50 protein-coding genes and 2 riboswitches (2 of these 52 cut by a window edge) are annotated in these 57,671 nt (G+C 66.2%); of the genes, 29 read left to right on the top strand and 21 right to left on the bottom strand.

Annotated features, from left to right (window positions below):
• Positions 1 to 1,781: the 5' portion of a molybdopterin oxidoreductase family protein gene (locus tag M1D93_RS06770; RefSeq protein ID WP_461174373.1), read on the bottom strand. It extends 448 nt beyond the left edge of the window; only the first 1,781 of its 2,229 coding nucleotides appear in the window; it begins with the start codon at positions 1,779 to 1,781; the stop codon falls past the left edge of the window.
• A 1-nt stretch (position 1,782) separates the two neighbouring features.
• Positions 1,783 to 3,255 (bottom strand): MFS transporter, encoded by a 1,473-nt coding sequence (locus M1D93_RS06775; protein ID WP_461174374.1) that lies wholly within the window; start codon positions 3,253 to 3,255, stop codon positions 1,783 to 1,785.
• 277 nt (positions 3,256 to 3,532) lie between these two features.
• On the opposite strand from M1D93_RS06775, the gene M1D93_RS06780 reads away from it, so the two are divergent.
• Positions 3,533 to 4,945 carry an MFS transporter gene (locus M1D93_RS06780; protein WP_461174375.1) on the top strand — a complete coding sequence of 471 codons (1,413 nt, stop codon included), beginning with the start codon at positions 3,533 to 3,535 and terminating at the stop codon, positions 4,943 to 4,945.
• 58 nt (positions 4,946 to 5,003) lie between these two features.
• Here M1D93_RS06780 and M1D93_RS06785 read toward each other — a convergent pair whose 3' ends face one another.
• The 6 genes from M1D93_RS06785 to M1D93_RS06810 all read right to left on the bottom strand — a co-directional run bounded on the left by M1D93_RS06785 (position 5,004) and on the right by M1D93_RS06810 (position 12,061).
• Positions 5,004 to 5,741 (bottom strand): glutamine amidotransferase, encoded by a 738-nt coding sequence (locus M1D93_RS06785; protein ID WP_461174376.1) that lies wholly within the window; start codon positions 5,739 to 5,741, stop codon positions 5,004 to 5,006.
• Positions 5,742 to 5,772: 31 nt separating this feature from the next.
• Positions 5,773 to 6,213 carry a YybH family protein gene (locus M1D93_RS06790; RefSeq protein ID WP_461174377.1) on the bottom strand — a complete coding sequence of 147 codons (441 nt, stop codon included), beginning with the start codon at positions 6,211 to 6,213 and terminating at the stop codon, positions 5,773 to 5,775.
• Positions 6,214 to 6,231: 18 nt separating this feature from the next.
• Positions 6,232 to 8,046: an acetyl/propionyl/methylcrotonyl-CoA carboxylase subunit alpha gene (locus M1D93_RS06795; protein WP_461174378.1), complete on the bottom strand. Its 1,815-nt coding sequence runs from the start codon at positions 8,044 to 8,046 to the stop codon at positions 6,232 to 6,234.
• Positions 8,047 to 8,176: 130 nt separating this feature from the next.
• Positions 8,177 to 8,821, bottom strand: coding sequence for a Maf family protein (locus tag M1D93_RS06800; protein WP_461174379.1), 645 nt, complete (start codon positions 8,819 to 8,821; stop codon positions 8,177 to 8,179).
• A gap of 9 nt (positions 8,822 to 8,830) precedes the next feature.
• Positions 8,831 to 11,353 carry an MMPL family transporter gene (locus M1D93_RS06805; RefSeq protein WP_461174380.1) on the bottom strand — a complete coding sequence of 841 codons (2,523 nt, stop codon included), beginning with the start codon at positions 11,351 to 11,353 and terminating at the stop codon, positions 8,831 to 8,833.
• Positions 11,354 to 11,371: 18 nt separating this feature from the next.
• Complete coding sequence (locus M1D93_RS06810; protein WP_461174381.1) at positions 11,372 to 12,061, bottom strand: TetR/AcrR family transcriptional regulator; 690 nt, start codon at positions 12,059 to 12,061, stop codon at positions 11,372 to 11,374.
• Between the two features lie 173 nt (positions 12,062 to 12,234).
• Here M1D93_RS06810 and M1D93_RS06815 point away from each other — a divergent pair, with 173 nt between their 5' ends.
• Entirely contained in the window at positions 12,235 to 12,795 is a 561-nt protein-coding gene (locus M1D93_RS06815; RefSeq protein WP_461174382.1) for a hypothetical protein, read from the top strand.
• 79 nt (positions 12,796 to 12,874) lie between these two features.
• Here the strand turns inward: M1D93_RS06815 and M1D93_RS06820 are convergent, their stop codons facing one another.
• The 4 genes from M1D93_RS06820 to M1D93_RS06835 all read right to left on the bottom strand — a co-directional run bounded on the left by M1D93_RS06820 (position 12,875) and on the right by M1D93_RS06835 (position 18,285).
• Positions 12,875 to 14,314, bottom strand: coding sequence for a dicarboxylate/amino acid:cation symporter (locus M1D93_RS06820; protein ID WP_461174383.1), 1,440 nt, complete (start codon positions 14,312 to 14,314; stop codon positions 12,875 to 12,877).
• A gap of 271 nt (positions 14,315 to 14,585) precedes the next feature.
• Positions 14,586 to 16,268: a DUF885 domain-containing protein gene (locus tag M1D93_RS06825; protein WP_461174384.1), complete on the bottom strand. Its 1,683-nt coding sequence runs from the start codon at positions 16,266 to 16,268 to the stop codon at positions 14,586 to 14,588.
• Positions 16,269 to 16,306: 38 nt separating this feature from the next.
• On the bottom strand, positions 16,307 to 16,537 hold the full coding sequence (locus tag M1D93_RS06830; protein ID WP_461174952.1) for an acyl-CoA carboxylase subunit epsilon: 231 nt from the start codon (positions 16,535 to 16,537) through the stop codon (positions 16,307 to 16,309).
• Between the two features lie 164 nt (positions 16,538 to 16,701).
• Positions 16,702 to 18,285, bottom strand: a complete 1,584-nt coding sequence (locus tag M1D93_RS06835) for an acyl-CoA carboxylase subunit beta (RefSeq protein WP_461174385.1) — start codon at positions 18,283 to 18,285, stop codon at positions 16,702 to 16,704.
• 223 nt (positions 18,286 to 18,508) lie between these two features.
• Here M1D93_RS06835 and M1D93_RS06840 point away from each other — a divergent pair, with 223 nt between their 5' ends.
• The 9 genes from M1D93_RS06840 to M1D93_RS06880 all read left to right on the top strand — a co-directional run bounded on the left by M1D93_RS06840 (position 18,509) and on the right by M1D93_RS06880 (position 27,275).
• Positions 18,509 to 19,396 (top strand): SDR family oxidoreductase, encoded by an 888-nt coding sequence (locus tag M1D93_RS06840; protein ID WP_461174386.1) that lies wholly within the window; start codon positions 18,509 to 18,511, stop codon positions 19,394 to 19,396.
• Positions 19,397 to 19,447: 51 nt separating this feature from the next.
• On the top strand, positions 19,448 to 20,353 hold the full coding sequence (locus M1D93_RS06845; RefSeq protein WP_461174387.1) for a biotin--[acetyl-CoA-carboxylase] ligase: 906 nt from the start codon (positions 19,448 to 19,450) through the stop codon (positions 20,351 to 20,353).
• Positions 20,346 to 20,945 carry a PH domain-containing protein gene (locus M1D93_RS06850; RefSeq protein ID WP_461174388.1) on the top strand — a complete coding sequence of 200 codons (600 nt, stop codon included), beginning with the start codon at positions 20,346 to 20,348 and terminating at the stop codon, positions 20,943 to 20,945. Before M1D93_RS06845 ends, M1D93_RS06850 begins: the two co-directional genes overlap by 8 nt.
• The gene (locus M1D93_RS06855; protein WP_461174389.1) at positions 20,935 to 22,059 is read left to right on the top strand and encodes an adenylate/guanylate cyclase domain-containing protein; all 1,125 of its coding nucleotides are present in this window, start codon (positions 20,935 to 20,937) and stop codon (positions 22,057 to 22,059) included. Before M1D93_RS06850 ends, M1D93_RS06855 begins: the two co-directional genes overlap by 11 nt.
• Before the next feature lie 50 nt (positions 22,060 to 22,109).
• Entirely contained in the window at positions 22,110 to 22,883 is a 774-nt protein-coding gene (locus M1D93_RS06860) for a PP2C family protein-serine/threonine phosphatase (RefSeq protein ID WP_461174390.1), read from the top strand.
• Between the two features lie 239 nt (positions 22,884 to 23,122).
• Complete coding sequence (gene ligA / locus M1D93_RS06865; RefSeq protein ID WP_461174391.1) at positions 23,123 to 25,384, top strand: NAD-dependent DNA ligase LigA; 2,262 nt, start codon at positions 23,123 to 23,125, stop codon at positions 25,382 to 25,384.
• Entirely contained in the window at positions 25,381 to 26,232 is an 852-nt protein-coding gene (locus M1D93_RS06870; protein WP_461174392.1) for an inositol monophosphatase family protein, read from the top strand. Before ligA ends, M1D93_RS06870 begins: the two co-directional genes overlap by 4 nt.
• Positions 26,233 to 26,341: 109 nt before the next feature.
• Positions 26,342 to 26,845, top strand: a complete 504-nt coding sequence (locus M1D93_RS06875) for a GNAT family N-acetyltransferase (RefSeq protein WP_461174393.1) — start codon at positions 26,342 to 26,344, stop codon at positions 26,843 to 26,845.
• 46 nt (positions 26,846 to 26,891) lie between these two features.
• Positions 26,892 to 27,275 carry a RidA family protein gene (locus M1D93_RS06880; protein ID WP_461174394.1) on the top strand — a complete coding sequence of 128 codons (384 nt, stop codon included), beginning with the start codon at positions 26,892 to 26,894 and terminating at the stop codon, positions 27,273 to 27,275.
• Positions 27,276 to 27,290: 15 nt separating this feature from the next.
• On the opposite strand, the gene M1D93_RS06885 is transcribed toward M1D93_RS06880, so the two are convergent.
• Positions 27,291 to 27,953 (bottom strand): response regulator, encoded by a 663-nt coding sequence (locus tag M1D93_RS06885; protein ID WP_461174395.1) that lies wholly within the window; start codon positions 27,951 to 27,953, stop codon positions 27,291 to 27,293.
• Positions 27,946 to 29,682, bottom strand: coding sequence for a sensor histidine kinase (locus tag M1D93_RS06890; protein WP_461174396.1), 1,737 nt, complete (start codon positions 29,680 to 29,682; stop codon positions 27,946 to 27,948). The genes M1D93_RS06885 and M1D93_RS06890 overlap by 8 nt, the downstream gene beginning before the upstream one ends.
• Before the next feature lie 184 nt (positions 29,683 to 29,866).
• Here M1D93_RS06890 and M1D93_RS06895 point away from each other — a divergent pair, with 184 nt between their 5' ends.
• The 5 genes from M1D93_RS06895 (at position 29,867) to M1D93_RS06915 (ending at position 35,654) form a co-directional block, all read left to right on the top strand.
• The gene (locus M1D93_RS06895; protein WP_461174397.1) at positions 29,867 to 31,330 is read left to right on the top strand and encodes a CitMHS family transporter; all 1,464 of its coding nucleotides are present in this window, start codon (positions 29,867 to 29,869) and stop codon (positions 31,328 to 31,330) included.
• Positions 31,331 to 31,477: 147 nt separating this feature from the next.
• Entirely contained in the window at positions 31,478 to 31,774 is a 297-nt protein-coding gene (gene gatC / locus M1D93_RS06900; protein WP_461174398.1) for an Asp-tRNA(Asn)/Glu-tRNA(Gln) amidotransferase subunit GatC, read from the top strand.
• Positions 31,775 to 31,776: 2 nt separating this feature from the next.
• Positions 31,777 to 33,333 carry an Asp-tRNA(Asn)/Glu-tRNA(Gln) amidotransferase subunit GatA gene (gatA, locus tag M1D93_RS06905; RefSeq protein WP_461174399.1) on the top strand — a complete coding sequence of 519 codons (1,557 nt, stop codon included), beginning with the start codon at positions 31,777 to 31,779 and terminating at the stop codon, positions 33,331 to 33,333.
• The gene (gene gatB / locus M1D93_RS06910) at positions 33,333 to 34,841 is read left to right on the top strand and encodes an Asp-tRNA(Asn)/Glu-tRNA(Gln) amidotransferase subunit GatB (RefSeq protein WP_461174400.1); all 1,509 of its coding nucleotides are present in this window, start codon (positions 33,333 to 33,335) and stop codon (positions 34,839 to 34,841) included. The genes gatA and gatB overlap by 1 nt, the downstream gene beginning before the upstream one ends.
• A 207-nt stretch (positions 34,842 to 35,048) precedes the next feature.
• Complete coding sequence (locus tag M1D93_RS06915) at positions 35,049 to 35,654, top strand: DUF5666 domain-containing protein (RefSeq protein WP_461174401.1); 606 nt, start codon at positions 35,049 to 35,051, stop codon at positions 35,652 to 35,654.
• A 57-nt stretch (positions 35,655 to 35,711) separates the two neighbouring features.
• Here M1D93_RS06915 and M1D93_RS06920 read toward each other — a convergent pair whose 3' ends face one another.
• Positions 35,712 to 36,623: a LysR family transcriptional regulator gene (locus M1D93_RS06920; RefSeq protein WP_461174402.1), complete on the bottom strand. Its 912-nt coding sequence runs from the start codon at positions 36,621 to 36,623 to the stop codon at positions 35,712 to 35,714.
• A 127-nt stretch (positions 36,624 to 36,750) separates the two neighbouring features.
• Between M1D93_RS06920 and tdh the strand changes: the two genes are divergently transcribed.
• From tdh to M1D93_RS06950, 6 genes are all read left to right on the top strand, one after another.
• A complete protein-coding gene (gene tdh, locus M1D93_RS06925; RefSeq protein ID WP_461174403.1) occupies positions 36,751 to 37,797 on the top strand; it encodes an L-threonine 3-dehydrogenase in 1,047 nt (348 codons plus the stop codon).
• Between the two features lie 8 nt (positions 37,798 to 37,805).
• Positions 37,806 to 39,002, top strand: a complete 1,197-nt coding sequence (locus M1D93_RS06930; RefSeq protein ID WP_461174404.1) for a glycine C-acetyltransferase — start codon at positions 37,806 to 37,808, stop codon at positions 39,000 to 39,002.
• 41 nt (positions 39,003 to 39,043) lie between these two features.
• Positions 39,044 to 40,165: an NAD(P)/FAD-dependent oxidoreductase gene (locus M1D93_RS06935; RefSeq protein ID WP_461174405.1), complete on the top strand. Its 1,122-nt coding sequence runs from the start codon at positions 39,044 to 39,046 to the stop codon at positions 40,163 to 40,165.
• 11 nt (positions 40,166 to 40,176) lie between these two features.
• Positions 40,177 to 41,388 (top strand): imidazolonepropionase, encoded by a 1,212-nt coding sequence (gene hutI / locus M1D93_RS06940; protein WP_461174406.1) that lies wholly within the window; start codon positions 40,177 to 40,179, stop codon positions 41,386 to 41,388.
• Positions 41,389 to 41,486: 98 nt separating this feature from the next.
• Positions 41,487 to 42,275, top strand: a complete 789-nt coding sequence (locus M1D93_RS06945; protein ID WP_461174407.1) for a DeoR/GlpR family DNA-binding transcription regulator — start codon at positions 41,487 to 41,489, stop codon at positions 42,273 to 42,275.
• Between the two features lie 37 nt (positions 42,276 to 42,312).
• Entirely contained in the window at positions 42,313 to 43,092 is a 780-nt protein-coding gene (locus M1D93_RS06950) for a CPBP family intramembrane glutamic endopeptidase (protein ID WP_461174408.1), read from the top strand.
• A gap of 10 nt (positions 43,093 to 43,102) precedes the next feature.
• Here M1D93_RS06950 and M1D93_RS06955 read toward each other — a convergent pair whose 3' ends face one another.
• Together M1D93_RS06955 and M1D93_RS06960 are read right to left on the bottom strand one after the other, a co-directional pair.
• Entirely contained in the window at positions 43,103 to 44,602 is a 1,500-nt protein-coding gene (locus M1D93_RS06955) for an HNH endonuclease signature motif containing protein (RefSeq protein WP_461174409.1), read from the bottom strand.
• A 238-nt stretch (positions 44,603 to 44,840) separates the two neighbouring features.
• Positions 44,841 to 45,479 carry a VOC family protein gene (locus M1D93_RS06960; protein ID WP_461174410.1) on the bottom strand — a complete coding sequence of 213 codons (639 nt, stop codon included), beginning with the start codon at positions 45,477 to 45,479 and terminating at the stop codon, positions 44,841 to 44,843.
• Between the two features lie 164 nt (positions 45,480 to 45,643).
• Positions 45,644 to 45,759, top strand: a riboswitch (SAM riboswitch).
• A 43-nt stretch (positions 45,760 to 45,802) separates the two neighbouring features.
• Between M1D93_RS06960 and M1D93_RS06965 the strand changes: the two genes are divergently transcribed.
• From M1D93_RS06965 to M1D93_RS06980, 4 genes are all read left to right on the top strand, one after another.
• Positions 45,803 to 47,128: a bifunctional o-acetylhomoserine/o-acetylserine sulfhydrylase gene (locus tag M1D93_RS06965; RefSeq protein ID WP_461174411.1), complete on the top strand. Its 1,326-nt coding sequence runs from the start codon at positions 45,803 to 45,805 to the stop codon at positions 47,126 to 47,128.
• Positions 47,129 to 47,223: 95 nt separating this feature from the next.
• Positions 47,224 to 47,339, top strand: a riboswitch (SAM riboswitch).
• Positions 47,340 to 47,351: 12 nt separating this feature from the next.
• A complete protein-coding gene (gene metX / locus M1D93_RS06970) occupies positions 47,352 to 48,467 on the top strand; it encodes a homoserine O-acetyltransferase MetX (protein ID WP_461174412.1) in 1,116 nt (371 codons plus the stop codon).
• A gap of 181 nt (positions 48,468 to 48,648) precedes the next feature.
• Positions 48,649 to 50,031, top strand: a complete 1,383-nt coding sequence (locus M1D93_RS06975; RefSeq protein ID WP_461174413.1) for an MFS transporter — start codon at positions 48,649 to 48,651, stop codon at positions 50,029 to 50,031.
• Positions 50,032 to 50,135: 104 nt separating this feature from the next.
• Positions 50,136 to 51,254, top strand: coding sequence for a zinc-binding dehydrogenase (locus tag M1D93_RS06980; protein WP_461174414.1), 1,119 nt, complete (start codon positions 50,136 to 50,138; stop codon positions 51,252 to 51,254).
• Between the two features lie 24 nt (positions 51,255 to 51,278).
• Here the strand turns inward: M1D93_RS06980 and M1D93_RS06985 are convergent, their stop codons facing one another.
• Positions 51,279 to 52,175: a LysR family transcriptional regulator gene (locus M1D93_RS06985; RefSeq protein ID WP_461174415.1), complete on the bottom strand. Its 897-nt coding sequence runs from the start codon at positions 52,173 to 52,175 to the stop codon at positions 51,279 to 51,281.
• 141 nt (positions 52,176 to 52,316) lie between these two features.
• Here M1D93_RS06985 and mmsB point away from each other — a divergent pair, with 141 nt between their 5' ends.
• Positions 52,317 to 53,219, top strand: coding sequence for a 3-hydroxyisobutyrate dehydrogenase (gene mmsB / locus M1D93_RS06990; protein WP_461174416.1), 903 nt, complete (start codon positions 52,317 to 52,319; stop codon positions 53,217 to 53,219).
• Positions 53,220 to 53,232: 13 nt separating this feature from the next.
• On the top strand, positions 53,233 to 54,717 hold the full coding sequence (locus M1D93_RS06995; protein WP_461174417.1) for a CoA-acylating methylmalonate-semialdehyde dehydrogenase: 1,485 nt from the start codon (positions 53,233 to 53,235) through the stop codon (positions 54,715 to 54,717).
• Positions 54,718 to 54,723: 6 nt separating this feature from the next.
• Here M1D93_RS06995 and M1D93_RS07000 read toward each other — a convergent pair whose 3' ends face one another.
• From M1D93_RS07000 to M1D93_RS07010, 3 genes are all read right to left on the bottom strand, one after another.
• Positions 54,724 to 55,260: a hypothetical protein gene (locus M1D93_RS07000; protein ID WP_461174418.1), complete on the bottom strand. Its 537-nt coding sequence runs from the start codon at positions 55,258 to 55,260 to the stop codon at positions 54,724 to 54,726.
• Positions 55,261 to 55,273: 13 nt separating this feature from the next.
• Complete coding sequence (locus tag M1D93_RS07005; protein WP_461174419.1) at positions 55,274 to 56,479, bottom strand: winged helix DNA-binding domain-containing protein; 1,206 nt, start codon at positions 56,477 to 56,479, stop codon at positions 55,274 to 55,276.
• 94 nt (positions 56,480 to 56,573) lie between these two features.
• Positions 56,574 to 57,443, bottom strand: coding sequence for an SGNH/GDSL hydrolase family protein (locus M1D93_RS07010; RefSeq protein ID WP_461174420.1), 870 nt, complete (start codon positions 57,441 to 57,443; stop codon positions 56,574 to 56,576).
• A 77-nt stretch (positions 57,444 to 57,520) separates the two neighbouring features.
• Here M1D93_RS07010 and M1D93_RS07015 point away from each other — a divergent pair, with 77 nt between their 5' ends.
• Positions 57,521 to 57,671: the 5' portion of an alpha/beta hydrolase gene (locus M1D93_RS07015; RefSeq protein WP_461174421.1), read on the top strand. The gene runs 500 nt beyond the window's last position; 151 of the gene's 651 nt are visible here — the first part of the coding sequence; it begins with the start codon at positions 57,521 to 57,523; the stop codon falls past the right edge of the window.

The raw sequence follows: 57,671 nt of genomic DNA on the forward strand, positions 1-57,671 counted from the left end.
GGGGTCATCACGGCTTTGCCGTCGGCGTGGGCAAACTTGTCCCGGAACAGCCTCGGGGTTCCCTTGCTGCCTGCCGGGTAGGGCCAGTACGCCGCTTCACCGCGGTCCAGCATGGCGTAGTCGATGCCGGAGTAGTCCGCCAGTCCGCCGGCCGAAGCGAGCCTCAGTTCTTCAAAGACCGTTTCCGGGTCCTCGCTGTAGGTGGACGGGGCATCGAGGGCTTCAGCCAGCCGGGCCATGATCCACAGCTCGCTGCGGGCTCCGGCCGGGGGAGTGAGGGCCTTGCGGCGGCGGAGGACCCGGCCTTCGAGGTTGGTCAGAGTGCCGTCCTCCTCCGCCCATTGAAGGACGGGAAGGATGAGGTCTGCCTCAGCCGCAGTCTCGGACATAAAGAAGTCGCAGACCACCAGGAAGTCCAGGTTGCGCAGGCCGCTGATCACTGCGTTGGCGTCGGGGGAGGCCACGGCGATGTTGGAGGCGTGGACGAAAAGGCAGCGGACGCCGTCGGGCTTTCCCAGCGACTGAAGGAGCTGGACCGCCGGCAGGCCAGGCCCGGGAATCAGGCTCTCCGGGACGCCCCACACGCCGGCTACGTGGGCGCGGGCGGCGGGATCGGTGATCTTGCGGTAGCCGGGGAGCTGATCGGCCTTCTGGCCGTGCTCCCGGCCGCCCTGGCCGTTGCCCTGGCCGGTGAGGGTGCCGTAGCCGCTGCGGGCCGATCCGGGCAGGCCCAGCAGGAGGCTGAGGTTGATGGCGGCCGTGGCGGTATCAGTGCCATCCACGTGCTGTTCCACACCACGGCCGGTAAGGATGTAGCTGCCGCCCTTGCGTGCGCCCGCGGCAAGCCGGCGGGCGGTCTCGCGGATCAGTTCCGCGGGGACGCCGGTGATGGACTGCACCCGTTCGGGCCAGAAAGAGTTCACGCTGCGGGCCACGGCGCTGTAGCCCGAGGTGCGTTCCTCAAGATAGGTGGTGTCCGCCAGGTTCTCGTGGATGACGACGTGGGAGATGCCCAGCAGGAGGGCGAGGTCGCTGCCCGGCAGGGGCTGGAGGTGGAGGCCGCCGCCGTCGGCGGTAAAGGCAGCCGTGGCTGAACGGCGCGGGTCCACCACGATCAGCCCGCCGGCGTCGCGCGTTCCCTTGAGGTGCTGGACGAAGGGCGGCATCGTTTCGGCCACGTTGGAACCGAGCATCAGGATGGTGCTGGCGGTGTTCAGGGCTTCGAGCGGGAAGGGCAGGCCGCGGTCAACGCCGAAGGCGCGCATCCCTGCGGCTGCCGCGGAGGACATGCAGAACCGCCCGTTGTAGTCGATGCGTGAGGTTCCCAGGGCGAGCCGGGCGAACTTGCCCAGCATGTAGGCCTTTTCGTTGGTGAGGCCGCCGCCGCCGAAAACGCCCACCGAGTCCCTCCCGTAGCGGGCCCGGGCGTCCTTCACGGCGGATGCGGCGAGGTCCAGGGCCTGGTCCCAGGTAATGGGGCGGTGGACGCCGTCGGCGCCTTTCAGGAGGGGCTCGGTGATCCGGCCCGGGTGGTTCAACAGGGTGGCGGAGGTCCAGCCTTTGCGGCAGAGACCGCCGCGGTTGGTGGGGAAGCTGCGCCCTTGGACCTCGAGTAGTGCGGTGGGGGCAGCGGGAGCCGCGGCGGGGGATGCCGGGGCAGGCAGTGCAGTCACGGGGACTGACCCCGGCCGGGAAGCCGGGGTCAGTTCCGCTGGAGACGTGAGCGTCATGGCGCACTGCAGGGCGCAGTAAGGGCAGTGCGTGTCGGCGCTTGTGGTCATGTTAGACGTGTCCCATCGCATTTCGGTTGGCGTTGCGGATGTAGCAGGCCCAGCAGACCACCAGCATCAGGACGTACGCCCCAACGAAGCCGTAGAAGGCGGGTGTGTAGGATCCGCTGGCGGTGTTGGAGGCGTTCAGCACCTGCGGGATGACAAACCCGCCGTAGGCGCCGATGGCCGAGATGAGGCCCAGGGCGGAGGAAGCCAGGCGCTGGGTGTGCACGGTGCTGGCACCGGACTTTGCGGCCCGGCTGGACGTGGCGAAGATGATGGGGATCATCCGGTAGGTTGCGCCGTTGCCGAAGCCGCTGGCGGTGAAGAGCATCAGGAAAAGGACCAGGAAGAGCCAGAAGTTCTTCAGCGGGAGGGTCCAGACCATGGTGAGGGTAATGATGGCCATGGAAGCGAAGGCCGCTACGGTCATGCGGGCGCCGCCCATACGGTCAGCCATGCGTCCGCCGTAGGGGCGGGCCAGCGACCCGACGAGCGGGCCGAGGAAGGCGAGGGAGAGCGCCACGGTGCCGACTCCGATGGAGGAGAACGCCGGGAAGTAATCCTTGATGAGCTTCGGGAACACGCCGGCGAAGCCGATGAAGGAGCCGAAGGTGCCGATGTACAGCAGCGCCATGATCCACAGGTGCGGTTCCTTCAGCGCTGCGATCGAACCGGCCACGTCACCCTTGGCGCTGGTGAGGTTGTCCATGTACTTCCAGGCGCCGAAGGCGGCGATCAGGATGAAGGGGACCCACATCCAGCCGGCCATGGGCAGGTTGACGCTGCCTACGGCGAGCAGGGTGATCACAATCGGGACGGCGAGCTGTGCGACGGCGGCACCCATGTTGCCGCCGGCGGCATTCAGGCCCAGCGCCCAGCCCTTTTCCCGTGCCGGGTAGAAGAAAGTGATGTTGGCCATGGAGCTGGCGAAGTTGCCGCCGCCGAAACCGGCCAGGGCTGCCACAAGCAGCATGACACCGAACGGGGTTTCCGGATTCGAGACGCACAGCGCCAGGCCGACGGCGGGGATCAGCAGGAGCAGGGCGGACACAATGGTCCAGTTCCGGCCGCCGAAGCGGGGAACCATAAAGGTGTAGGGGATACGCAGTGTGGCGCCTACCAGGCTGGGCATGGAGATCAGCCAGAAGATTTCCGAGCTGGAGAAGGTGAAGCCTGCAGCGGGCAGCTGGACCACCACGATGGACCAGAGCTGCCAGACAACGAAGCCGAGGAACTCGGCGAAGATTGACCAGTTGAGGTTGCGGCGGGCGATGGAGCGGCCGGCGGATTCCCACTGTTCCTTGTTCTCGGCGTCCCAGTTGGCGATCCAGCGGCCGGGGCGGAATTCAAGGGCGGGTGCGTCTGTGGTGCGGGTAGAGCCGGGCTGTGCGCTGGCGGATGCGGCCGGGCCGGGCCTTGCGGATTCGTCCAGATCCAGGGAATTGCCGGGGCCGGCATCAGCGGTGCGGTCAACAGTCACGGGGTACCTCCTTCGGGGGGATGTTGTTCCTCCACGGTAGGGACGCCGCGTTTCGCGGACCGACGATGTTTGTTAACGCGCTGTGACATTTGCCTATCGGCGGCCGGGGCAGGACGTGAGGCACGGGCGGAGGGCCGGGAAGTGAGACGCACGGCACAAGTCCGGATAGTGGACCTTTCGTCCAATGACTGGACCGCGGGAACTAATATTGAACTCTAACTATTGCGAGCCGGGCCTGAAGGCACGGCTTGGCCGGTTCTCATGAAAGCGTTTACCTATGTCATCCCCCGATACCTCCACGGTGCCCGGATCCCCGCAGCCGGTGAACTCACGCGGCCGCGTGATCGTCGCCAGCCTGATCGGCACCACGGTCGAGTTCTACGACTTCTACGTCTACGCCACGGCAGCCGTCCTGGTTTTCCCGCAGCTGTTCTTCCCCAACCAGAATGAAACCACCCAGCTGCTGAGCTCCTTCGCCGTCTTTGGCGTGGCATTTGTGGCCCGTCCGCTGGGTTCCATTGTCTTTGGCCACTTCGGCGACAAGTTCGGCCGAAAGGGCACCCTGGTGGCATCCCTGCTGACCATGGGTATCGCCACGTTCCTGATCGGCTGCCTGCCCACCGCGCTGGTACCCGGCTGGGGATTCTGGGCTCCGGCACTGCTGGTGGTGATGCGTTTTGCCCAGGGCCTGGCCCTCGGTGGCGAATGGAGCGGCGCCGCGCTGCTGGCCACCGAGAACGCTCCGGCGAACAAGCGCGCCATCTACGGCACTTTCCCGCAGTTGGGCGCCCCCATCGGCTTCATCATCGCCAACGTCATCTTCCTGGTCTTCAGCTACGCACTTTCCCCGGCTGACTTCCAGTCCTGGGGCTGGCGTGTGCCGTTCCTGCTCAGCGCCGTTATGGTCATCATCGGCCTCTACGTCCGACTGAAACTGATCGAAACCCCCGCTTTCACGAAGGTGCTCGAGTCCAACGAGGTGGCCAAGCTGCCGTTGGGCCGGGTGTTCAAGACCAGCTGGCGCCAGCTGATCCTCGGCACGTTCATCATGCTTGCCACCTACGTGCTCTTCTACCTGATGACCACGTTCACCCTGACGTACGGCACCCGTCCCTCCAGCCTCGAAGCTGCCAGGGCCACTGCCGAGAAGGCCGGAAAGCCGATGACGGATGCCGCCGCGGCTGCCTTTGTTCCCGGCCTGGGCTACACCCGTAACGACTTCCTGTGGATGCTGATCGCCGGCGTCGTGTTCTTCGGAATCTTCACGCTGGTCTCCGGACCGCTGGCCGAGAAGTATGGCCGGCGCAAGATGCTCCTTGCCGTCACCGGCGGGATCTTCGTCTTTGGCCTGCTCTTTGTCCCGCTGTTCAGCGGCGGATTCATCGGCACCATGGCACTGCTGGTCATCGGCTTCTCGCTGATGGGCCTGACCTTCGGCCCGATGGGTGCGCTGCTGCCGGAACTGTTCCCCACGAACGTCCGCTATACAGGATCGGCCGTGAGCTACAACTTCTCCAGCATCCTGGGCGCAGCGGTGGCCCCGTTCATTGCCGTGGCGCTGTGGGAGCTGGCGGACGGCAGCCCGGTTCTGGTGGGGATCTATCTGACCGCCATGTCCGTCCTGACCCTCATTGCCCTGTTCGTCAGCAAGGAAACCCGCGACGTGGACTACGAGAACAACGTGGCCTGATATATCGCCCTTGATTGATCGGAAATGCCCGGCTGGTCTGCGGACCCGCCGGGCATTTCTATGTGCCCGATGCGTAGCGGGCTACAAAATTCTTCAGGATGTTCATCGGTTCGGTGACTGTGAACTGCCGGGCCTCCGCCATCAACTGCTCCGCCGACTCCGGCGGAAAGTAGCCGGCGTGGCGGTAGATGTCGATCCTCGTGACCAGGCCGTCAACGTCCAGTTCCGGGTGGAACTGGGTGGCGTAGAGGTTCCGGCGGATGCGGAACATTTGTACCGGGCAGGCGGCAGACCGGGCCAGCAGCACCGCGTGCACCGGCAGTACGGTGCAGGCCTCCTTGTGCCCCGTGAAGGCGGTGAATGTCCGAGGCATTCCGCGAAGCACCGGATCCTCCAGGCCCGCATCCGTCAGCTCAATCTCCGCGCCGCCGAGTGGTTCGCCGAAAGTCCTGTCGATGACAGCGCCTTGATGCGTCCCGAGGGTTCCAACGCCATAGCAGGCACCGAGGAACGGAAAGTCCCGCGCCACCAGTTGGTCCAGGAGGCCGGCCAACTCACGTTCCACGCGGTGCTGCGTGGGAGTCTTGTGGGCCGCCGGGTCGCTGGATGTGAACGGGCTGCCACCCACGATCACGCCCGAGTAATCCGCAAGGTTCAACTCAGGCAGGGGAGCGGCCTCCAGCCGGATGCGCCGCAGCTCGGAGGGCTCCAGTCCGCCGTACCGGAGATAGGCGGCGTATTCGTCCTCCGCAGCTGCGTCTTCGGCCCTTGACGCCAAAAGCAGGAAAGGCAACATCTGCTAAGTGTGCCTTTTTCGGCTGTGCCTGTCAGCCGTTGGCGGGCTGGCTGAGGGACCGGCGGGACTGTGGGCGGGCGGCCGGGTCCGCGTGACGGTGCACGACTTTCCAGTACCCTTCCTCCCGGCGGAAGACGCTGGTCACGCGGAGCGCGAACTCCTCGGCAACGGCAGCGCCGTCCAGCCGCGCACGGAAATGTTCCGTCTCCACCAGGAAGGCAGTGTCACGCGCTGTGTAGGAGGTAATGGTGTCGAACCCGAGCATCTCGCCGTCCTGGAACTGGCGGGCAGCCTGGTCCAGCCGGGCTTCCACCTGTGCCCAGCCGCGGGCGATACCGCCGAAGGGGTTGGCGAGCGTCACGTCGTCAAGGCGGGAATAGAGATCCTTGATGGGGCCGGGGTTGCCCCGGGTGATTTCGGGGACGGCGAGGTGGTAGCGGTCCACTTCTTCTTCAAAGCTGGGTGCGAGCATGGGGTCCTCCGGCGCTTGCTAGTCTTCGATTGTGGCAATAACGGCGCCGGCTGACACTGTTTCGCCGGGTGCGGCAGTGAGGCCGGTGATGGTTCCGGAGCGGTGCGCGGTGAGCGGCTGCTCCATCTTCATCGCCTCAAGGACCACAACGAGGTCGCCCTCGGCCACAACGTCGCCGTTGGCCACGGCCACCTTGACGATGGTGCCCTGCATGGGGGAGGTCAATGCGTTGCCGGTCGCTGCTGCCGTCCCGGCCGAGCGGGAGCGCTTCTTCGATTTGCCGGGCTTGGGCGCGGTCCCGGCGGTGCCGGTTCCCACGGAACCAAGCGAGGCCGGGAGAACCACCTCAAGCCGTTTGCCGCCAACTTCAACCACGACGCGCTGCCGCTCCTCGGCGTCCACGTCCATGCCGGCGCCGCCGTCGGGGGTCCAGGCCGGGAGGTTGTTGACGAACTCGGTCTCGATCCAGCGCGTGTGAACGGTGAAGGGGCCTTCCGCCGGCGCGAACGCGGGGTCCGAAACCACGGCAAGGTCGAACGGGATCACCGTCGGGATGCCTTCAACCACCATCTCTTCAAGCGCACGGCGGGCGCGCTGCAGGGCCTGCGGCCGGCTGGCTCCGGTCACGATGAGCTTGGACAGCATGGAATCGAAGTTGCCGCTGATCACATCGCCCTGCTCCACACCGGAATCGATGCGGATGCCGGGGCCGGTGGGGTTCTTCAGGACCCGGAGGGTGCCCGGGGCGGGCAGGAAGTTGCGGCCCGGGTCTTCGCCGGTGATGCGGAATTCAAAGGAGTGGCCGCGTACCTCGGGGTCGTCGTAGCCGAGTTCCTCGCCGCGGGCCAGGCGGAACTGCTCGCGCACCAGGTCGATGCCGGTGACTTCCTCCGAAACGCAGTGCTCCACCTGGAGGCGGGTGTTCACCTCGAGGAAGGAGATGGTGCCGTCCTGGCCCACCAGGAACTCGCAGGTGCCGGCGCCCAGGTAGCCGGCCTCCTTCAGGATTGCCTTTGAGGACTCGTACAGCCGGCGGTTCTGCTCCTCGGTAAGGAACGGGGCCGGGGCCTCTTCCACAAGCTTCTGGTTGCGGCGCTGCAGCGAGCAGTCCCGCGTGGAGACCACCACAACGTTGCCGTGGGCGTCCGCCAGGCACTGGGTTTCGACGTGGCGGGGCGCATCCAGGAAGCGCTCGATGAAGCACTCGCCGCGGCCGAAGGCGGCGGTGGCCTCACGGACAGCGGACTCGAAGAGTTCGGGAATCTCGTCGCGGCTGCGGGCCACCTTGATGCCGCGCCCGCCACCGCCGAAGGCGGCCTTGATGGCCACCGGCAATCCGTACTGGTCCACGAAATCAAGGATTTCCTCGGCCGACTTGACAGGGTCCGCGGTGCCGGGAACCTGGGGTGCGCCCACCTTCTCTGCGATGTGCCGGGCCTGGACCTTGTCGCCGAGGGCAGAGATGGCCTCCGGGGAGGGGCCGATCCACGTGATGCCGGCCTCGATCACCTGGGCAGCGAACTGGGCGTTTTCGGCCAGGAACCCGTAACCGGGGTGGATGGCGTCGGCGCCGGACTGGCGCGCGGCGTCAATGATCTTGTCCATCACCAGGTAGGACTCGGCGGCGGTGTTCCCGCCCAGCGCGTAGGCTTCATCAGCAAGGCGGACGTGCAGCGCGTCGCGGTCTGCGTCGGCGTAGACAGCAACGGAGGCGATGCCTTCATCACGGGCGGCGCGGATGATGCGCACCGCGATTTCACCGCGGTTGGCGATCAGCACCTTTGTGAGGGTCGACTGCGTGGGACGTGCGGACTGCTCCAAAATTGCTGACAAGGCGTCTCCTTCTTTCCTTCAGGGAGCCTAGCGCGGTTTTGAGGGTTCCGCCGATATTACTTGCGGAATCCGCGTGTAAACCCGCCATGCTTTGTAGGGAAGCTACAAGACGTCCGTAAATCGCTGCCCTTTACGCTGCCTGCCAGAGTTCGGTGATGCGCACCTGTGCCTGGGCCAGCAATCCACGCAGCGTAGAGACGGACAAGCCGACGACGGCGTGCGGGTCGCCGTCGACCTTCCGGATAAACGCCCCGCCCAGGCCGTCGATGGTGAAGGACCCGGCACAGTGCAGCGGTTCGCCGGTGGCAATGTAGGCGTCAATCTCCGCCGCATCCATGCCAAGGAAGGAAACCTCCGCGGAGGCCACCGTCCCGATGGTGGCGCCCGTGCCCGGGTCTGCGCCGTCGTCGGGGTCGGTATCCCGGCAGTCCACCAGCCAGTGCCCCGTATGCAGCACGCCCGAACTGCCGCTCATTCGCAGCATGCGCTCCCGGGCGACGGCGGCGGTGTACGGTTTGCCGTGCGCCTCACCGTCGAACTCGAAGACGGAGTCGCACCCGAGTACCAGCGCACCCTCCGCTTCGGGCAGCGCCGCCACCGCCTCCGCTTTCGCCCGGGCCAGCAGCAGGGCGGTGTCGTGCGGGTCGGTGACGCCGTACCGTGCCTGGACGGCGTCTTCATCAACGTCCGACACCAGGACCGAATGCCTGATGCCGGCCTCGGCGAGGAGTTTGGTACGGGCGGGGGACTGGGAAGCGAGAATCAGGCGGACCACAAATTCAGCCTAGTGGACCAGCACCGCCGGCGCCGGTTCTGTCTCCGGCCGGCTGAGCTTGGCGCCCTCCACATCGACGTCCGGCAGGATCCGGTCCAGCCAGCGGGGGAGCCACCAGGACTTCTCGCCCAGCAGGTACATCACGGCAGGAACAATGGTCATGCGCACCACAAAGGCATCAAGCAGCACGCCAAACGCCATCGCGAAGCCAAGCGGCCGCACCATGGTGAGGTGGCTGAAGATGAAGCCGGCGAAGACGCTGACCATAATGATCGCCGCTGCCGTCACCACTGCTGCCGCGTGCCGGAACCCCACCCGGACCGCCTGCCGGGCTGAGGAGCCGTGCATGTACGCTTCGCGCATTCCGGAGGCAATGAACACCTGGTAGTCCATGGCCAGCCCGAAGAGCACGCCGATCAGGATGATGGGCAGGAAGCTCAGGACGGCGCCCGGGTTGGCGACGTCGAACACGCCGCCCAGCCAGCCCCACTGATAAACGGCCACCACGGCGCCGAACGCAGCGGCGAGGGAGAGCAGGAAGCCGCCCGTTGCGAGCAGCGGGACAACGATGGAGCGGAACACCAGCAGCAGGAGGATCAGGGAAAGCCCGACGACGATCGCCAGGTAAGGCGGCAGGGCGTCGCCCAGCTTCGTGGAGACATCCACGTTGCCGGCGGTCTGGCCCGTCAGGCCCATCGCGACGCCGTATTCGGACTGGATCGCGTCGTTGAGGCCGCGGAGTTCGGAGACCACCTGCACCGTGCTGGCGCTGGCGGGACCTTCCTCGGGGATCACCTGGAAGACCGCGGTGCGGCGGTCGTCGCTGAGGGCGACGGGTACTGCGGCGACCACGTTGTCCACGGCCCGGAGCTTGTCCGCGACGTCGTACTGGAGCGCCTGTGCCTGCGCCTCGTCCAAACCGGCGGGGAACTCGCCCACGGCCACGATCGGGCCGGTGACGCCTTCGCCGAAGCTCCGTGCCGTCAGGTCATAGGCCTGGTAGGCCTCGGAGTCCACCGGCTCGGAACCGCCGTCGGGCAGTGCAAGCTGCAGTTGGGTGGCGGGCAACGCGAGCGTGCCAAGGAGGAGCACACCGGCCAGGAGCGCCAGCACCGGGTGGCGGGTGACCAGGCCGCCCCAGCCGCGGGTGCTGCGCTCGCGGTCCTGCACTTCATCGGCAGCCTCATGGCCGGGTTCGGCGTTGTGGGCCTCTGCTTTCGCCCATGCACGCCGGGAGATGATGCGGCGTCCCACCAGGGACAGCATGGCGGGAGTGAGCGTGATGGCCACCAGCACGGCTACGGCCACGGTCCCGGCCGCGGCCAGGCCCATCACGGTGAGGAAGGGCAGGCCCGGCACTACCAGTGCGGCCAGGGCGATGATCACGGTAAGGCCCGCGAAGACCACTGCGTTGCCCGAGGTGCCGGTGGCCCGGGCCACCGATTCCTCGTGTGCCATGCCGGCAAGGAGCTGGGTCCGGTGCCGGTTGACGATGAACAGTGAGTAGTCAATTCCCACGGCCAGGCCCAGCATGAGGGCCAGCATGGGGGAGATGGAGCTCATGTCGAACAGGCCGGAGAGGGCGAAGGTGATTCCGACGCCCACGCCGACACCCATCACTGCCATGAGCAGCGGCAGCCCGGCGGCGATCAGCGTCCCCAGCATGATGATCAGGACCAGGGCCGCGACGGCGATGCCGATGATTTCTGCAGCGCCGAAGAGTTCGGAGATGTCCTCGGTGATTTCCTTGCTGGCATAGGCGGTGACGCCGGCAGCGGAGGCTTCGTGGGCGATGTCCTGGACCTGCTGGCGGACCTCGGGGGTCAGGCCGTTGATGGAGGTGCTGAACTGCACCTGCGCGACGGCGGCCCGGCCGTCCTCGGAAACGAACCGGATGGCCGAGGAAGCGTCTGCCTGGCGCTTGCCCAGGTCCAGTTTGGCCCTGCCGGCTTCCAGTTCCCGGGCGCCGGCGTCGAGCTTTGCCTGTCCTTCCGCCAGCGCAGCCTTTTGCTGGCCAAGCTGTGCCTCGATGAGCGCGGCCGGGGCGCCGGCTGCAGCCAGTTGCTGTTCGGCGGCTGCGAGCTGTGCCTTGCCGGCGTCCAGCTCGGCGCGGGAGGCGTCCAGCTGTGCCTGGCCTGCGGCAAGCTGCTGTTCGCCGTCGGCAACGGCCTGTCCGGCCTGGTCCACCTGCGCCTGGGTGGCGAACGGATCGACGGTGCCGCGGACGTCCGGAACGGTCTCAAGTTTTTTCAGCGCGTCGGTGACCGCGGCGCGGCTCTCGGCGGTGAACCCGCCGTCGGGCGCTTCAAAAACAATGGTGGCAGTGCCGCCGGAAGCTGAAGGAAGCTCTTCCCTCAGCTTGTCGGCGATGCGCTGGGTTTCGGTGCCGGGAATCTGGAAGTTGTTGGACAGCGTGCCGTGGAAAGCGGCGGCCGAACCGCCCACAGCCACCAGGGCGGCCAGCCACAGCGAGATGACCAGCCAGCGGCGGCGGTAGGAGAACTTGCCCAGGCGGTATAGGAGCAGTGCCATAAAAGGAAACCGATCTGATCAGGAGGAACGGGAGCCGGAAGGTGAAGGAAAAGGGGGTTGTACGGCCGTGAAACCGGAACCCAGGAGCGCCATGGCATCGATGAGCAGTTGCCGGAGTTCCGCGAGCGACGCCGGCGAGAGGTCGGCGCCGCGGCGGGCAAACCAGATTTCCATGGCAGCTTTGCCGCAGGCAATCACGGAGCCGGCCAGTGCACGGAGGTAGAGCTCGTCTGCGGCGCCGGGCGTTCCGGCGGCGCGTTCCCTGGCCACGGCGGTGATCTGTTCCCGGCAGTGGTCCCAGGCTTCCAGTTCCGAGTGGGCCATCAGGGTGCTCTGTTGGGTGAGGGTAAACAGCTCGGCCAAAGGGGCCACGGTCATGGGATCTGCGAGGGCCATCAGGGCTGCCTGGGCCGACTGCAGGATCGGTTCCTCCGCCGGGCGGAGTCGAAACTGCTGGATGGCGTTGTCCAGGAAGCCGTGGGTGACGGACGCGAGGGCCGCGTCGGTGCTGCTGAAGTAGTTGAAGAAGGTGCGCCGCGAAATTCCGGCGGCATCGGCAATGTCCTCCACAGTGAAGCTTCCCGGGCCACGGCTTCGCAGCAGTGACAGGGCAGCTTCCGTGATTGCCTGCCGGGTGGCTGCCTTGTTCAACTCGCGCCGCGAAGGGGCGGCTGGCGCGGGAGCGGCCGGGCTGGGGGAAGTGGTCACGCACTTACACTACGTGCAAGTTTGCACAGTGGGCAAGTTTTCGGCAGGCTTTCACAGGAAGATGAAAGGTTCCGAACAGCTCGTCCAGAACCTGGGCCGTAATGCTGGTGAATGCCTCCCAAGAGGCCAACCATCAGCAGCCGTCACCGACGGCGGATCCAGGAGACAAGAAAATGCTGCACACAAAGAAAATGACCCTCGGCCTGTCAGCCACGGCACTGGCCCTTGTAGGCGGAATCGGAGTGGCCGGCATGGCCTCCGCCACAACACCGGCTCCCGCGCCCACTGCCAGCTCCAGCGCATCCGCGGACGGGAGCACCAGCACCGCGCCGGGTGGCGGCATGGGCAAGCACGGCGGTCGCGGCGGGGAGCGGGGCGTTGCGCAGGCATCGGCGCTCGCGGAAAAGCTCGGGGTGGAGGAAGCCAAAGTGACGGAGGCGCTGCAGGCCTTCCGTGAGGCGAACAAGCCCACAACGCCGCCTGCGGACGGAACGAAGCCGGACGCCGCCACCCGCGACGCTGCCTTGGCCGCGTCACTGGCCGGGACGCTGGGCATCGAGGAATCCAAGGTCACCGCAGCTTTGGCGGAGCTGCGCACCGAGAAGCAGGCAGAAAAGGCCGCAGCCCTCAAGACGCGGCTGGACCAGGCGGTGACGGACGGAAAGCTGACGCAGGCCGAGGCCGACGCCGTCACCAAGGCAATCGAAAACGGCGTCATCGGCGGCGGCCGCTGACCTGCTGCTCCTGCACAACAAGAAGTCCCCGGGAAAAATCCCGGGGACTTCTTGTTACAGCAGGGGTGAGCAGAGACCCTTAGGCCTTCGCGTCCGCCAGTTCACGCGTTGTGGTGTCCGTGGAGGTTCCGTCGGACGGGGCAGCAGCGGTGTCAACAGTGTCGTCCACAAAGGGAGTGCCGTTACGGGGAGCGTTGTACAGCTGCTCGTCCAGGATGCCCTGGCGCTTGGCCACGATCGTGGGGACAAGCGCCTGGCCGGCGACGTTCACCGCGGTGCGGCCCATGTCCAGGATGGGATCGATGGCCAGAAGGAGGCCGACGCCGGCAAGCGGCAGTCCCAGCGTGGACAGGGTCAGCGTGAGCATCACGACGGCGCCGGTGGTGCCGGCTGTTGCGGCGGAGCCCAGGACGGATACCAGTGCGATCAGCAGGTACTGGCTGAAGTCGAGCTGGATGCCGAAGAACTGTGCCACGAAGATTGCCGAGATGGCGGGGTAGATGGCCGCGCAGCCGTCCATCTTGGTGGTGGCGCCCAGCGGCACGGCGAAGGAAGCGTAGCCGCGGGGGACGCCGAGGCTGCGTTCGGCCACCCGCTGGGTCAGGGGCAGGGTGCCCACCGAGGAGCGGGAGACGAAGGCCAGCTGGACGGCCGGCCACACGCCGGAGAAGTACTGCTTGACCGACAGGCCGTGGGTGCGGACCAGGATGGGGTAGACGGCGAAGAGGACCAGGGCCAGGCCTACGTAGATGGCGAAGGTGAACTTGCCCAGCGAGCCGATGGTGTCCCAGCCGTAGACGGCGACGGCGTTGCCGATGAGGCCCACGGTACCCAGCGGTGCGATGCGGATGATCCACCACAGCACCTTCTGGATGACCGCCAGCGCAGAAGCGTTCAGGTTCAGGAAAGGCTCAGCAGCCTTGCCCACCTTGAGCGCGGCAACACCAACGGCGATGGCGATCACCAGGATCTGGAGCACGTTGAAGCTGACGGAGGTGGTGACGGCGCCGGACTCGGCAACGGTGGAGCTGGCACCCAGGCCAAGGAAGTTCTTAGGGAAGAGACCCACCAGGAACGCCCACCAGTCACCGGACTTGCCGGAGTACTTGGCTTCCTCGGTGATGCCGGTATTGGCGCCGGGCTGCAGCAGGACACCCAGGCCGATGCCGATCAGCACGGCGATCAGGGAGGTGATGGCGAACCACAGCAGGGTGTTCCAGGCAAGCTTGGCCGCGTTGGACACCTGGCGCAGGTTGGAGATGGAACTGACGACAGCCGTGAAGATCAGGGGTACGACGGCGGTCTGCAGCAGGGACACATAGCTGGACCCGATGGTCTGCAGTGTGGCGCCGAGGCCGTTGGGGCTGGCTTTGGTGCTGCCGGTGTACTTGGCCAGCAGGCCAAGGCCAAGCCCGACGATGAGGGCGGCGATGATCTGGAAGCCGAACGAGCCAGCCCACTTGGGGAGCTGGAAGCCGGTCTTTCCTGCGGATTCTGAGGGGCGGGTTTGAGTGCTCACCCGAATACGTTAGAGCCGCCCCACATATCACGACGAACCAACATTGAGAAATATTACGCTGCGCAAATTTCGCCGCGATAGTAAAAACCGCTTGAAATCAGGGGTTTGAAGGCGCTTTGTTACTTATTCCTTCCGAGGATGTGGCATATCTCTCCTGCCCTAAGGCGAGAGGCCCGACGTGGCTCCTTCCGGCAGCTTGCGTCAAAGCGACGAAGGAGCAGCAAGCAGAGGAAGGCAGCCTCGGCGGGCCGGGGCGGCCCACGGTGTTGGATCAGGAAAGCAGGGCGCGCCTCAGGGTGTCCAGGCCGACGGAGCCGATGTTCAAAGCCCTTGTGTGGAACTCCTTCAGGTCGAAGCCGGGGCGGGCTTCGAGTTCTGCGCGGATCTGTTCCCAGAGGCGCTGGCCTACTTTGTAGGAAGGTGCCTGGCCGGGCCAGCCAAGGTAGCGGGTGAACTCGAAGTTGAGCTGTCCTTCGCTGATGGCGAGGTTCTGTTTGAGGAATCCGTAGCCCTTGTCCGGGGTCCAGGTGCCGGAGCCCCAGCGTTCAGGGACCTCAAGCTCGAGGTGGACGCCGATATCGAACACCACGCGGGCGGCACGCATCCGCTGCATGTCCAGCATGCCCATGTGGTCGCCGGGATCGTCCAGGTAGCCCAGTTCCTGCATCAGTTTCTCGGCATAGAGGGCCCAGCCTTCACCGTGGCCGGAGGTCCAGCAGACGTTCCGGCGCCACGCGTTCAGCAGTTCGCGGCGGTAGGTGGCGGTGGCCACCTGAAGGTGGTGGCCCGGAACGCCCTCGTGGTAGACGGTGGTGGTTTCGGCCCAGGTGGTGAACGTGTCCTCACCGGCCGGGACGGACCACCACATGCGGCCGGGGCGGCTGAAGTCATCGGACGGGCCGGTGTAGTAGATGCCGCCCTCATCGGTGGGGGCGATCAGGCACTCGAGTTTCCGCATGACGTCCGGGATGTCGAAATGGACACCGGCAAGCTCTGCCACCGCTTTATCGGAAAGTTCCTGCATCCACTCCCGCAGGGCGTCCTTCCCCTTCAGCTTGCGGGAGGGATCGTTGTTGAGGATTTCCTTGGCCTCGGCGATGGTGGCGCCGGCCTTAATGATGCCGGCCACCTGTTCCTGCTCGGCAATAAGGCGGTCGAGTTCCTCCACGCCCCAGGCGTAGGTTTCCTCCAGGTCCACGGTTGCGCCGAGGAAGGAACGTGAAGCCAGCGCATAGCGGGCGCGCCCCACGGCGTCCTTTTCAGGTGCGGCGGGCAGCAGCTCGATTCGAAGGAACTCCGCCAGTTGGGCGTAGGCGCTCCTGGCAGCGGCAGCCCCGGCGTCGAGCTCTTTCTGGACGGCCGCGGGCAGGGGCCCGGCGGCGGTGGATGCTCCTGCCGCCAGCTTCGCAAAGTAGCCGTCTTCCGCTGCGTACTTCGTGGTCTGCTCAATGACACTGTTGACCTGGCGTGCCGCGGCGACCCGCCCGGCGTCCCTGGCCTGCCGCAGGGAGTCCATATAGCCGGCAATGGCCGCCGGCACGTTGAGTGCGCGGCCGGCAATGTGCTGCCAGTCCTGCTCTGTTTCCGTGGGCATCAGATCCAGGATGGAACGGATGTCCTGGGCGGGGGAGGCGATGTTGTTCAGATCCGCGAAATCCCAGCCGGAGGCATGGATCAGCAGCTGCAGGCCCAGCCGCTCCTGCATGGCATCGAGGGTGACGGCGTCCACGTCGTCCTCGGGCTCGAGTCCTTCAAGGTCGGTGAGGGCCTTTCGGGCAGCCTCAGCGAACTCCGCAATGCCGGCGGGGGAGAAATCCTGGTACTCGGTCTCGTGTCCGGGCACGCCAAGGGTGATGGCGAAGGACGGGTTGAGCCTGATGAACGTGTCCGTGTAATTGTCCGCGACGGCGTCGATGCGGGTTTTCGGGCGGACAGCTGGAGTGTCGGTAGTCACTCCACGAGACTAACCCCAGAACTGTTGTGGGGCTGCCTTCAGCCGCGGCTACGCTTCCATGCGCCAGGCCCGGGTGTGGGGGCAAGCCGCAACTGTTGCCGGCGCACCCAGTGCCGCACGGACGGCTTTCCGGCGGGTGCTGGTTCCGCGCCTCCCAAGGAGAGTACGACGGCGGTCAGCGCTGCCAGTTCCTCGGCTGTCGGCTGGCCTTTGACAACAGACAGCAGGGGTTCAGCGGGTGCCTGGGTTTCGTCGGGGGCTGGGCCCACGCCGGCGAGGGCCCCGGCCTGAGCTTGCGAAGGCTGGGAGCCGGTGGTTGGGCTCACGCCGGCGAGGGCCCCGCCCTGAGCTTGCGAAGGCTGGGAGCCGGTGGTTGGGCCCACGCCGGCGAGGGCCCCGCCCTGAGCTTGCGAAGGCTGGGAGCCGGTGGGGATCACAGCGGGATGTTCCCATGCTTCTTGGTGGGAAGGCTGGCGCGTTTGTCGCGGAGCGCCCGCAGTCCCTTGATGATCTGGGTCCTGGTCTCGGAGGGGGCGATGACGGCGTCAACGTAGCCCAGCTGGGCTGCCTGGTACGGGTTCAGGAGCTCTTCCTCGTACTGCCGGATCACTTCAGCCCGCCGGGCCTCGACGTCTCCGCCGGTGTCGGCAACTGCTGCGAGGTCGCGGCGGTAGAGGATGTTGACCGCTCCTTGTGCACCCATGACGCCGATCTGGGCGGTGGGCCACGCGAGGTTCAGGTCGGCGCCCAGCTTCTTGGACCCCATCACAATGTAGGCGCCGCCGTAGGCTTTGCGGGTGATCACGGTGAGCTTGGGGACGGTGGCCTCGGCGTAGGCGTACAGGAGCTTGGCGCCGCGGCGGATGATGCCCTGGAATTCCTGGTCCTTGCCGGGCAGGAATCCGGGGACGTCCACCAGGGTGATGATGGGGATGTTGAAGGCGTCGCAGTGGCGGACAAAGCGGGCTGCTTTCTCCGAGGCGGCGATGTCCAGGGTGCCGGCGAACTGCAGGGGCTGGTTGGCCACGATGCCCACGGTGTGGCCCTCCACCCGGCCGTACCCGATCATCACGTTGGGGGCGTACAAGGCCTGCATTTCCAGGAAATGGGCGTCGTCCACGATCTGTTCAACGACGCTGCGCATGTCGTAGGGCTGGTTTGCTGAATCCGGGATCAGCGTGTCCAGGGCGAGGTCGTCGTCGTCGACCTCCAGGTCCTGCTGGTGCTCCAGCACGGGTGCCTCGGCGAGGTTGTTGGAGGGCAGGAAGTCCAGGAGTTCGCGGACGAATTCGATGGCGTCGGCTTCGTCGGCGGCCAGGTAGGTGGAGGTGCCCGTGGTGGCGTTGTGCTGGCGCGCCCCGCCCAGGGTTTCCATGTCCACGTCTTCGCCGGTGACGGTCTTGATGACGTCAGGTCCCGTGATGAACATGTGTGATGTTTTGTCCACCATCACCACGTAGTCGGTGAGGGCGGGGGAGTAGGCGGCGCCGCCGGCGGAGGGTCCCATGATCAGGGAGATCTGCGGCACCACACCCGAGGCGTGGACGTTGTTGCGGAAGATATCGGCGAACATGGCCAGCGAGGCCACGCCTTCCTGGATGCGTGCTCCGCCGCCGTCGAGGATGCCCACCACGGGGCAGCCGTTCCGCAGCGCGAATTCCTGCACTTTGACGATCTTTTCGCCGTTGACCTGGCTCAGGGAGCCGCCGTACACGGAGAAGTCCTGGCTGTAGACGGCTACGGGACGCCCGTCCACGGTGCCGTAGCCGGAGACCAGGCCGTCGCCCAGGGGCTTCTTCTTGTCCATGCCGAATGCGGTGGAGCGGTGTACTGCCAGGGCGTCGAATTCCACGAATGAGTCTTCATCCAGCAGGAGGGCTATCCGTTCCCGGGCGGTGTTCTTGCCCCGGGCGTGCTGCTTTTCGATTGCTTCGGGACCGGAGGGCTGTTCGGCACGGGCCTGGCGGTCGCGGAAATCGGCGATCTTTCCCGCTGTCGTTGTCAGATCGTGGCTCATCAAAATATCTCCGGCTCTGTAGCAGATTGGTCCTGTGGCGCTGTTTCTGGTGGCAGGTCTGATGCGGGAGTTAAGTAGCATCCACACAAAAAACGAACCCTGCTGGCTAGTCTAGTGACGCTTCTGACGCCCGCCGCTGTAGAAAACCTACAATTTTCTGCCGTGCCGCAGCCCGCCGCGCCATGTTACTCGCCGGTAACATATCTGCGTTAGAGTGGTTTTTATGACTTTGAGCAATGATGCTTCGGGATCGCCTGCAAGCCCCTACCAGCGCACGGGTTCCCTCCGGGGCCGCACCATTTTGATGTCCGGCGGAAGCCGCGGGATCGGGCTGGCCATTGCCACCCGGGCGGCGCAGGACGGCGCGAACATCGTGCTGCTGGCCAAGACCGGACAGCCGCATCCGAAACTTGAAGGCACCGTCTACACGGCTGCCGAACGGCTGGAGGCGGCCGGCGGCCAGGCACTCCCGCTGGTGGGTGATGTCCAGCGTGATGAGGACGTGGCGGGAGCCGTTTCAGCGGCAGTGGAGCGCTTCGGGGGCATCGACGTCGTCATCAATAACGCCTCCGCGATTGACCTCTCGGGCACCGATGCGGTGGACATGAAAAAGTACGACCTGATGCAGGACATCAATGTCCGCGGGACGTTCCTGCTGTCCAAGCTGGCCCTGCCCGCGCTGCGCGCTTCCGCCGGCGGGCACATCCTTACCCTCTCACCCCCGCTGAACCTCGCTCCGCACTGGGCCGGAAAGCATTTGGCCTACACCATGGCGAAGTACGGAATGAGCCTGACCACCCTGGGACTCGCCGAGGAGTTGAAGGGTGACGGGATCAGCGTCAACTCGCTGTGGCCGTGCACCCTGATCGACACCGCAGCCATCCGCAACATGCCCCGGGGCGACGAAATTGTCCAGGCAGCGCGCGGGCCGCAGATCATGGCTGATGCCGCGCACGCCGTCCTGACCGGCGCCAATCTACGCGCCGGCAGCGCGGCAAGCGGCAACTTCTACACGGACGAAGAGGTCCTTGCTGCAGCCGGTGTGGACGACTTCCGCCCCTACAGCCTCGGGGCCCCGGAGGAACGGCTGGTTCCGGACATCTTCCTGTAGGCGGCACCTCCTGCCGCGTATCGGGAGGATTTAGCTCGGTAGGATTTAGCTATGGATGACGCACACACCCCCGGTACGCCCCTGAACCGGAGGGACCTGGCGGACCAGGACTTCCTGTCCGCCACCGGCATCCCCCGGCTGGAGGTGGTGGATTCCACGGGGTCCACCAATGCTGACCTGCTTCGCTCGGTCACCGCCGAGCCTGCTGCCTGGCCGGACCTGTCCGTGCTCACGGCGGAGTACCAGACGGCAGCGCGGGGCCGGCTGGACCGGCACTGGGAAGCTCCGCCGCTGAGCTCCATCTCCGTTTCCGTTGTCCTGCGGCCCGCGAATGCCGAGGGGCGGCCGCTGCCCACCCAGACGTATTCCTGGTTGTCGCTGGTCGCCGCCCTGGCCCTGCGCGAGACCCTCCTGGAAACGGCTGGCATCCCAGCGGAGCTGAAGTGGCCCAACGACGTCCTGGTGCGGGGCAAAAAGATCGCGGGCATCCTGGCACAGCTTGGGCCCATGGTGGATGGTTCCGTGCCGCCCGTCATCCTGGGGACCGGCTTGAACGTCACCCTTGGTGCGGCGGACCTTCCTGTCCCCACCGCCACCTCGGTGATGCTGGAGGATGCCCGGACGGTGGACCGGACCTTGCTCCTGAAGAGCTACCTTTCAAAGTTTGCCGTCCTGTACCGCAGCTTCTGCAATGCCGACGGCGATCCGGCGGCAGGGATGGCTGGGGGCACGTCACTGCACAAGCGGGTTGAGGCCGCCATGGTCACCCTGGGCAAGCAGGTGCGGGCCCAGCTGCCGGGGGACCACGAAATCATCGGCCACGCGTCCCGGCTCGACGACTACGGGTCGCTGCTGGTGGTGGACCGTGACTCCCGCGAGCACGTGGTCACTGCCGGGGACGTGGTGCACCTGCGGCCGTGGACCTCCCCGGACGCCGGCCAAGGCGGTTATGCGTAAAAGCCTTGTCCCGGGCGAACAGGTGATTGTCACCACCCGCCCGCAGCCGAGGAAACTTGCAGGTGCCGCGGCTGCCTTTATTCTGTCGCCGGCCCTTGCCGCCTATTTTTCGGCCTGGGTGATCCGCGGCGAAGCCGGGCGGGCAGTCCCTGCCCTTTCCGGCCGTTGGACACCCTGGCTCGTGACGGGGTGTGTCCTGGCGGCTGCTTCGGTGTGGCTGGGCTTCTGCCTGCCCCGGCTGCTGCGGTGGCACGGGACCCGCTATACGCTGACCAGCAGGAGGATGGTGGCGAGGTCCGGCATGTGGAACCGGCAGGACCGGCAGGTGAACCTTGCTTCGGTCCGCAACCTGACTGTCCATGAGTCGGTCCTGCAACGCCTCTTCCGTTCCGGGAATATATCCTTGGAAACCGGGCACCAGGGAGTGGTCACATTCCAGGATGTGCCGGAAGTAGCCAGGTTCCGCGACTTCATCCTCGATGCCATCGAGGACCTGCCGGACGAGGACGATGCCCAGCCGGGCGCAACAGCGGATTTCCCCGCCGGGGCTTTGCCGTGGGAAATGAGAGAAGGTGGACCAGATGAACGATGAGCACCAGCAGGAACGCGTCGAATCCATCGCGCCCACTCCTGCCGCGGACGCCCACCCGGCCACCGGCACCATGTCCGCCGAAAGGCTGGCCATGAAGGCCCTGGAGGCGCGCCTGCTGGGCGGGGAACGCAAGCTCCGCCGTCGTGAAGTCGCCGCCGGTGCGGGCCTGTCCCTGCTGTCCGCGCGTAAACTTTGGCGTGCCTTGGGTTTTCCGAACTTCGGCGACGAGGATGTTGCCTTCACCGAGCGCGACCAGGCAGCACTCTCCACGGTGGTGGACCTGGTGCGGTCAGGAAAGCTGACCGAAGAAGCTGCCATTTCCGTCACCCGCTCCATCGGCCAAATGACGGACCGGATGGTGGTGTGGCAGATTGAGGCCCTCGTGGAAGACATGGTGCACGAACAGGGCGTCACCGATGCCGTGGCCCGCAAGCGCCTGGTGAATGAGCTCCCGGCGCTGGTGGACGCACTGGAGGAAATGCTGGTCTATTCCTGGCGCCGCCAGCTCAACGCCGGCATCCAGCGGCTCGCGGTGCGCGCCGAAGCCGGCCTGCAGGCCAGCGAAGAAGGCCGCGAAGGCGACGAGGACGACGCCCCGCTGCCCCTGGCACGCGCCGTCGGCTTCGCTGACCTGGTGTCCTACACCAGCCTGTCCCGCCGCATGAACGAAAAAACCCTGGCCCGGCTGGTTCAGCGGTTTGAAAACAAGTGCGCGGAAATCATTTCTGTTGGCGGCGGCCGCCTGGTCAAGACCGTGGGTGACGAAGTCCTCTACATTGCGGAAACTCCGGCCGCAGGCGCGGAAATCTCCCTGGCGCTGGCCCAGGCCTTTACCGAGGACGAGATCCTGCCGGAAGCCCGGGTGGCGATGGTCTGGGGCCGGATCCTGTCCCGGCTCGGCGATATTTACGGCCCCACCGTGAACCTTGCCGCCCGGCTGACCACTTTGGCGGACCCGGGCACGGTTCTCGTGGACTCCATGACTGCCTCCGCGCTGGAGCACGATGAACGGTTTGTGATGGTGCCGCAGCCGCCCGAGAACGTCCGTGGTTTTGGCGAAATCCGCCCGGTGCGCCTCACCCGCGGGCTGGGCAAGGGGCTGGTCCTGGACTAGCGCCCTGCTGTAGACCTCAACGCCAGAAACCGAACCTATCCAGGACAGGCATGAAACACCATCCCGCCAGCGTTTCCTCCAGCTTCGAAGGGTCGGGGCTGACCCTGAGCCATGGTTCCGGAACCGACCGGGGGCACCGCCGGGAGTTGAACGAGGACTCCTACATCGCCTCCGATCCTGTTTTTGCCGTGGCCGACGGGATGGGAGGGCACGAGGCCGGCGAGGTTGCCAGCAGCCTTTGCATCCGGGCGCTGGCCGCGATTCCCCAGGTCTCCACGGGTGAGCGGAGCATCACCCCCGCGGCGCTCGAGCAGTACCTGGCCGGGGCTGACCTCGCCATCCGTGAGGCCACCGGTGCGCGCGCCGGTACCACCCTGACGGGCGCGGTTGTTGTTGAGCAGCTTGGCAGGCCGTACTGGCTGGTGCTGAATGTCGGTGATTCCCGCACCTACCGCATGAACGGCGGAAATCTCGAGCAGATCAGCGTGGACCACTCTGAGGTCCAGGAGCTTGTGGACGCAGGCGAAATCACGCCGGAACAAGCCCTGGTGCATCCGCGCCGGCATGTCGTCACGCGGGCGCTGGGCACCGGGGATGAGACGGAGGCAGACTACTGGCTGCTGCCTGTTCAGGATGGGGACCGCCTTCTTATCTGCTCTGACGGCCTGACCGGAGAGCTGACGGACGAGCAGATCTTCCGGATCCTCAGCGCCGAAGCGCACCCCCAGGACGCCGTTGACTCCCTCATCCAGGCCGCGCTTCGCAGCGGCGGCAGGGACAACGTTACTGTGATTGCCATCGATGCCAGGATCAGCACAAGCTGACAACGGGCCGCCCCAGCCGCCGGGAATACTGGGCGGATAAATGCTGCGCGGATTAATACTGCGCGGATAAATGCTGGGCGGACACGGGCCGCGCCGGGCCAGGCGGTCCGAACGTCCCGACCATCGTGGCCGGGTCCCCTTGGCGGGCACCGGCGGAGAATTCTTCGGCTGGTGGAGCAGGACCCGCCTTACCGGCGCACTGATCCCGCCCCGCTGCGCGGGTAAGGCAAGATAGGTCTGTGAGCACAGGACCAGGCCCCGCACAACAGACCGCCACCCGGACCGCCGCAGCCGGCGAACCGGAAACCATCCCCGCTGAATCGGTCCGCGAGGAATACGAAAACCTCGTCGATTTGGTGCGGAAGTATCGGTTCGCGTACTACCAGGAGGACACGCCCCTGGTCTCCGACGCGGAATTCGACGAACTTTTCCGGCGGCTGGAGGAGATTGAGGCCCTTCATCCGGAACTGGTGTCCAACGACTCACCCACCCAGGAAGTGGGAGGGGAAGTCTCCGCCGCCTTCGCCGCCGTGGAGCACCTGCAGCGGATGTACAGCCTTGAGGATGTCTTCTCCCTCGACGAACTCGAGGCCTGGCTCACCAAAGCGTCAGCCGGCATCGCCAAGCTCGGGGACGGCTCACAGCAGCCGGCGTGGTTGACCGAGCTGAAAATCGACGGCCTCGCCGTCAACCTGCTGTACCGGGACGGCAAACTGGTGCGCGCCGCCACCCGCGGCGACGGCTTCACCGGTGAGGACATCACCCACAACGTCCTCACCATCAAGGAAATCCCGCAGGAACTGCGCGGCGGGGGCTTTCCGGCGGAAGTGGAAATCCGCGGTGAAGTGTTCATTCCCTCGAAGGCTTTCGCCGAATTCAACGAAGCCCTGATTGAAGCCGGCAAGGCGCCCCTGGCCAACCCCCGGAACGCCGCAGCGGGTTCGTTGCGCCAGAAGGACCCGGCGGAAACCGCCAAGCGGCCCCTGAAGATGTTTGTCCACGGCATCGGCGCCCGCGAAGGGCTCCAGGCGCGCAGCCAGTCCGAAACCTATGACCTTCTGAGGGACTGGGGCCTTCCGGTCAGCCCGTATTCGGAGGTGCTGGGGAGCCTGGCGGAAGTCCTGGACTTCATCAAACGGTACGGGGACCAGCGCCACAAGCTGCTTCACGAAATCGACGGCATTGTGGTCAAAGTTGATGACTTCGCCACCCAGCGTGCCCTCGGCTACACCACACGCGTGCCGCGGTGGGCGGTGGCGTACAAGTACCCGCCCGAGGAAGTCCACACCAAGCTCCTGGACATCCAGGTCAACGTGGGCCGCACGGGACGGGTCACACCCTTCGGCATGATGGAGCCCGTTAAAGTGGCAGGCTCCACAGTAGAGATGGCTACCCTGCACAACCAGGACGTGGTCAAGGCCAAGGGCGTGAAAATCGGCGACATCGTGGTGCTCCGCAAGGCCGGCGATGTCATCCCGGAAATCGTGGGCCCGGTCCTGGCCCTGCGCGACCAGCAGGATCCTCCGGTCCGGGATTTTGTGATGCCCACCGAATGCCCCTCTTGTGGAACGCCCCTCGCCCCGGCCAAGGAGGGCGACGTGGACATCCGTTGCCCCAATGCCAAGTCCTGCCCCTCGCAGCTGCGCGAGCGGGTGTTCCACCTCGCCGGCCGCGGCGCTTTCGACATTGAAGCACTCGGCTGGGAAGCGGCGATCGCCCTGACCCAGCCGGCGGAACCCGAAATCCCGCCGCTGACCACCGAAGCGGCCCTCTTCGACCTCACGCCGGAGCTGCTGGCCGGGGTCAGGATCCGGCGCGAAAAGCGTTCCAAGGGTGTGGCCACCGGAGAATTCGAACTGGTGCCGTACTTCTTCAGCAAGGGCACCGCGAAATCGCCGTCCAAGCCCAGCGCCACCACCGAGAAGCTTTTCCGCGAACTCGAGAAGGCCAAAACCCAGCCGCTGTGGCGCGTACTGGTGGCGCTGTCCATCCGGCACGTTGGACCGCGCGCCTCCCGCGCGCTCGCCACAGCCTTCGGCACCATGGACGCCATCCGGAAGGCGTCGGAGGAGGAACTGGCCCACGTGGACGGCGTGGGACCCACCATCGCCGCCGCCCTGAAGGAATGGTTTGCCGAGGACTGGCACCTGGAGATCATCGACCGGTGGGCCGCAGCCGGCGTCAGGATGGAGGACGAACGGGACGAATCCGTGCCCCGCACCCTGGACGGACTGACAGTGGTGGTCACCGGCTCCCTGCCAAACTTCAGCCGGGACGAGGCCAAGGAAGCCATCCTCATCCGCGGCGGCAAGGCCTCAGGTTCCGTTTCCAAAAACACCAGCTACGTGGTGGCCGGCGAGAACGCCGGCACCAAGCTGGACAAGGCCGAGCAGCTTGGCCTTCCCGTTTTGGACGAGGACGGCTTCCGGCAACTCCTGGACGGCGGTCCGGCAGCACTGGCGGATGCGGCATACGGAGCCGCGGCGGCGGCAACCCCATGAGCGCGGACAACCCCGTGAGCCGCGCCGGGGGAGCCGGCCAAGTAACGCCCGCCGGGTTGCTGGAAGTAGCCAAACGGGCTGCCGCCGCGGGCGCCGCAGTCCTGGCCAGCCGCAGCACCGAGGCGCTCCAGGCGAGCAACAAGGGCGACGCCGGCGATTGGGTCACCGCCTTCGACGTCGCCGCAGAGCACGCTGTCCGGGACGTCCTTGCCGCGGCCCGTCCCAATGACAGCATCACCGGCGAGGAACACGGAACCACCAGACCGGCGGAGCCTACCGGTTACCGCTGGTCCATCGACCCGCTGGACGGCACCACCAACTTCATCCGCAACATCGTCTACTACGGCACCTCGGTGGCAGTCGCCGATGCCGACGGCGTCTGGCTTGCCGGCGTCGTCAATGCCCCTGCGCTGGGCCGCGTGTACTACGCTGCCCGCGGCGAGGGTGCGTGGCTGGAGGAATACGGGGCCCTGACCCGGCTCGAGGGGCCGGTTCCGGGGCGCAAGGGGCAGATCCTCGCCACCGGGTTCAACTACGACCCGCAGGTCCGCTCCGAGCAGGCCGCCCAGTTCGCCGAACTGATGAAGGGTTTCGCGGACGTCCGCAGGCTGGGGTCCGCTGCCCTGGACCTGTGCCTGGTGGCGGACGGCACCCACGACGCGTTCGGCGAGCGCGGGCTCAACGAGCACGACTTTTCGGCCGGGGCGCTCATTGCCGAGGAAGCCGGCTGCTGGGTCCGCCGGCCCCGGCTGACCAGCCCGCTCGACGGCGGCCCCAGCGACCAGGAACGGCTGGACGCCTGGACCTGCGCCGCGAGCCTGGAGCTGTCCGGCAAATTCCCGCTCTGAGGCGGCATCTGCAAGGTTATGGCCCACTCAAGGGGCCGGGGGTGATAGTTCAGTCACGGAAACCCCGGTTTCGCGCGCCGCTACTGGCTGGTAGCACTACCATTGACGGGTGCATTCGCAGATATCTGTCCGTCCCGCCGTCGAAACCGATTTCGACGCCGTTGCCCGCATCACCAGGGATTCCTACCTGGCGGCCGGGTACTTTGATGACGCCGACCACCCTTACATGCGCAAGGTCCAGGACGTCGCACTGCGGGCAGGCCAGGCCACCGTCTGGGTGGCGGAGCGGGCAGGGCAGGTGGTCGGTTCGGTCACGCTGGCCCGCGCCGGCGAGCCGTACGCGGACATTGCCCTGCACGATGAACTGGAGTTCCGCATGCTGGTGGTGGACCCGGCCGTGCAGCGCAGCGGTGCCGGCAAGGCCATGATGGCGGCAATCCTTGAGCATGCCAAGGAACTGGACGGGGTCAAGGGTGTGTCCCTGACCACCGGGAGCACCTGGGAAAGCGCCCGCGGCCTGTACAACAAAACCGGGTTCGCCAGGGTCCCGGAAAGGGACTGGACCGTGCCCGGGACTGACATAAAACTGCTGGTTTACCGGCTGGACCTGTAGCCGCCCTAAAGTGGTGCCGACCCACTCCAGCTTTGAAAGGCCCACCATGCGCAAAACCTTCGGCACCGGCTCCGTTTGGGAACAGACCCTCGGGTACTCCCGGGCCGTCCAGGTGGACAACACCCTCTACATTTCCGCCACCGCCGCGAGCGGCGAGGACGGCATCGTGGGCAATGACTTCTACACCCAGACCCAGTTCATCCTGCAGAAGCTCGGCAAGGTCCTTGCGGACGCCGGCTTCAGTTTCGAGGACGTGGTGCAGTCCAAGCTGTACCTGACGGACATCAGCCAGTGGGAAGAAGCGGGACGAGCCCACGGCGAGGTGTTCGGCGACATCCGGCCCACCCTGTCACTGGTGCACGTCCTTCCGTTCCTGGACCCTGAGATGCTGGTGGAAATCGAGCTCGTGGCGCAGAAGAGCGCCAGCTAGCTCCCCACCCTCCCGTCAGGTAGCCGGCAGGCCGTAGCGATGCTCGGGCCTGCCGGTGGTCCCGTACCGCAGCTGGATGTCCACCGCGCCGTCGTCGGCCAGCGAGGACAGGTACCGCTGCGCGGTGGCCCGGGAAACACCCACCCGGCTGGCCACTTCGGCCGCCGAGTACTGTTCACCCGGCACCAGTGATTCAAGCACCGCTGCTTCCGTTGCCGAGCGGGGCTTTGACGACGGCGTGACGTCGCCGGGGATCAGGGCACGCTTGGCCCGCTCCACCGCATCCTGGTCCAGCGCGCCGGGCTGGCCCAGCAGGCGACGGTACCGAGCATAGGACCGCAGCTGCTGGGACAGTGACTCGGAGGTAAACGGCTTCAGCAGGTAGCCCAGTGCGCCGCGGCGGAACGCTATGCGAAGCGATGCAGCATCCGAGGCTGCACTGAGGATCATGGTGTCCACATCAAGTTGCTGCAGCAGGTCCAGGCCGGAGGCGTCCGGGAGATAGACGTCCAGCAGCACCAGGTCCGGCCGAAGGCTGTGGATGGCCTGCAGCGCGAGCGACGCCGTTCCCACCGGTGCCAGCGCCAGGAAGCCCGCCACCGAATCCACATAGGCGGCGTGGAGCTTCGCGACGTGGAAGTCGTCATCCACGATCAGCACCCGAAAGTCCTCAGCCATTGTTGTCCTTCCCGGCTGCATCCGCCAGCCCTGTGCCTGCCTGTTCCGCCTTCTTGATTCCGGCTGTGGTGCCGGGGAGCGTGGCCATAAAAACTGCTCCTGGCCCGCCCCTGGCACCCGGGTCCAGCAGCGTAACGTCCCCGCCGCGGCGCCGCGCCAGCTGCCGGGCCAGCGCCAGCCCAAAGCCCTGGCCGCCGCCTGCACGGACCGGACCGGAGGCGGTGGTGAAGCCTTCGGCGAAAACCGTTTCCGCCTCCGTCCCTTCGGCCAGCCCGTCGCCTGAATCGGCGACGACCACGTGGAGGGTCCCGCCGTCGTCGCCCGGGTCATCCATGATTTCCAGTTCAACCCAGCGGTCCGGAGCTGAACCTGCAACGGCGGCGTTCACGGCGTTGTCGATCAGGTTGCCCAGCACGGTGGTAACGTCCTGCGCCTCGGTGACCTGTCCGCGGACCAGGGTTTCCGGGCCGATGCGCAACGCAACCCCGCGCTCGTCGGCCTCCACTCCCTTCGCTCCAACGAAGGCCTGAAGGTAGGGGTCCTGGAGCAGCTCGGCCTGGTCCACCGGGAACTTCAGCGGTCCCGTGGCCGCCAGCCGCGCCAGGTACTCGCGTGCCTGCTGGTGCTCTCCGATGCTCATAAACCCGGCGATGGTGTGCAGCTGGTTGGCGAACTCATGCCGCTGTGCCCGCAGCGCGGTGGACATGGTGCCCACGGCGTCCAGCTGCCGGGTGAGCTGCTGCAGTTCCGTCCGGTCGCGGAGCATCACCACCCACCCCAGGTCCTCACGCCGGTGGAGGGCCTTGCTGGCGTTGGCCACCAGCACCCGCCCGCCGGCCACCAGTTCCACGGCGGCATCTGTCCCGGAGCCGGCGCGGGTCAGGGACTTCAGCTGATCCGGTACCGGGGCGTCCTCCCATGCGGTTCCGGTCAGGTCAGGCGAGTCCAGCAGCCGTTGCGCTGCGGCGTTGAACACACTGATCCGGCCGTCGGCGGAAACGCCGATGACGCCGTCGTCCACGCCCTGGAGGACAGCCACCTGGTCGTGGACCAGGCTGCCGATCTCCTCCGGTTCCAGGCCCAGGGTGAGGCGCTGGAGGCGGCGGCGCAGCAGGAAGGACCCCAGGATGCCGGCGAGGAGCGCGCCGGCGGCGGTGAGGGCAACCGGGCCGATGTCACGGGCCACGCTCTGACCCACTGTTTCCATCGAATACCCCACGCTGACCTCGCCCACCACCGTGGTGCTGCCCGGAGCGTAGACGGGCACCTTCGCCCCGGCCGACGGGCCGAGCGTCCCGGTGTTCCGGGTGGTGACCTCCCGGCCGGACAGGGCCTCGGACGGATCCGTACTCACGCGTTCCCCGAGCCGCCGGGGGTCCGGATGCGCCAGCCGAAGGCCCGTTTCGTCGGTGATGACCACAAACAGGGCACCTGTCCGGGTCCGTGCTGCTTCGGCCGACGCCATCAGCGGCCCGGCAGCCAGTTCCGCGGCCGGGGGTGTGCCGGCCTGTTCACTGATGGCCAGCACATCGGCGCGTACGGACGGGTCCGAGGCCACCGTCCGCGCGAGGGTCAGCGCCTGGTTCTCCGCCTCGCTGCCCACCCTGTCGTACGTCAGCCACGCGTGGACGCCGGCACTGAGCAGAACCACCAGCAGGACCACCGCCAGTTGGAGCAGGAGCGTCTGGGTGGAGAACCGGAGCGGCGCGCGGGGGCTGGAACGCGGCATGGTCCTCCTTGATTCAGGTGCCTGGCGGGGGGCTTCGGGAAGCTGTGAGCACAATGAGCAAAATGCTCGCAATAAGCAGTATGCCAATCAATTGAGCCAAAGGCACGGCCGTGACGGCGGCCACTCTACAGTCTGTAGCACGCGTCACAACGCTGTGCCGCTGTTCACAAAGAAGGAGCCGGCCGTGCTGGTATTACTTGGATTCGCAATGATCGCGGTATTCATGGTGCTGATCATGACGAAGAAGTTGACGCCAGTGCTGGCGTTGATCATCGTCCCAACAGTTTTTGGACTTTTCGCGGGTGCCGGCCTTGGCATCGGCGACATGGTGATGGACTCGATGAAGGCCATGACCTCAACAGCAGCCCTGCTGATGTTCGCCATCATCTACTTCGGGCTGATGATCGACGTGGGGCTCTTTGACCCGCTGGTCCGGTTTATCCTGCGCAAGCTGGGCAACGACCCCGCCAAGGTAGTGCTGGGAACCGCAATCCTGGCGGCCGCCGTGTCCCTTGACGGCGACGGCTCCACCACGTTCATCCTCACCACCGCTGCCATGCTGCCGATCTACCTCCGGCTGAAGATGAGCCCCGTGGTCCTCACCTGCGTGGCCGGCCTGGCCAACGGCACCATGAACATCGTGCCGTGGGGCGGCCCCACCGCCCGCGCCGCCACCGCCCTGAAGATCGACGTCAACGACGTCTTTGTCCCGATGCTTCCCTCCCTCCTGGCCGGCATCGCCGTCGTCCTGGCCTTCGCCTGGCTGCTCGGCCTGCAGGAGCGCAACCGCCTCCGGGCCACCGCCCCGGAAATCTGGGGAGTGCCGGAGACCGCTGAAGCGTTCGACGGCGGCGCTCCCGCCGGCGGCCCGCGCAATGGTTCCGGCCGCGGTACCTCACCTGTTCCCGCAACGGGCGGCCCCGCCGTCGACGGTTCCTCGGTGGCACTGCTCGAACGCACCGAGGACCTGGTGGACGACAGCGACACTGCCATGGCTGACACCGCCCTCGACCCCAACCGCAAGACCCTGCGCCCCAAGCTGCAGTGGTTCAACCTGGGGCTCACCGTTGCCGTTATGGGCATGCTGATCGCCGACCTCGTGCCCCTGCCGTACGTCTTTATGGTGGGTTCCGCCATCGCACTGCTGGTGAACTTCCCCAACGTCAAGGACCAGGCCACCCAGATCGTGGCCCACGCGCCGTCGATCGTGGCCGTGGTCAGCATGGTGATGGCTGCCGCAGTCCTCACCGGCGTCCTCACCGGCACGGGCATGGTGGAAGCGATGTCCGCCTGGCTGGTACAGATCATCCCGACCTCCATGGGCCCGTTCCTGGCTGTCATCACCGGCGTCCTGAGCATCCCCATGACGTTCTTTATGAGCAACGACGCCTTCTACTTCGGTGTTCTCCCCGTCCTGAGCGAGACCGCCGGCCACTACGGCATCAGCGCCGCCGAGATGGCCCGTGCCTCCATCACCGGCCAGCCGTTCCACATGCAGAGCCCGCTGGTTCCGGCCATCCTGCTCCTGGTGTCGCTTGCCAAGGTTGACCTCGGCGACCACCACAAGAAAGTCCTGTGGCGCAGCGCCGTGGTTTCCCTGGTCATGCTGGGAATTGGCATGCTGACCGGAGCCATCGGAATCGGTTAGTCTGTAGCTGCCGTGCTGCTGCCCTTCGCGGGCGGTGACCGGTCTGAAGGTGCCCGTCTGACGCCCGCTGGGGGCCGTCAGACGGGCATCACCGTTTCCCCACTAGAATGGACCGGAAAATCAATTCAAACTTTGCAGGGGAGATCCATGGCTGCGATCAACCGTGACGACGTCGCGCATCTCGCGCGGCTCGCTCACATTGAGATGAGTGCCCAAGAGCTGGACAGGATGGCCGGAGAACTCGCCGTCATCGTTGAATCAGTCAAGTCCGTGAGCCAGGCTGCCGGCGACGATGTCCCGGCGACGTCCCACCCCATCCCGCTGAACAACGTGTTCCGCGAGGACGTTGTGGGACACACCTTCACCGCGGAACAGGCGCTCTCCGGCGCACCGGACTCCGACGAGAACCGTTTCAAGGTCCCGGCAATCCTGGATGAGGCATAAGCATGACTGACAACAACGAACTCATCCGCCTCTCCGCAGCCCGGCTGGCCGAAAAGCTGGCCGCCGGCGAGGTGACCTCAGTCGAGGTCACCCAGGCGTACCTGGACCGGATCGCTGCTGTTGACGGCGGGGAACGGGGCGTCAACGCGTTCCTGCACGTCAACGCCGAGGAAGCCCTCGCCGTCGCCGCCGAGGTGGACGCCATCCGTGCTGCAGGCGGTGCAGAGGCCGAAGCCCTGCACGTCCTGGCCGGCGTTCCCATCGCCGTCAAGGACCTCATTGTCACGGTGGGCCAGCCCACCACGGCAGGCTCCAAAATCCTGGAGGGCTGGCACAGCCCCTACGACGCCACGGTCGTGGAACGCCTGCGCGCCGCGAAGATGCCCATCCTGGGCAAGACCAACCTGGACGAGTTCGCGATGGGCTCCTCCACCGAACATTCTGCCTACGGGCCCACCCGCAACCCGTGGGACCTGGACCGGATCCCGGGCGGCTCCGGCGGCGGTTCCGCTGCCGCCGTCGCGGCTTTCGAAGCGCCCCTCGCCCTCGGCACGGACACCGGCGGGTCCATCCGCCAGCCCGGTGCAGTCACCGGAACCGTCGGCGTGAAGCCGACTTACGGCAGCGTGTCCCGCTACGGGGCCATCGCCATGGCGTCCTCGCTGGACCAGATCGGTCCGGTTTCGCGGACGGTCCTGGACTCAGCCCTCCTGCACGAAGTCATCGGCGGGCACGATCCCCGTGACTCCACCTCCCTTTCCGACCCGTTGGCCGACCTCGTGGCCGCAGCGAAAACGGGCAGCGTTGAGGGCATGCGGATCGGCATCATCAAGGAACTCCACGGCGAGGGCTACCAAGCCGGCGTCGAAAACCGCTTCAATGACTCCCTGGAGCTCCTCAAGGAGGCCGGCGCGGAAATCGTCGAGGTCTCGTGCCCCAACTTCCAGTACGCCCTGGGTGCCTACTACCTGATCATGCCTTCCGAGGCGTCCTCCAACCTCGCCAAGTTCGACGGCGTCCGGTACGGCCTGCGCGTCCTCCCCGAGGACGGGCCCATGACCATCGAGCGCGTTATGGGTGCCACCCGCGCCGCCGGCTTCGGGGACGAAGTGAAGCGCCGCATCATCCTGGGCACCTATGCACTGAGCGCCGGTTACTACGACGCCTACTATGGCTCCGCCCAGAAGGTGCGCACGCTGGTGCAGCGCGACTTCGACGCAGCCTTCACCGTGGCCGACGTCCTGATTTCCCCCACGGCGCCCACCACGGCCTTCCGCCTTGGCGAGAAGCTGGACGACCCCCTGGCCATGTACCTCAACGACGTCGCCACCATCCCGGCCAACCTGGCAGGTGTTCCGGGCCTGTCGCTGCCAGGCGGCCTTGCAGACGAGGACGGACTGCCCGTTGGCATCCAGCTGCTCGCCCCCGCCCGGGAGGACGCCCGCCTGTACCGGGTGGGCGCCGTCCTGGAGTCACTGCTGGAGGCCAAATGGGGAGGGCCGCTGCTGGCCCAGGCGCCGGAACTGGGCGAGCTCGTAGAAGCCAAGGAGGCAAAATAATGAACACTGACGCAATCCTGAGCTTCGAAGAGGCCATGGAGAAGTACGATCCCGTCCTGGGGTTCGAGGTCCACGTGGAGCTCAACACCAAGACCAAGATGTTCTCCTCCGCCCCGAACGTCTTCGGCGACGAGCCCAACACCAACGTCAATGAAGTTGACCTGGGCATGCCCGGCGTCCTGCCGGTGGTCAACAAGGCTGCGATCGAGTCCTCGATCAAGATCGGCCTCGCCCTCAACTGCAAGATCGCCGAGTCCTGCCGCTTCGCCCGGAAAAACTACTTCTACCCGGACACCCCCAAGAACTTCCAGACCTCCCAGTATGACGAACCCATCGCCTACGACGGCTACCTGGACATCGAACTGTCCGACGGCACCGTGTTCCGCGTGGAGATCGAACGCGCCCACATGGAGGAGGACGCCGGAAAGCTGACCCACATGGGCGGCGCTACCGGCCGTATCCAGGGCGCCGACTTCTCGCTGGTGGATTACAACCGTGCCGGTGTGCCGCTGGTGGAAATCGTCACCAAGCCCATCGAGGGCGCCGGTTCGCGTGCTCCGGAACTCGCCAAGGCGTACGTGGCCGCGGTGCGCGAAATCGTGAAGAACCTGGGTGTCTCCGACGCGAAGATGGAAAGGGGCAACGTCCGCTGCGACGCCAACGTCTCGCTCCGTCCGCACGGCCGTGAACGTTTTGGCATCCGCTCCGAAACCAAGAACGTGAACTCGCTGCGCGCCGTCGAACACGCCGTCCGCTACGAGATCCAGCGCCACGCCGCCGTCCTGGATGCCGGCGAGCCCGTCATCCAGGAGACCCGCCACTGGCACGAGGACACGCGCACCACCACGTCCGGCCGGGCTAAGTCCGACGCCGACGATTACCGCTACTTCCCGGAACCCGACCTGGTTCCCGTGGTCCCGTCGCGGGAGTGGGTGGAGGAACTCCGGGCCACCCTGCCCGAGCCGCCGGCCGCGCGCCGTAAGCGCCTGCAGGCCGACTGGGGCTACTCAGACCTCGAATTCCGCGACGTGGTGAACGCCGGCGTTATGGACGAGATCGAGGAAACCATTGCCGCCGGCGCCTCGGCTTCCGTTGCCCGCAAGTGGTGGATGGGTGAGATCGTCGGCCGCGCCAAGAATGCCGACGTCGACCCGGGCCAGCTTGGCGTCCAGCCCGCCACCATTGTGGAGCTGGCACGAATGGTGGAAGAAGGCAAGATCAACAACAAGATGGCTTCGGAGGTGCTGGACGGCGTCCTGGCCGGCGAAGGCAGCCCGGCGGAGATCGTGGAGAAGCGCGGACTGGCCGTGGTGTCCGACGACGGGCCGCTGCTCGAAGCGATCGACGCCGCCCTGGCCGCGCAGCCTGGTGTTGCGGACAAGATCCGTGGCGGCAAGGTCCAGGCCATCGGGGCCATTGTGGGCGGCGTGATGAAAGCCACCCGCGGCCAGGCTGACGCCGCCCGCGTCCGCGAGCTGATCCTGGAAAAACTGGGCGTCACCGTCTAGCCCCTTTCCGCCCACCCGGGTCGCAGCTAACGTCATGAAGTTCCGATTTCGTGACGCCTGCTGCGGCCCGGCTGTGTTTTAAGTAGTACTCACTTCCCAGATGCCGGGGAGTACTCGTGTGCGGCGGCGCACGCCGGCCCTACACTGAAGCTCCAGGGCGACCCTTTACGGGAAACAGGCCCTGCCGTCGCTGTGGGAGGTATGGGTATGTCGGGCCGGGAACCGTTAAAACTCCGCAAGGCCGCGCTTGCCGGGGCGGTGGCACTTGCCTTGACGGGCACCGGCGTCGCCATCGCCTGGGCCGCCGACCCGCCGTCGCCGTCGTCGTCATCGGCCCCGGCAAATTCGGAGAAGGCGCAGGGGCACAACAAGCCGGACAAGGCCCAGACGTCCGACAAGCCGGACAAGGCGGAGCGCCCGCAGCAGTTGCACGGGGAAAGCGTGGTCAAGAAGGCCGACGGAACATTCGCGACAGAGCTGGGCCAGCACGGCACGGTGGAGGCGGTCAGCGGTACCTCCATCACCGTCAAGAGCGAGGACGGCTACTCGCAGGCCTACACCGTCACCGCCGAAACGAAGATTGCGCAGGTACCGGCGGCGGACAGCACCCCGGGAACGGCCGACGGCGGCAAGCGGCCTAAGCCGGCAGCGGGGTCTATTGCGGACATCGCCACAGGTGAGGTTGTCCGGATTTCCGGGGTGAAAAACGGGGACCAGGTCACGGCGGAGCGGATCCTTGAAGGCGGCGACCGTTCGGGACCCGGGCCGGGGCGCGGCAACGGACACGGCCACGGCAAGGGCCACTCAAAGTAGGTAGCGGCAAGTGTCGTTTTGGACGCTCAAAACGGCACTTAGTGCTACCCAGTTGGGTTAGCCCTGCTCCACCAGCCCGGCCATGATGCCCTGCAGCGCCTCGGCGACGATCATCACCGAACGCCGCTTGAGGTTCTCAGGCCGCGCCAGCAGATCAATCCGGCGACGGGTGCTGATCCCCTCAAGGGGCCGCAGCACAATGTCCGGGTTGAGCACCGGTCCTGCCGTGTACCTCGGCAGCAGCCCCACTACTCCGCCGGCAGCCACCAGCGCCGCCACCGTCGAGTAGTCGTTGATCCGGTGCACGATATTCAGCTCGCGGCTGGAAACAGCGGCGACGGCGGATAGCACATCGGAGGGGGAGTATCCGGTGTGGCTGGTCACCCACGCCTCGCCGCCGACGTCGTCCGCCGTCACGGCCGCCTTCCCGGCGAGGCGGTGCCCTGCAGGCAATGCCACATCCAGGGGTTCGTGGGCGAGCGGAATCACCGTCACCCGCTCCGCGGGCCACCGCGGGCTGTGGTCCATCCGGTGGGCGAGGACCAGGTCGTAGCGTGCCGTCAAGGCGGGGAAGTCCTGCTGGGCCACGTCCTCGTCCGAGAGCTCAATCCGCGGCTGGCCCGGGGCGTCCAGGATCCTGGCCAGCGGAGCGAACACCGCCTGGCCCGCACTGTGGAACCCGCACAGCGTTACCCGGCCCGCGGCGGAACCATGGTAATTGCCGATGGCATCCCTGGCATCGGCCATCGCACTGACCACGGCGGCGCCGGCATCGGCCAGCACCTGGCCGGCCTCGGTGAGCACCAGGTTGCGGCCCTCCTTGCGGGTGAGGGGAACATCGACTTTCCGCTGCAGCAGGGCCAGCTGCTGGGAGACGGCGGAGGGGGTGACCATCAGGGTATCCGCCACTGCCTTGACGCTTCCCAGGGCGCCGAGTTCGCGCAGGATTTCGAGCTGGTGTATCTCCACCGGTCCAGTGTAAGCGTTAGCTTTCGCTACATCGTCGATTGAGAACTTCGCTGTTGTGCTAAAGCTTCTTCCTCGCTGTAATGAGGAGGGCAGGACCTGCCAACGACGCACAAGAGTAAGGAAGCCGATGAAGGCTTTGTACAAGGCCGGCGCACAGGCCGGCTTCGAGCTGGTGGACCGCCCGGAACCCGTGGCAGGCCCCGCCGACGTGAAGATCCGGGTGATGACCACCGGCATCTGCGGCACCGACCTTCACATCCAGTCGTGGGACTCCTGGGCGCAGGGGATCATTGAAGCTCCCCTCATTCCCGGCCACGAGTTCTACGGCGAAGTGGTCGACATCGGCGAAGATGTCCGCGACGTCAAAGTCGGCGACCGGGTCTCCGGCGAAGGCCACGTGGTCTGCGGGATTTGCCGGAACTGCCGCGCCGGCCGGCGCCAGATGTGCATCCACTCCGTCAGCGTGGGTGTGCAGCGGGATGGCGCATTCGCAGAGTATGTGGTGATCCCGGAAACGAACGTCTGGGTCCATCACGATCCGTCGGTCACCCCTGAACTCGGCGCCATCTTCGACCCCTTCGGCAATGCCGTGCACACGGCCCTCAGTTTCCCGTTGGTGGGGGAGGACGTGCTCATTACCGGTGCCGGCCCCATCGGACTGATGGCCATCGCCGTCGCCCGCCATGCCGGAGCACGCAAAATCGCCATCACCGACGTTTCCCAGCCCAGGCTGGACCTGGCCCGGCAGCTCGGCGCAGACCTTGCCATCGATGTCTCCACCACCCGCGTGCGGGAAGCCCAGCGGGAGCTGGGGATGCGCGAAGGTTTCGACATCGGAATGGAAATGTCCGGCCACCCCGCGGCCCTGCCGGAGATGATCGACAACATGAACCACGGCGGCCGGATCGCCATGCTGGGCCTGCCCAGCCAGGACATCACCATTGACTGGGGCAAGGTAGTGACCCACATGCTCACGCTCAAGGGCATCTACGGCCGGGAAATGTACGAAACCTGGTACGCGATGAGCGCCATGCTCTCGTCCAACCCCGTGTTGCACGCGGGCATCTCCGCCGTCGTCACCGATACGCTGCCTGCCGCCCAGTGGGAAAAAGGCTTCGACCTGGCCCGCAGCGGCACAGGCGGAAAAGTTGTCCTCGACTGGACCCAACTCTAAGGAACACCATGTACACCTCGATCAAGGACCAGCTGAGCACCGAGCTGGAGGACATCCGCACCGCGGGACTCTTTAAGACCGAACGCAGCATCAACTCGCCGCAGTCCAGCCACATCAGCGCCGGCCTTATCGGCCAGCAAGGTGCCACGGTGCTGAACTTCTGCGCCAACAACTACCTGGGCCTGGCGGACCACCCCGAAATCATCGGCGCAGCGAAGGGCGCCATGGACGAACGCGGCTTCGGCATGGCCAGCGTGCGCTTCATCTGTGGCACCCAGGACCTGCACCTGGAGCTCGAGGCCCGGGTCTCCCGGTTCCTCGGAACCGAGGACACCATCCTGTTCTCCAGCTGCTTCGACGCCAACGGCGGTGTCTTCGAATCCCTCTTCGGCCCGGAGGACGCCGTCATCTCCGACGCCCTGAACCACGCCTCCATCATCGATGGCATCCGCCTGTGCAAGGCACAGCGTTACCGGTACGCCAACCAGGACATGGCTGACCTCGAAGCCAAGCTCGTTGAGGCGAAGGATGCCCGCCGCAAGATCATCGTCACTGACGGGGTCTTCTCCATGGACGGGTTCCTGGCGCCGTTGGAGGCCATCTGCGACCTCGCCGAAAAGCACGACGCTTTGGTGATGGTGGACGACTCCCACGCGGTCGGCTTCATGGGCGCAACCGGCGCAGGCACGCCCGAACACGCAGGCGTGTCGCAGCGGGTGGACATCTATACCGGCACCTTCGGCAAGGCACTGGGCGGGGCATCAGGGGGATACGTCTCCGGCCGTGCGGAAGTGGTGGCCATGCTCCGGCAGAAGGCCCGGCCCTACCTCTTTTCCAACTCGCTGGCCCCGGCCATCGTCGCCGCCACCATCAAGGCATTGGACCTGGTGGAGAACTCGGCGGACCTGCGGCGCACGCTTTTTGACAACGCAGCCCTGTTCCGCCGCCGCATGGAGGAGGAGGGCTTCGACCTCCTCCCCGGCGAGCATGCCATCGTCCCGGTCATGTTCGGCGACGCCGTCCTGGCCGCGAGGGTGGCTGACCGGATGCTGCAGCACGGCGTCTTCGTCACCGCCTTCAGCTTCCCCGTGGTTCCACGCGGGGCGGCCAGGATCCGGGTGCAGCTTTCGGCCGCGCATTCAGAGGACGACGTCGAAGCGTGTGTGCGTGCCTTCGTCGCCAGCCGTGCGGAGGTGGCAGCCTGACGGCAGCCACCGCCAGTCCCTGACTCTGCAAGGATGGTGCCATGGCAGCACACTATGACGTCCTGATCGTCGGCGGCGGGATTGCCGGGCTTTCCCTGGCATCGGCGTTGGCAGGCAACTGCAGCGTGGCCTTGGTTGACGCTGAGCAGGAGTTGGCCTACCACACGTCCTCCCGCTCAGCCCGCCAGCTCATCCCCAGCTACGGCCCGCCCGTGGTCCAGGAACTGACGGTCCGCACCCTGGAACTGATCGCAGCCCGCGATGCCGGGTTGCCCGAACCAGTGCTCACGCCCCGCAGCTTCATGTTGATCGGGACTGAGGAGGCGGTGGCAGCGGAAGCCAGCGGCCACATGCGCTCCATCACCCCGGCAGAGGCACTGGAACTCTGCCCGGCATTGGTCCCGGACTCGTTCGCCGCCGCCGGACTGGACACGGGTTCCTTTGGCTGCAACGCACCCCTGCTGCTCGCGGACCACCGCCAGCGGGCACTGGCAGCCGGCGTGGACATCGTTACCGGTGCGCGGGTCCACTCGGCGCAGCGCCTTGGCTCCGGCTGGCAGGTGGGGGCCGGGATGGAGGCATTCGAGGCTGGCGTCCTGGTCAACGCGGCGGGTGCCTGGGCGGACGAACTGGCCGTGATCAGTGGAGTGGAGAAGCTCGGGCTGCAGCCGTACCGGCGCACCGCGGCGATTGCCGCCGTCGAGCGTCCCCTGCCGTCGCAAAGCCCCATGGTGGCGGCTGCGGACAACACGTTCTACTTCCGCCGCGAGGGTGACGACGTGCTGATCTCCCCGTCCGAATCGGTGCCGAGCGGACCGGAGGACGCCAAGCCACGTCCGGGTGACGTGGAGCGCCTGGTGGCCAGGCTCAACCAGCTGACTACACTGGGCATCACGGAAGTCCGCCGTGCCTGGACGGGTTTGCGGACCGCAGCGGCCGACGGCGTCCCCGTGGCCGGCTTCGATGCCGAGGCCCCCGGCTTCTACTGGCTCGCCGGCCAGGGCGGCTATGGCTTCCAGACATCGTCTGCCATGGCAGAGCTCGCGGCCGGGCAAATCCTCGCCGGCCTCGAGTCCGCCGGCAACCCGGCGCAGGCGGCAGACGGTCCGGCATCCCGGACAGCTGGGGCGCTTGCGGCCACCCGATGGTCAGTCCGGCGCTGAAGAATGGTCCTATGAGTACGCTGATCACCAATATCGCCGAGCTGATGACGCAGGACCTGGAGCACCGGGTCCTGAAGGACGCCGCAGTGGTAATCGAAGGTGAACGGATTTCGTGGATCGGCGCAGCCGCAGATGCTCCAGCCGCCGATGACGCGGTGGACGCCGGCGGCAGGGCCATGCTTCCGGGCTGGGTGGACTCCCATACGCACCTGCTGTTCGCCGGTGACCGGACGGCCGAGTTTGAAGCGCGGATGGCGGGGGAGTCGTACTCCGCCGGAGGCATCGCCGTCACCATGAACGCCACCCGCGCCACATCCGATTTCGACCTCACCCGCCTGGCGCTGTCCCGCGTTGACGAAGCCGTTTCGCAGGGAACCACCTACATCGAGACGAAAACCGGCTACGGCCTTGACCTTGAGAACGAGGTCCGGAGCGCCCGCATCGCCTCCACCGTGGCGGACCAGGTCACCTACCTTGGTGCGCACCTGGTCCCTGCCGGACAGGATGCGGACGAGTACACCGACCTCGTGTGCGGCCCAATGCTCTCCGCCGTCCGGCCCTATGTGCAGTGGGCCGACGTATTTTGCGAGGAGGGGGCCTTCACCGCTGAACAATCACGGCGGGTCCTGCTGGCCTGCCGTGACGCAGGCCTGGGGCTGCGCGTCCACGGAAACCAGCTGGGTGAAGGCCCGGGGGTGCAGCTCGCCGTCGAACTTGGAGCCGCAAGTGTGGACCACGTGAATTACCTCGCGGATAAGGATGTTGACGCCCTGGCCGGAACCTGGAGTGGGTGGGATGCCGCTTCCGGAACCGGTGCGACGGGCACTGTGGCAACCTGCCTGCCCGCCTGCGATCTTTCAACCCGCCAGCCCCTTGCCCCCGCCAGAGCGCTGCTGGACGCCGGCGTCCAGGTGGCGCTGGCCTCCAACTCCAATCCGGGCACGTCCTACACCAGCTCGATGGCGTTCTGCGTCACCACCGCGGTGCTGCAGATGGGCCTCAGCGTCCACGAAGCCGTGCGGGCCGCGACCTACGGCGGCGCCCTTGCACTGCACAAAGACAAGGGAAACGACGCCGACGGCGAACGCGCGGTGGGTTCGATCGCCGTCGGACACCGGGCGGATCTTCACCTGCTCAATGCACCGTCGGCGACGCACCTTGCGTACCGTCCCGGCATGCCGCTGACGTACGCTGTATGGCGGGCTGGCAAGAGGGCAAGGTGAGATTGCCCCGACAAACTGACGTTAGATGATCGTTAGGCTTCTGTTATGATCAGAAAGCGTCATCGAAGCCGGTGGCGGGAGTAGCTGGAGGCCCTTGCATGACCCGCACTGACCGATTGACGGCCATACTCGATCTCCTGGCCAGGACCGGCCAGGTGGAGGTCGAAGAGATCGTCAGCACCCTCAACGTTTCCCCGGCCACCGCCCGGCGCGACCTGGACAGCCTGGCGAAGCGCCGGCTGCTCACCAGGACCCGGGGCGGTGCCACAACGGGTGCGTTGGCCTACGACCTGCCGGGCCGGTACAACCGCGACGATCACGCCGAGGCGAAGGAGCAGATTGCCCAGGCGGCCTCGGCGCTGATTGCCCCCGGCGCCGTGATCGGGCTTTGCGGCGGTACCACCAGCACCGCGCTGGCGCAGATTCTGGCCACCCGCGAGGATCTCAACGCACCTTCCAACCAGCCCACGCTCACGGTAGTTACCAACGCCATCAATATCGCCGGGCAGTTGGCGGTCCGGCCCAACATCAAAGTCATGGTTACCGGTGGGATCCTTAATCCGCGGTCCTACGAACTGGTGGGGCCCTACACGGACATCATCATGCAGAAGGTGGTGCTGGACATCGCCTTTATCGGCGTCAACGGCATCGACCCCGACGTCGGGCCTACCAACACGGGGGAGGGGGAGGCGTCCGTCAATGCCTTGCTTGCCAGCAGGGCACGTGTCTCCTATGTGCTGGCTGACTCGTCCAAAGTTGGGGTGCGCGCTTTTGCCACCATGGACGGCTACAAGTTCACCCGCCTGATCACGGATGCGGGAATCTCGGCGCGCGACAAGGCGGCCTTCGAGGCCAACGGCACGGAAGTAATCGTCGCCGCAGGCTAATCAGGCCGGATCCAGAAACTGCAGGCAAGATGGGTACATGCTGGTTCCCTCCCGCCGTCGCCTGCGGATAGAAGTCTGGATCGTTTTGGGCCTGTCCTTGGGCCAGTCTGCCGTGTACTCGGTGGTGCAGCTCCTGGACAAGATGACACGAGCGCCCCTGGCAGAGGGCACCTCCACCCTGAACCGGTCGCAGAGTACCCGCGAGTACTTCGACCTGACGTACCAGCTGCTGGACATCATCTTTGCGCTGGTGCCGGTGCTGCTGGTGATCTACTTCCTCACTGACCAGCGGCAGGCCTCCTCCGGCGACGGCAGCAGCGCGGGTTCGGCTTTCCGCAAGCTCGGATTCAACTTCGAGCGGCCTGGGCCGGACATGCTTCAGGGGCTGGGGCTGGCCGCGCTGATTGGGATCCCGTCCCTTGGCCTTTATGCGGCGGGCAGGGCTCTCGGAATTACTACGGCCGTCATTCCCAGCGCCCTGGACGCGTACTGGTGGACGGTGCCGGTGCTGATCCTGTCCGCAATGCGCCATGCGGTGGTGGAGGAAGTCATTGTGGTGGGGTACCTGCTGAACCGCTTCGGGAAGTTCGGCTGGAGCGTACCGCTGTCCATCATGGTGAGCTCGCTGCTCCGGGGCACCTACCACCTGTACCAAGGGTTCGGCCCCTTCATCGGTAACGTGGTAATGGGCATCGTTTTTGCGTGGCTGTACACCCGCACCCGGCGCGTTATGCCCCTGGTGATTGCCCACGCACTGCTGGACATCGTGGCGTTTGTCGGTTTCAGCCTGTTCGGCAAGGCCGTGGGGCTGGGGTAAGGCGGCCAGCTCACCAGGCAAGGCTGACCCGGCCCAGTGGGTCATCGGGTGGGGGCCACAGTTCCAGGAGGTCATCGAAGGCGCGGATGCTTTCCGGCACGGCAGAATTTGGCCAGTGTGGTGGTTCCCAGTCCTGGTGTTCGCTTTTGTAGTGCCTCCCGGTGGGTGAGGTCCAGCCGGGTGGTTCGGTTGTGGTGGCGGGGGTGGGTTTCCAGCCGCTGGTGTGCCGGAGTTTGTGGTGTTTTCGGCAGGGCTGGCCGAGGTTGCTGATGCCGGTGGTGCCGCCGTTGTGCCAAGCGAGGATGTGGTCTGCTTCGTTGTCCAGGGAGGGGTTGTTGCAGCCAGGGAACGGGCATTTGCCGTCCCGCAAGCTGAGCCAGTTCCGCATGGCCTTCGTGAGCCGGTAGTTGGTGCGGCCGATCTCCAGCGGTGCCCCGTCCCGCGGATCCACCAGCACCCGGTAGAACGAGCCTGCACCCTTGGCAACGAGGTCCCGTGCCATCGACGCCGGGATCGGGCCGTAGCCGTCCAGCATCGCCGGCTCATCAGTCAGGCCCATCAGGGAGAACACCGGCACGGTGACCAGCACCTGGGCCCGGGGTGAGGGTATCCCGGTGGTCGTGCCGCCCAGGAGCCAGCCCGCAGCGACATCTGCCCGGAGCTGGGAGAGGGTGCGGGATTCCTCCGGTCCCTGCATGTCCCGGGAGATGTCGGTGAGCCGGTCCCAGATCGCGGACGCCTGATCCGCGGGCAGGCACGCGGCGATCCAGGCCGTCCCGTCGTTGTCCGGCCAGTATTCGACCCGCCGGTCCGCCACACCCTTGGCGTGCCGTTTCTCCAGGCTTTCCGGGTGGTGGCGTTCCCGCCACCCCCTGGCCTTGGCCTTGAACCGGTACGCCGGCATCTCCCCTACCGGGCACCGCCGGGCCGCACCAGGGGCCTCCGGGTCCAGGAAGTGCGCCTCCAAAGCCGCCGCCCCGGCAGGGTCAAGGCCCACGGTCTGATCCACCATGGTTCGGGCGTGCGCCCAGGAAATCGTGCCTGACTGCAGTGCCGCCAGGGTCCTCGGCAGGGACGTGGTGAGGGTATGGGAGTCAGCGAGCAGGGCACCGGCGGCCCGGTCACCGATCGCCAGCACACACCCGACCTCGGCGACCAGGCTCCGGTCCTGCGCCGTCGCCTCATACGGTGACGAAGCCGGCGGATTCAGCACTTTCGTGGCCCCGGCAAACACCGCCACCGCCTCCGCCTTCACGGCCGCCAGTTTCGCTTCGGACCGGGCCACCGCGGCAAGAACATGCAAAGCCCGATCAGCAACCCGCTGCAACGGATCAGCATCAAACCCCACCCCAGCGCCAGCAACCCCGACAGCCTCAGGAATGCCCGCGGCATCGGGTCCGCCAGTGGCACCGGAAACAGCTGTATCGCTGCCAGCCAGCGCCGCCATGAATGCAGCGACAGCAGCGACAAGGGCTTCCTCCGCCTGCGCCACTGCCGGGTTCGTTTCCATACCTCCATCATGGCGATGGGGTACGACAATTTGCGGTAGCCCTCCAATAGCTGGCAAGGGGGGCCTACTGTCGACTCAGCATCCAGGTTCCACCGGCCCTACCAATGTCGCCACGACATGGATTCGGCCGCCATCGGCAGGTGACGCCGTTGTCACAAGCTGATGGCGGCCGAAGTTTAGAAGGGCAGTCTGCCCAAGCCGAGGCCCGGGCAGAAGCGCCCGGGCCTATGAACGAGGATCAGATCGTGACAGCTCCGCTGGAGGTCTCGAATGTCACCGAAAGGATTCCGGGGGTCCCGTGTGGTGCCACCCATTCCACGGCAACGTCTTCGAGCGGCTTTTCCACCGGCTCGCCCAGCCATTCGGTCACCCGTGCTGCCGAGCCGGCAATGGTCAGGCAGCTCATCTTGACGTTGCTTTCATAGGCGTTGGACGGGTGCAGCGACGGGTCGCCCTCCCACTTGAGCATGTACGGAACCTGCGGGTCCGCAATCAGACCCAGGATGCCAATCTGTTTCCAGACGAGTTCGCGGCCGTCAGGAAACTTGCGGTTTCCGTTGACAGCGGAGCGTCCGAGGCGTTCTTCAAAGGGGACCAGGTCGTCAACCTCGACGCACCAGCCCATCCAGCCGCCGCCCGCCGCAGACCGTGCACGCACTGCCTGGCCGAAAGGAGCCTTGTCCGACGCCGGGTGGTCCAGGACCTCAACGACTTCGAGGTACTTGTGCCCCGCAAGCGGGATGATCATATTCCGGGTTCCGAACCGCGGGTGTACCCCGCCCTTTACTGCCTCAACGCCGAGGGCAGAGGAAATACGTTCGGTGGTGGCAGCCAGGCCATCGTGTTCACAGGCGTAAGAGACGTGATCCATGCGCATGGCAACATCTTGGCACTTTGTGATCGGGCTCTCAGCTAAGGGTAGCCTTACTGGGATCTGTGTTGCGAAGCGGCATTAATCCAGGGTCCGCTGCCGGCGGCCGCAAGGACTATGTTCGTCACAATCCTGTCCAGCCTCGCATGCCTGTTCCTACACTGAGCTCAGGTCATGAGTGCCAGCGCCAAGCCCCGGCTCGCTGGCCGGCAACCCTCCATCCGCGGTGGGGTGCCCCGGGTGAGGACCTGGCTGTCCGGCAATGGCCGGATGGCAAGCGCGGCCCGCGGTGCGTCGAGCATGCCGGGCCCATGTCAAAGGAGCCTTAGTTGTCCAACGGATGGTCTTTCGAAACCCGCCAGATCCACGCAGGGCAGGAGCCGGACGCTGCCACGGGTGCCCGTGCGCTCCCCATTTACCAAACCACGTCCTTTGTGTTCCCCAGCGCCGAGAGCGCAGCGAACCGGTTTGCCCTTGCTGAGCTGGCGCCCATCTACACCCGGATCGGCAACCCCACCCAGGAAGCTGTGGAACAGCGGATCGCCAGCCTCGAAGGCGGTTTGGGAGCGCTGTTGCTCAGCTCAGGCCAGGCCGCTGAAACTTTTGCAGTCCTGAACGTCGCCGAGTCGGGGGACCACATTGTGGCCAGCCCCAGCCTGTACGGCGGCACCTACAACCTCTTCGCCCACACGCTGAAGAAGTTCGGCATTTCCGTCACATTTGTGGCGGACCCGGACAACCTGGACCAGTGGCGTGCCGCGGTGCAGCCCAACACCAAGCTGTTCTTTGGCGAGGTGGTCTCCAACCCGCGGCAGGACGTCCTGGACATCGAAGGCGTCTCCCACGTTGCGCATGAGGCCGGAGTTCCCCTGATTGTGGACAACACCCTGTCCACCCCGTACCTGATCCGGCCGCTGGAATGGGGCGCGGATATTGTGGTGCACTCGGCCACCAAATATCTGGGCGGACATGGTTCTGCCATCGCCGGCGTGATCGTGGACTCCGGAAAGTTCGACTTCGGCAAGGACCCCGCGAAGTTCCCCGGCTTCAACACGCCGGACCCCACCTACAACGGCCTGGTGTATGCCCGGGACCTCGGCGCCGAGGGTGCCCTGGGCGCCAACCTGTCCTACATCCTGAAGGCCCGGGTGCAGTTGCTGCGCGACCTTGGCTCAGCCGTATCGCCCTTCAACGCCTTCCTCATCGCCCAGGGACTGGAGACGCTGAGCCTGCGGGTGGAACGCCACGTCGCCAACGCGCTGGAAGTTGCGCGGTGGCTGGAGGCAAGGGACGACGTCGAATCCGTCGCCTACGCCGGGCTGCCCTCCAGCCCGTGGTACGAGCGCGGCCGCAAGTACGGCCCCAAGGGCACCGGTGCCATCGTGTCCTTCAACCTTGCCGGCGGCGCGGAGGCGGGCAAGCGCTTCGTGGACGCACTGGAGCTGCACTCCCACGTGGCAAACATCGGTGACGTCCGTTCCCTGGTGATCCATCCGGCGTCGACCACCCACAGCCAGCTCTCGCCGGAGCAGCAGGTTCTTGCAGGCGTGAACCCTGGCCTGGTGCGGCTTTCGGTAGGAATCGAGCATATTGACGACATCCTGGCTGACCTTGAAGCCGGCTTCCGGGCGGCCAAGGAGGCCACCGGCGCCTAACCGAACCCATGGCAGCAGCGTGGCAGCGGGCCGGGGAAGTCACAACCAGTCACACTCTTGGCGGCAGGCAGGGCCTGTTTCGTACACTCGAACCAGGTCATGAGTGCCAGTGACAGCCCCGGCTTGCTGGCCGGCAACCCTCCTTCCGCGGTGGGGTGCCCCGGGTGAAGACCTGGCCTGCCGGTCATTCGACGGCGGGCAAGCGCGTAGAAGAGGTCTTGCCATGACGGTTACCGTCACCCGTACCACTGTCCCCGAACACGGGATTGTCCGCTATGCCTCCATCGGGGGGCTGAAGCTGGAAGCCGGCGGATACCTGCCGGACGTCACGCTGGCCTATGAAACCTGGGGCACCCTCAACGATGACGCCAGCAACGCCGTCCTGATCGAACATGCACTGACCGGCAGCACCCACGTAACCCGCGGCGACACAGAGGAACCCGGCTGGTGGGAACAACTCGCCGGGCCGGGTGCCCCGGTGGACACCAACCGTTTCTTCGTGGTGTCCATCAACATCGTGGGCGGCTGCTACGGGTCCACCGGTCCGTCGTCGCCGGCTCCGGACGGAACGCCCTGGGGCTCGCGCTTTCCGCTGGTGACCCTGCGGGACAGCACGGTGGCAGAGGCCCGGCTGGCCGACCAGTTGGGAATCGGGAGCTGGTTTGCCGTGCTGGGCGGCTCGATGGGCGGGGCCCGCGCGCTGGAATGGGCCGTTACGTACCCGGAGAGGGTGCAGCGCTGTGCTGTGATCTCCGTGGGCGCCGCGAGTACGGCCGAGCAGATCGCCTTTGCCCAGGCACAAACCCTGGCCATTCGGCAGGACGCCAACTTCAACGGCGGTGACTACTACAACGGACCCGCCCCCGAGGAAGGCCTGGCCCTGGCCCGGCGCATCGCCCACATCACGTACCGCTCCCCGGTTGAGCTGGACGGACGGTTCGGGCGCGCGCCGCAGTCGCCCGAATCGCCGCTGCAGGGCGAGCAGCTCTCAGCCCGCGGACGCTACCAGGTGGAGAGTTACCTGGACCATCAGGGCACCAAACTGGTCCAGCGCTTCGACGCCAACAGCTATATCGCCATCACCGAGGCGCTCATGAGCCACGACATCTGCCGAGGACGCGGGCCGCTCGCCCAGACCCTGTCCAGTGCCAACGCGCGCTTTTTTGTCGCCGCTGTGGACTCGGACCGGCTCTACTTTCCGTCCCAGTCCCGGGAGCTGGCACGGGCACTCCCCGGAGAAGTGGACGTCCACCTCATCGAGGCGCCCATCGGCCATGACGGGTTCCTCACCGAAATCGGGCAGCTGGGATCGCAGCTCCGGCAGCACCTTTCGGCATAACGCACGCAGCAAAAGGCAACATATGTGCATTAACGCAGATGGGCTCTGCATGATTCGCCGTTGAGCTGGGCGTACAAGCAGACCATACTCAATGGGACCCGGCGGTTCGTGGCCAAAATCACGCGTATCCGCCACAGCCTGTCCCAGTGGTGTCGAAGAGGATGCCGAAGGAGTTCACTAAATGAGTACGGAAAGCTCCGCCGCACGGCGGCCAGAGGAAACCGACGTCAAGGCCTCAGGCCTGAAGAAAGTCGTTACGGCCTCCATGGCCGGCACCGTTGTTGAGTGGTACGAGTTTTTCCTCTATGCCTCCGCCGCCACCCTGGTGTTCGGCAAAATGTTCTTCCCCAATTCAGGGACTGAACTGGATGGCATCATCGCTGCCTTCGTCACCTACGCCGTAGGTTTCGTGGCCCGCCCCATCGGCGGCATTGTCTTTGGCCACTTCGGTGACAAGTTCGGCCGCAAGCAGTTGCTGCAGCTGAGCATCATCCTGGTGGGCGTTGCCACCTTCCTGATGGGATGCCTGCCCACGTTCGCCCAGATCGGCTACTGGGCTCCGGCCCTCCTGGTGTTCCTGCGCTTCGTGCAGGGCTTCGCTGTCGGCGGTGAATGGGGCGGCGCCGTGCTGCTGGTTGCCGAGCACAGCCCCAACAAGTCCCGCGGGTTCTGGTCCAGCTGGCCACAATCAGCGGTTCCGATGGGCAACCTCCTGGCCACCGGCGTGCTGTTCACCCTTTCGGCCACGCTCTCCCCGGAGGCATTCCTCAGCTGGGGCTGGCGTGTCGCCTTCTGGCTCTCCGCCGTGATCGTGATCGTTGGCTACTACATCCGCACCAAGGTCCAGGATGCGCCGATCTTCATCGAAGCCCGCAAGGAAGTCACGGTGGAGAAGAAGGGCTACGGTGTTGCCGAAGTCTTCCGCCGCTACCCGCGCGGTGTCTTTACCGCCATGGGCCTGCGTTTTGCCGAGAACATCCTGTACTACCTCGTGGTGACGTTCTCCATCACCTACCTGAAGATCATCGTTCAGACCGACACCTCCCGCATCCTCCTGCTTCTGCTCGTGGCGCACTTCATTCACTTCTGCGCCGTCCCGCTCGTCGGCAAGATGTCGGACGCGTTCGGCCGCCGGCCGGTCTACATGGCCGGCGCGATCCTCGGCGGCACCTGGGGCTTCTTCGCCTTCCCCATGATGGACACCGGCAATGACTTCGTCATCCTGGCCGCCATCACCATCGGCCTGCTGTTCCACGCGCTGATGTACGCGGGGCAGCCGTCCATCATGGCCGAGATGTTCCCCACCCGGATGCGGTACTCCGGCGTTTCCCTGGGGTACCAGGTGACGTCTATCGTCGCCGGTTCGCTGGCACCCATCATCGCCACCTCACTGCTGGGGACCTTCAAGTCCTCCACTCCGGTGGCGCTGTACCTGCTGGGAGCCTGCATCGTGACCGCAATCTCCGTGTTCTTCCTCAGGGAGACCCGCGGCATCTCGCTGCACGATGTGGACGCAGCCGACGCCCAGGGCACTGCCGACCTGCTCGCGGCCGGCAAGAAATAATCCTCGGCACCACCAATGCCGAAATAGCACCGACTGCCCGGACCCGCGACCACGCAGGCCCGGGCAGTCGGGCGTCAGCACCTTCCAGGAAGTCAGGATCTCCCATGAAAGCAGCCGTCCTTTACGCTACGGTCCCGCCCGGAACCAGCTACACCGAGGCCCGTCCCCTCCGGGTCGAGGAGCTCGGCCGGCCCGAACCCCGCGCCGGGGAGTTGGGCATCAGCATCACCTACTCGAGCCTGTGCCATTCGGACCTGTCCGTGGTGGATGGCTCCCGCGTCAGGCCCCTTCCCATGGCGCTGGGGCACGAGGCGGTAGGGCGGGTCGCCGCAGTGGGTGAAGGTGTCACGGATGTTTCCCCCGGGGACCACGTGGTCCTCGTCTTCGTCCCCAGCTGTGGTGACTGCCGTGCGTGCCGGGCGGGCCGTCCGGCACTCTGCCACCGGGCCGCGGAAGTCAACGGGTCGGGGGACCTCCTGCACGGTGAGGCCCTGCTGCGGACGCCCGCGGGGGAGCGGATCAACCACCATTTGGGGGTTTCAGCATTCGCCGATTACGCCGTGGTGGCCAGGGAATCAGTAGTGGTCATCGACGACGACGTCCCCGATACTGTCGCGGCAATGTTCGGTTGCGCCGTCCTCACCGGAATGGGAGCTGTCCTCAACACGGCAGCTGTCCAGCCAGGTCAGTCCGTGGCAGTCTTCGGACTCGGCGCCGTGGGGCTTTCGGCCGTTATGGCCGCGGCGCTCGCCGGCGCCTCCTCCGTGATCGCCATCGATCCAAACGCCGGCAAGCACGGGCTCGCCCTGAAGTGCGGGGCAACCGCCGTCGGGACCCCGGACGACGCTTCCCGCTTGATCAAAGAGGCCGCCGGTGACGGCGTGGACACCGCCATAGAAGCTGTGGGGTCAGCCCGGGTCATCGCATCGTGCCTCGAGCACGTGACGCGCGGCGGCGCCGTGGTCTCGGTAGGGCTGCCGCACCCGACGGCGGAACTGACAGTGCCCGCGCTGCAGTTCGCCGGGGCGGGCAAGCGGCTGCTGGGTTCGTATATGGGCGACGCCGTCCCGGGCCGGGACATCCCCCTGTACCTTTCGTACTGGCGCGAGGGAAGGCTTCCCGTTGAGCTGCTGCATAGCGACACCCGGCCGCTTGATGAGATCAACGAGGGCCTCGACGCGCTGGCCGCGGGGCAGGTGGTGAGGCGGCTCTTCCAAGCCTGAAAAACGGCTCCGAATGGCTAGGGCCTAGGCAACCAACAGATCCTGGCGGGCCGCCACCTCTTCCTTTAGGGCAGTGATCACGGCCTGCACCCGGGCGGACCGCAGCGATTCCGGCCGTGCCACCGCCCAGATGGGCACCTGGCGCTGGAAGGCGTCGGGGAGCACCGGAACGAACTCCCGATTCCGCGCCACCATAAAGTTCGGCAGCAAGCCGATGCCGGCGCCGCGGCGCACCGCCTCCACCTGGGCAAAGATGCTCGTCGCCTGGAAGCTGGACTTCGGCGTGGGCAGTTGCGAGGACCGGTGGCCCAGCTCGGCAACCTGGAGGGCCGACTCAACGTAAGAGACGAAGCCGTGCTGCCCCACGCCGTCGGGCGTCTCCGGCAAGCCGCGCCCGGCCGCGTAGGCCGGGCTGGCGTAGAGCCGGAGGAAGTAGTTGGTCAGGAAGATGGCCTGCGCGTTGCTCACGTCCGTGCGGCCCACCACCACTTCCAGGTCCACGCCGGAGCGGTTCTGGCTGACCTTGCGCGTGGCGCTGAGCATCTCCACATTCAGCATGGGATGCCGCTGCTGGAGGCGGACCAGCGCAGGGGTCACGAATTCGGCGCCAAAACCGTCCGAGGTGCTGAGGCGCACCATGCCGGACAGGGCGTCCCGGTCCTGGCCCGTGACGGCGGCCAATGACCCCAGCGTTTCCTCAATAGTCTCCGCCGCGGCCACGGCCGCGGCCCCCAACTCCGTCAATTCCCAGCCGTGCGGACTGCGCTCCAGGGTGCGGCCGCCGAGTTGCTTGTCGAGGGCGAGGATCCGGCGCGAGATGGTGGTGTGCGTGGTACCCATCGTTTCGGCGACGGCGTTGAAGCGCCCCAGCCGGGCCACAGTGAGCAAAATCAGCAAGTCGTCCGGACTCGGAAGCGCCACCCAGTGCCCCTTCATATTAGTGTGCATCAGTGCACATGCCATCTGTGATTTTTCCCCTTGAATGCACCCTAGCAGGGTGTGATGGTGGACACAGACCTTCCGGCTGCCCGCGGCCGGAGGCACAGCAAAGGAGCTTATGCCATGGCAGTAGTCGGTTGGATCGGTTTGGGAAACATGGGCGGTTCCATGTCGGGGAACCTCGCCAAGGCGGGGCACGACGTTCGGGGATTCGACCTCAACCCGGCTGCTCTCGCCGCTGCGGAAGCCGGCGGGGTGAAGCCGGCAGGGAGCATCGCCGAAGCAGTGGCGGGTGCCGACGTCGTGTTCACCATGCTTCCCAAAGGCGAGCATGCCAAGGCCGTCTACCTGGGCGCGGACGGGGTGCTGGCGCATGCGGACGCCGGCACACTCCTGGTGGATTCCTCCACCATCGATATCGCCGCCGCCAAGGAACTGCACGACGCCGCTGCTGCCGCCGGCTTCCGCTTCGTCGATGCCCCTGTCTCGGGCGGGATGAGCGGCGCCAAGGCAGGAACGCTCACGTTTATGGTGGGCGGTGAAGCGGGCGCCGTGGCTGACGCCACGCGCTACATCGAACCGATGGCAGCCAACATCATCCCTACAGGCGGAGCCACCACCGGCCAGGCAGCCAAAATCTGCAACAACCTGATGCTCCTGATCAACCTGGCCTCCACTGCCGAGGGTGCCGTGCTGGCGGACCGGCTGGGCCTGGACAAGAAGGTGTTCTGGGACATCGCCTCCGTGTCCTCCGGCGACAGCTGGGCCCTGCGCACCTGGTACCCCGTTGCCGGCGTGGTCCCCACCGCAGCATCCAACAATGACTTCGCGCCCACGTTTACGGCCGAGCTGGCGAACAAGGATATCGGCCTGGCCATCAGCGCTGCGGAGGACACCGGCACGCCGCTCGAAATCGGCAAGCACGTTCAGCAGCTGTACCAGCGCTTGATTGATGCGGGTGAGTCCGGCAAGGACTGCTCCATGATCATCAAGCTCGCTGACGGTTCCCTGGATTCAGCAAAGTAGAAGAGAGACTTCCATGCACACCATTCCGCATTACATCAACGGCAGCCGCGTTGCCGACGCCGAACGCTTCGGCCCCGTCTTCAACCCTGCCACGGGAGAGCAGGAAAAACAGGTGGCGCTGGCTTCCGCTGCCCGGGTGGAAGAAGCCATCGCCGCCGCCTCGGCAGCGCTGCCGGCCTGGCGGGCAACGAGCCTGGCCAAACGAACCAACATCTTCTTCCGCGTGCGCGAAATCCTGACCCAGCGCAAGTCCGAGCTGGCCGCCATCCTGACCAGCGAGCACGGCAAGGTCCTCTCCGACGCCGAGGGGGAAATCTCCCGCGGACTCGAGAACATCGAGTTCGCCACGGGGCTGTCCCACATGCTCAAGGGGGAGCGCTCCGAGCAGGTTTCCAGCGGCGTGGACGTCCACTCCGTCCGCCAGCCCGTGGGCGTCGTGGCCTGCATCACCCCGTTCAACTTCCCCGCCATGGTGCCGCTCTGGATGATCGGCAGCGCGCTGGCATGCGGCAACACTGTGCTCCTGAAGCCCAGTGAAAAGGATCCGTCCTCCGCCGTGTTCATCGCGGAAGTTTTCGCCGAAGCGGGACTGCCGGCCGGTGTGCTGAACGTCGTCCAGGGCGATAAGGAGGCCGTGGACGTCCTGCTCGAACACCCGGACGTCAAAGCCGTCAGCTTCGTGGGCTCAACGCCTATTGCGCAGTCCATCTACAAGCGGGCTGCGGACCACGGCAAGCGGGTCCAGGCCCTGGGCGGGGCCAAGAACCACATGGTGGTCCTTCCGGACGCGGACCTGAACATGGCAGCCGACGCCGCCATCTCCGCGGCGTACGGCTCGGCGGGTGAGCGCTGCATGGCGGTCAGCGTGCTCGTCGCCGTCGGCGCCATCGCCGACGACCTTGTGGCAGCCATCCAGAACCGAATGGCTACCCTGACGATCGGCCCAGGCACCGACCCCGCATCGCAGATGGGCCCTCTGATCACCGCCGAACACCGGGAGAGGGTGGCCTTCTATGTGGCAGGCGCCGAAAACGAGGGTGCCACGGTGGTTGTTGACGGCCGCTCGCAGCAGTTCGATTCGAACGGTTTCTTCATCGGAGTCAGCCTGGTGGACCACGTCAAGCCGGGCATGAAGGTGTACGACGACGAAATCTTCGGCCCCGTCCTGTCCGTGGTCCGCGTGGATACCTACAGCGATGCGGTCCGCCTGGTCAACGACAACGAGTTCGGCAACGGCGTGGCCATCTTCACCCGCGACGGCGGCGCCGCCCGGCAGTTCGAGTTCGATGTCGAAGCAGGCATGGTGGGTGTCAACGTGCCCATTCCGGTGCCGGTGGGCACCTTCTCCTTCGGCGGCTGGAAGAACTCCCTGTTCGGTGACACGCACATGTACGGGCCGGACAGCATCCGGTTCTACACCAGGGGCAAAGTGGTCACCACGCGGTGGCCGGACCCGGCAACCTCCGTCATCGATCTGGGCTTTCCGCAGGTGGACTGACGCAGGTCAGCCGTTCATGATCTCGCCGCGGCGGGTCATGTACTCCTCCACGGAAAGTTCGCCGTTGCTGTACTTCTCATCCAGTTCGGCGAGCTTGCGTGCGCGGTAGCCCTGCGGGGCCGACGGCGGCGGGGGAGTGGCAGGTGCTGCTGGCTGCTGCGGGGCTTGCGGCTGTCCCTGCCGGGGTTGTCCCGGCTGGGGCTGTCCGTACGGCGGAAACTGCTGGTCCATGGGCGGAAACTGCTGGTCCGTGGGTGGAACCGGCTGGATGGGCGGCAGGGGCTGGGGCCGGTCAAGCTCGCGGAATCCGCCGCTGAAATAGTCCTGCTGGGTGAAGCCGTCCCGCGGCTGCTTGTTTTGCGGGCCGGCTGATCCCGGGAACTGCCCCCCGCCCGGGAACTGCCCACCGCCGGGAAATTGCTCGGGGTAGCGTCCGGAAAACGTTTGTTCGTGGTTCCTGCGGGCGGCAGACTTCCGGTACATCCGCATGGCCATCGGGATCAGGAATGACAAAATGATGATCCAGAAAAACAAGTTGCTCACGGTGCCGTACCTCTCATGTGTGTCCTTCCAGCTTAGCCCCGGAGCGCACGCGCACGGCCGGGAGGCCCATGAATGCGCCGTACCTGTCCACGGCATCCTGCACCGCCGCGGCCAGCGGAGAACCCGGCCGGTCAGCGGCACTGGCCAGCCGGATATCCAGCTCACAACGCCCTGGCAGCAGCGTATGCCGCCAGGACCCGGCCATCCGCCCGTCCAGCAGAACCACGTGCATCGGCTGGCCTTCGAAAGGAAAAGCGGGAGCTCCGCCGCCCATGTAATGCCGGGTGGCGGAATAGCCCATGATGTATTCGTCGTAGCACTGGATCAGGTCCAGTCGGGGACCCTGGACCGTCGCCCGGCCGGCCTGCGTCCCCGGATCGGGCTGGTCGGCAGCGAAGTAATGCTCGACGCCGTCAATCACCGTGGCGGCCAGCGCATTGGGCCGTTCCTCCCTGGCCACCTGTAGCCCCTTGCGGACATCTGTCACAGTCAGTCCCGACCAGCCCGAGCAGTCCTTGGCCGTGGCAGGCCCGCGGCTGGAGAAATAGCGGAAGGCCAGTTCAGCCAGCGCTTCCTCGCGGCCAGGCGCCGGTTGCCTGCCGGCTGGAACCCGCTCATCAAAAAGCGCATAAGTCTGTTTTAGCGACCCGCCGCGGCTGCGGACAGGCACGCCGCTGACAAGGACACCACTGACCTCAGCGTGCATGATCAGGTACACAAGGCGCAGTCCACTGGCCTCGATGCCGGCCGCCTGCAGCTTCACGGCGAGTTGTTCGCGGGTGAGGTGGTTGCCGCCCGCGACAGCATCGGCCAGCACCTCCCCGGCCCGGGCGGCAGTTGCGGCATCGATTCCGGTGAGACGGTACGTGGAGGCGTTGGCCTGCTCGAGCCGCGGCGCCGAGATTGCCAGGAGCCAGCGGAGGTCCTCCCGGTGGACGAAATGCCACGTGGGGCGGAGGATATGCGTGCGCAGGATCCGGCCATCGGCCACTGCGCTCTCGATGTCCGCGGCGGTTACCGGCGGATCAACACTGCCTGATACACGCTGGGCAAGGCTCCACCTTGCATAGGGAAACTCCTGTGCCTGGACGGCCAGCAGGTTCCGGAGGGCCGCTTCCGGCGAGGCGGCAGCGGGTTCCCGGAGCTGCTGCGAATGAAGACGCTGCCGCACCACCGCATCCGGTTCCATACCCATCATCAGCTGGTCCGCTGCCCGCATCAGATCGTCCGCATCAGGCTGCCCGCATCAGATCGTCCGCATCACATCGCCCGCATCACGCTGCCCGCCGCCTGCCCGGAAGCCTAGCCCGGCGCTAGCGCCGGGCAGCCTCGGCAGTCCCCAGCGGCCCCTCGCCGGATCCCAGCGGAACGCCCGGACCAAAGATAGGACCCGGCGTCGGACGCTTTGCGGTGATCCCGTCACCGGAGGACTGGTGGCGCAGCCGGCGCAGCACCCACGGCACAAAGTACTCGCGGGCCCAGACAAAGTCCCCGGAGCGCGCCTCGCGCCAGGTGCGGGGCGGCAGTGGTTTGGGCTGCAGCGGCTCCAGCGTGTGCTCCACGTTCAGCGAGTCCAGCACCATGGCCGCGATCGTATGGTGGCCAAGAGGGGAGAAGTGCAGCCGGTCCCGGTCCCACATCTGCGGGTCGCTGAGCTGCCGCAGGGACCACATGTCGGCGATGACGGCGTCGTGCCGGGCAGCCACGGTCCGGAGGTTTTCGTTGTAGATGGCCACCTTGCTGCGGATCCTGCCCAGCACGGAGGAACCGGTGTCCGGTCCGTTGAAGAGGACCACCGTTGCGCCGCCCATGGCCAGGATCTGCACCACCGAATCAAGCTTTTCAGCCAGCGCATCAGGGTCACCGCCCGGGCGCAGCAGGTCGTTACCGCCGGCGGAGAGGGTGACGAGGTCCGGCTTCAACGCCAGGCAGGGGGCGAGCTGCTGGTCCACGATCTGCTGCAGCAACCTGCCGCGCACGGCCAGGTTCGCGTAAGCGAAGTCGGGCTGGGTGCGGCCCAGTTCCTCCGCTACCCGGTCTGCCCAGCCGCGGTAGCCGCCGGGGCGTGAGGGCTCGGGGTCGCCGATGCCCTCGGTGAAGGAATCGCCCATTGCCACGTAGCGGGTCCAGGGGTGGGATCCGGCGTGGACAGTAGGAGTTTGAATGGCACTTGTGTCAGTCACGGTCCTATCCTGCCTTCCGCTTCACTGGCTACGCGAACGTAGGTTGTTACCTATCGGTAGCTGTAACAATGGAAACCATGACTGAAGCCGAAGTATTTCCTGCTCCTGTTGTTCTGTGGTCCCATCCGGAGGACCAGCGCGACGGGAAGCCGCTCCTGGTCCTGCTGCACGGGTACGGCGCCAACGAACAGGACCTGCACAGTCTGGCTGACCTGTTGCCGGGTGACT

This window comes from Arthrobacter sp. Z1-9 (assembly GCF_054792695.1).

Bases quoted from the DNA above. Each gene is read 5' to 3' on its own strand.
- M1D93_RS06960 (WP_461174410.1), bottom strand. From the start codon at position 45,479: ATGCGCATGGATCACGTCTCTTACGCCTGTGAACACGATGGCCTGGCT.
- metX (WP_461174412.1), top strand. From the start codon at position 47,352: ATGACGGTTACCGTCACCCGTACCACTGTCCCCGAACACGGGATTGTC.
- tdh (WP_461174403.1), top strand. From the start codon at position 36,751: ATGAAGGCTTTGTACAAGGCCGGCGCACAGGCCGGCTTCGAGCTGGTG.
- gatA (WP_461174399.1), top strand. From the start codon at position 31,777: ATGACTGACAACAACGAACTCATCCGCCTCTCCGCAGCCCGGCTGGCC.
- M1D93_RS06975 (WP_461174413.1), top strand. From the start codon at position 48,649: ATGAGTACGGAAAGCTCCGCCGCACGGCGGCCAGAGGAAACCGACGTC.
- M1D93_RS06790 (WP_461174377.1), bottom strand. From the start codon at position 6,213: ATGCTCGCACCCAGCTTTGAAGAAGAAGTGGACCGCTACCACCTCGCC.
- M1D93_RS06880 (WP_461174394.1), top strand. From the start codon at position 26,892: ATGCGCAAAACCTTCGGCACCGGCTCCGTTTGGGAACAGACCCTCGGG.
- M1D93_RS06835 (WP_461174385.1), bottom strand. From the start codon at position 18,285: ATGAGCCACGATCTGACAACGACAGCGGGAAAGATCGCCGATTTCCGC.
- M1D93_RS06885 (WP_461174395.1), bottom strand. From the start codon at position 27,953: ATGGCTGAGGACTTTCGGGTGCTGATCGTGGATGACGACTTCCACGTC.
- M1D93_RS06930 (WP_461174404.1), top strand. From the start codon at position 37,806: ATGTACACCTCGATCAAGGACCAGCTGAGCACCGAGCTGGAGGACATC.
- M1D93_RS06855 (WP_461174389.1), top strand. From the start codon at position 20,935: ATGAACGATGAGCACCAGCAGGAACGCGTCGAATCCATCGCGCCCACT.
- M1D93_RS06915 (WP_461174401.1), top strand. From the start codon at position 35,049: ATGTCGGGCCGGGAACCGTTAAAACTCCGCAAGGCCGCGCTTGCCGGG.
- M1D93_RS06995 (WP_461174417.1), top strand. From the start codon at position 53,233: ATGCACACCATTCCGCATTACATCAACGGCAGCCGCGTTGCCGACGCC.
- M1D93_RS06815 (WP_461174382.1), top strand. From the start codon at position 12,235: ATGCTGCACACAAAGAAAATGACCCTCGGCCTGTCAGCCACGGCACTG.
- M1D93_RS06850 (WP_461174388.1), top strand. From the start codon at position 20,346: ATGCGTAAAAGCCTTGTCCCGGGCGAACAGGTGATTGTCACCACCCGC.
- hutI (WP_461174406.1), top strand. From the start codon at position 40,177: ATGAGTACGCTGATCACCAATATCGCCGAGCTGATGACGCAGGACCTG.
- M1D93_RS06805 (WP_461174380.1), bottom strand. From the start codon at position 11,353: ATGGCACTGCTCCTATACCGCCTGGGCAAGTTCTCCTACCGCCGCCGC.
- M1D93_RS06945 (WP_461174407.1), top strand. From the start codon at position 41,487: ATGACCCGCACTGACCGATTGACGGCCATACTCGATCTCCTGGCCAGG.
- M1D93_RS06980 (WP_461174414.1), top strand. From the start codon at position 50,136: ATGAAAGCAGCCGTCCTTTACGCTACGGTCCCGCCCGGAACCAGCTAC.
- M1D93_RS06840 (WP_461174386.1), top strand. From the start codon at position 18,509: ATGACTTTGAGCAATGATGCTTCGGGATCGCCTGCAAGCCCCTACCAG.
- M1D93_RS06935 (WP_461174405.1), top strand. From the start codon at position 39,044: ATGGCAGCACACTATGACGTCCTGATCGTCGGCGGCGGGATTGCCGGG.
- M1D93_RS06780 (WP_461174375.1), top strand. From the start codon at position 3,533: ATGTCATCCCCCGATACCTCCACGGTGCCCGGATCCCCGCAGCCGGTG.
- M1D93_RS07005 (WP_461174419.1), bottom strand. From the start codon at position 56,479: ATGCGGGCAGCGGACCAGCTGATGATGGGTATGGAACCGGATGCGGTG.
- M1D93_RS06955 (WP_461174409.1), bottom strand. From the start codon at position 44,602: ATGGAAACGAACCCGGCAGTGGCGCAGGCGGAGGAAGCCCTTGTCGCT.
- M1D93_RS06845 (WP_461174387.1), top strand. From the start codon at position 19,448: ATGGATGACGCACACACCCCCGGTACGCCCCTGAACCGGAGGGACCTG.
- M1D93_RS06860 (WP_461174390.1), top strand. From the start codon at position 22,110: ATGAAACACCATCCCGCCAGCGTTTCCTCCAGCTTCGAAGGGTCGGGG.
- gatB (WP_461174400.1), top strand. From the start codon at position 33,333: ATGAACACTGACGCAATCCTGAGCTTCGAAGAGGCCATGGAGAAGTAC.
- M1D93_RS06785 (WP_461174376.1), bottom strand. From the start codon at position 5,741: ATGTTGCCTTTCCTGCTTTTGGCGTCAAGGGCCGAAGACGCAGCTGCG.
- M1D93_RS06870 (WP_461174392.1), top strand. From the start codon at position 25,381: ATGAGCGCGGACAACCCCGTGAGCCGCGCCGGGGGAGCCGGCCAAGTA.
- gatC (WP_461174398.1), top strand. From the start codon at position 31,478: ATGGCTGCGATCAACCGTGACGACGTCGCGCATCTCGCGCGGCTCGCT.
- mmsB (WP_461174416.1), top strand. From the start codon at position 52,317: ATGGCAGTAGTCGGTTGGATCGGTTTGGGAAACATGGGCGGTTCCATG.
- M1D93_RS06890 (WP_461174396.1), bottom strand. From the start codon at position 29,682: ATGCCGCGTTCCAGCCCCCGCGCGCCGCTCCGGTTCTCCACCCAGACG.
- M1D93_RS06950 (WP_461174408.1), top strand. From the start codon at position 42,313: ATGCTGGTTCCCTCCCGCCGTCGCCTGCGGATAGAAGTCTGGATCGTT.